Annotated in this window: 45 protein-coding genes (2 of these 45 only partly in view); 27 read left to right on the forward strand and 18 right to left on the reverse strand. The window is 71.6% G+C overall.

Going from position 1 to position 57671, the window contains the following annotated elements:
* The 6 genes in view from IO30_RS0123145 to IO30_RS0123170 are tightly spaced (at most 55 nt apart) and all read left to right on the forward strand, a layout consistent with a single transcriptional unit that may run on beyond the window.
* Window positions 1-290: the 3' portion of a dihydrodipicolinate synthase family protein gene (locus tag IO30_RS0123145; RefSeq protein WP_031145711.1), read on the forward strand. It extends 628 nt beyond the left edge of the window; 290 of the gene's 918 nt are visible here — the last part of the coding sequence; its start codon lies off the left edge, out of view; its stop codon occupies window positions 288-290.
* A 20-nt stretch (window positions 291-310) separates the two neighbouring features.
* Complete coding sequence (locus tag IO30_RS0123150; protein ID WP_031145713.1) at window positions 311-1315, forward strand: proline racemase family protein; 1005 nt, start codon at window positions 311-313, stop codon at window positions 1313-1315.
* On the forward strand, window positions 1303-2346 hold the full coding sequence (locus tag IO30_RS0123155) for a proline racemase family protein (protein WP_245234201.1): 1044 nt from the start codon (window positions 1303-1305) through the stop codon (window positions 2344-2346). The genes IO30_RS0123150 and IO30_RS0123155 overlap by 13 nt, the downstream gene beginning before the upstream one ends.
* Complete coding sequence (locus IO30_RS0123160) at window positions 2343-3338, forward strand: ornithine cyclodeaminase family protein (protein WP_237403398.1); 996 nt, start codon at window positions 2343-2345, stop codon at window positions 3336-3338. Before IO30_RS0123155 ends, IO30_RS0123160 begins: the two co-directional genes overlap by 4 nt.
* A 55-nt stretch (window positions 3339-3393) precedes the next feature.
* On the forward strand, window positions 3394-4104 hold the full coding sequence (locus IO30_RS0123165) for a GntR family transcriptional regulator (protein ID WP_031145718.1): 711 nt from the start codon (window positions 3394-3396) through the stop codon (window positions 4102-4104).
* 27 nt (window positions 4105-4131) lie between these two features.
* A complete protein-coding gene (locus tag IO30_RS0123170) occupies window positions 4132-4584 on the forward strand; it encodes a ribosomal maturation YjgA family protein (protein ID WP_078904191.1) in 453 nt (150 codons plus the stop codon).
* Between the two features lie 47 nt (window positions 4585-4631).
* Here IO30_RS0123170 and IO30_RS0123175 read toward each other — a convergent pair whose 3' ends face one another.
* Entirely contained in the window at window positions 4632-6056 is a 1425-nt protein-coding gene (locus IO30_RS0123175) for a hypothetical protein (RefSeq protein ID WP_157853362.1), read from the reverse strand.
* Between the two features lie 159 nt (window positions 6057-6215).
* Here IO30_RS0123175 and IO30_RS0123180 point away from each other — a divergent pair, with 159 nt between their 5' ends.
* Genes IO30_RS0123180 through IO30_RS0123200 form a run of 5 tightly spaced genes read left to right on the forward strand, consistent with a single transcriptional unit; the run spans window position 6216 to window position 11926 of the window.
* Window positions 6216-7961 (forward strand): ABC transporter substrate-binding protein, encoded by a 1746-nt coding sequence (locus IO30_RS0123180; RefSeq protein WP_031145724.1) that lies wholly within the window; start codon window positions 6216-6218, stop codon window positions 7959-7961.
* A 29-nt stretch (window positions 7962-7990) separates the two neighbouring features.
* Window positions 7991-8947: an ABC transporter permease gene (locus IO30_RS0123185; RefSeq protein ID WP_031145726.1), complete on the forward strand. Its 957-nt coding sequence runs from the start codon at window positions 7991-7993 to the stop codon at window positions 8945-8947.
* Window positions 8944-9930, forward strand: a complete 987-nt coding sequence (locus IO30_RS0123190; protein WP_031145727.1) for an ABC transporter permease — start codon at window positions 8944-8946, stop codon at window positions 9928-9930. Before IO30_RS0123185 ends, IO30_RS0123190 begins: the two co-directional genes overlap by 4 nt.
* Window positions 9930-10952 (forward strand): ABC transporter ATP-binding protein, encoded by a 1023-nt coding sequence (locus IO30_RS0123195; protein WP_037894900.1) that lies wholly within the window; start codon window positions 9930-9932, stop codon window positions 10950-10952. The genes IO30_RS0123190 and IO30_RS0123195 overlap by 1 nt, the downstream gene beginning before the upstream one ends.
* Window positions 10949-11926: an ABC transporter ATP-binding protein gene (locus IO30_RS0123200; RefSeq protein ID WP_037894902.1), complete on the forward strand. Its 978-nt coding sequence runs from the start codon at window positions 10949-10951 to the stop codon at window positions 11924-11926. The genes IO30_RS0123195 and IO30_RS0123200 overlap by 4 nt, the downstream gene beginning before the upstream one ends.
* Window positions 11927-12006: 80 nt before the next feature.
* Here the strand turns inward: IO30_RS0123200 and IO30_RS0123205 are convergent, their stop codons facing one another.
* Window positions 12007-14145: a S9 family peptidase gene (locus tag IO30_RS0123205; RefSeq protein WP_031145732.1), complete on the reverse strand. Its 2139-nt coding sequence runs from the start codon at window positions 14143-14145 to the stop codon at window positions 12007-12009.
* Window positions 14146-14327: 182 nt separating this feature from the next.
* Here IO30_RS0123205 and IO30_RS0123210 point away from each other — a divergent pair, with 182 nt between their 5' ends.
* Window positions 14328-15788 carry an MFS transporter gene (locus IO30_RS0123210; RefSeq protein WP_234321802.1) on the forward strand — a complete coding sequence of 487 codons (1461 nt, stop codon included), beginning with the start codon at window positions 14328-14330 and terminating at the stop codon, window positions 15786-15788.
* 2 nt (window positions 15789-15790) lie between these two features.
* On the opposite strand, the gene IO30_RS0123215 is transcribed toward IO30_RS0123210, so the two are convergent.
* The gene (locus IO30_RS0123215) at window positions 15791-16357 is read right to left on the reverse strand and encodes a hypothetical protein (RefSeq protein ID WP_157853363.1); all 567 of its coding nucleotides are present in this window, start codon (window positions 16355-16357) and stop codon (window positions 15791-15793) included.
* 23 nt (window positions 16358-16380) lie between these two features.
* The gene (locus IO30_RS0123220) at window positions 16381-17769 is read right to left on the reverse strand and encodes a cytochrome P450 (RefSeq protein ID WP_031145737.1); all 1389 of its coding nucleotides are present in this window, start codon (window positions 17767-17769) and stop codon (window positions 16381-16383) included.
* Between the two features lie 159 nt (window positions 17770-17928).
* Here IO30_RS0123220 and IO30_RS0123225 point away from each other — a divergent pair, with 159 nt between their 5' ends.
* Entirely contained in the window at window positions 17929-18489 is a 561-nt protein-coding gene (locus IO30_RS0123225) for a DinB family protein (RefSeq protein ID WP_031145739.1), read from the forward strand.
* A gap of 73 nt (window positions 18490-18562) precedes the next feature.
* Here IO30_RS0123225 and IO30_RS0123230 read toward each other — a convergent pair whose 3' ends face one another.
* Window positions 18563-20092 (reverse strand): helix-turn-helix domain-containing protein, encoded by a 1530-nt coding sequence (locus tag IO30_RS0123230; protein WP_031145741.1) that lies wholly within the window; start codon window positions 20090-20092, stop codon window positions 18563-18565.
* A gap of 244 nt (window positions 20093-20336) precedes the next feature.
* Window positions 20337-21248, reverse strand: coding sequence for a transglutaminase domain-containing protein (locus tag IO30_RS0123235; RefSeq protein WP_031145743.1), 912 nt, complete (start codon window positions 21246-21248; stop codon window positions 20337-20339).
* Between the two features lie 389 nt (window positions 21249-21637).
* Here IO30_RS0123235 and acnA point away from each other — a divergent pair, with 389 nt between their 5' ends.
* The 4 genes from acnA (at window position 21638) to IO30_RS0123255 (ending at window position 28048) form a co-directional block, all read left to right on the forward strand.
* Window positions 21638-24367, forward strand: a complete 2730-nt coding sequence (gene acnA / locus IO30_RS0123240) for an aconitate hydratase AcnA (protein WP_078904192.1) — start codon at window positions 21638-21640, stop codon at window positions 24365-24367.
* A 301-nt stretch (window positions 24368-24668) separates the two neighbouring features.
* The gene (gene ngcE, locus IO30_RS0123245) at window positions 24669-26120 is read left to right on the forward strand and encodes an N-acetylglucosamine/diacetylchitobiose ABC transporter substrate-binding protein (RefSeq protein WP_031145747.1); all 1452 of its coding nucleotides are present in this window, start codon (window positions 24669-24671) and stop codon (window positions 26118-26120) included.
* Window positions 26121-26163: 43 nt separating this feature from the next.
* Window positions 26164-27108, forward strand: a complete 945-nt coding sequence (locus IO30_RS0123250) for a carbohydrate ABC transporter permease (protein WP_031145749.1) — start codon at window positions 26164-26166, stop codon at window positions 27106-27108.
* A gap of 13 nt (window positions 27109-27121) precedes the next feature.
* Window positions 27122-28048 carry a carbohydrate ABC transporter permease gene (locus IO30_RS0123255; protein WP_031145751.1) on the forward strand — a complete coding sequence of 309 codons (927 nt, stop codon included), beginning with the start codon at window positions 27122-27124 and terminating at the stop codon, window positions 28046-28048.
* Here the strand turns inward: IO30_RS0123255 and IO30_RS0123260 are convergent.
* Both IO30_RS0123260 and mgtA read right to left on the reverse strand, forming a co-directional pair.
* Entirely contained in the window at window positions 28041-28808 is a 768-nt protein-coding gene (locus IO30_RS0123260) for an MgtC/SapB family protein (protein WP_237403397.1), read from the reverse strand. The two genes, IO30_RS0123255 and IO30_RS0123260, sit on opposite strands and share 8 nt — an antisense overlap.
* A gap of 27 nt (window positions 28809-28835) precedes the next feature.
* The gene (mgtA, locus tag IO30_RS0123265; protein ID WP_031145755.1) at window positions 28836-31556 is read right to left on the reverse strand and encodes a magnesium-translocating P-type ATPase; all 2721 of its coding nucleotides are present in this window, start codon (window positions 31554-31556) and stop codon (window positions 28836-28838) included.
* Between the two features lie 563 nt (window positions 31557-32119).
* On the opposite strand from mgtA, the gene IO30_RS0123270 reads away from it, so the two are divergent.
* From IO30_RS0123270 to IO30_RS0123295, 6 genes are all read left to right on the forward strand, one after another.
* A complete protein-coding gene (locus IO30_RS0123270; protein ID WP_031145757.1) occupies window positions 32120-33334 on the forward strand; it encodes an ROK family transcriptional regulator in 1215 nt (404 codons plus the stop codon).
* Window positions 33335-33451: 117 nt separating this feature from the next.
* Window positions 33452-34564: a sugar ABC transporter substrate-binding protein gene (locus tag IO30_RS0123275; protein WP_031145759.1), complete on the forward strand. Its 1113-nt coding sequence runs from the start codon at window positions 33452-33454 to the stop codon at window positions 34562-34564.
* 172 nt (window positions 34565-34736) lie between these two features.
* Window positions 34737-35525, forward strand: a complete 789-nt coding sequence (locus IO30_RS0123280; protein ID WP_031145761.1) for an ATP-binding cassette domain-containing protein — start codon at window positions 34737-34739, stop codon at window positions 35523-35525.
* A complete protein-coding gene (locus IO30_RS0123285) occupies window positions 35522-36826 on the forward strand; it encodes a sugar ABC transporter permease (protein ID WP_031145763.1) in 1305 nt (434 codons plus the stop codon). Before IO30_RS0123280 ends, IO30_RS0123285 begins: the two co-directional genes overlap by 4 nt.
* Window positions 36827-37081: 255 nt before the next feature.
* Window positions 37082-38998 (forward strand): 1-deoxy-D-xylulose-5-phosphate synthase, encoded by a 1917-nt coding sequence (dxs, locus tag IO30_RS0123290; RefSeq protein ID WP_031145765.1) that lies wholly within the window; start codon window positions 37082-37084, stop codon window positions 38996-38998.
* Between the two features lie 119 nt (window positions 38999-39117).
* Window positions 39118-40602, forward strand: coding sequence for an amino acid permease (locus IO30_RS0123295; RefSeq protein WP_031145767.1), 1485 nt, complete (start codon window positions 39118-39120; stop codon window positions 40600-40602).
* Window positions 40603-40682: 80 nt separating this feature from the next.
* On the opposite strand, the gene IO30_RS0123300 is transcribed toward IO30_RS0123295, so the two are convergent.
* The 7 genes from IO30_RS0123300 to IO30_RS0123330 form a co-directional block, all read right to left on the reverse strand.
* Window positions 40683-41720 carry an LCP family protein gene (locus tag IO30_RS0123300; protein ID WP_031145769.1) on the reverse strand — a complete coding sequence of 346 codons (1038 nt, stop codon included), beginning with the start codon at window positions 41718-41720 and terminating at the stop codon, window positions 40683-40685.
* Window positions 41721-41811: 91 nt separating this feature from the next.
* Window positions 41812-43950 (reverse strand): 3-hydroxyacyl-CoA dehydrogenase NAD-binding domain-containing protein, encoded by a 2139-nt coding sequence (locus tag IO30_RS0123305; protein ID WP_031145771.1) that lies wholly within the window; start codon window positions 43948-43950, stop codon window positions 41812-41814.
* Window positions 43947-45173, reverse strand: a complete 1227-nt coding sequence (locus IO30_RS0123310) for a thiolase family protein (protein WP_031145773.1) — start codon at window positions 45171-45173, stop codon at window positions 43947-43949. The genes IO30_RS0123305 and IO30_RS0123310 overlap by 4 nt, the downstream gene beginning before the upstream one ends.
* A gap of 138 nt (window positions 45174-45311) precedes the next feature.
* Window positions 45312-46052: a ferritin-like domain-containing protein gene (locus tag IO30_RS0123315; protein WP_031145774.1), complete on the reverse strand. Its 741-nt coding sequence runs from the start codon at window positions 46050-46052 to the stop codon at window positions 45312-45314.
* 112 nt (window positions 46053-46164) lie between these two features.
* Window positions 46165-47445, reverse strand: a complete 1281-nt coding sequence (locus IO30_RS0123320; RefSeq protein ID WP_031145777.1) for an HRDC domain-containing protein — start codon at window positions 47443-47445, stop codon at window positions 46165-46167.
* A gap of 103 nt (window positions 47446-47548) precedes the next feature.
* Complete coding sequence (locus tag IO30_RS0123325) at window positions 47549-48211, reverse strand: helix-turn-helix transcriptional regulator (protein WP_007267191.1); 663 nt, start codon at window positions 48209-48211, stop codon at window positions 47549-47551.
* Between the two features lie 281 nt (window positions 48212-48492).
* Window positions 48493-49149: a DUF3000 domain-containing protein gene (locus IO30_RS0123330; RefSeq protein WP_031145780.1), complete on the reverse strand. Its 657-nt coding sequence runs from the start codon at window positions 49147-49149 to the stop codon at window positions 48493-48495.
* A 91-nt stretch (window positions 49150-49240) separates the two neighbouring features.
* Between IO30_RS0123330 and hemE the strand changes: the two genes are divergently transcribed.
* Entirely contained in the window at window positions 49241-50305 is a 1065-nt protein-coding gene (gene hemE / locus IO30_RS0123335; RefSeq protein WP_031145782.1) for a uroporphyrinogen decarboxylase, read from the forward strand.
* Between the two features lie 36 nt (window positions 50306-50341).
* Window positions 50342-51478: an NADAR family protein gene (locus IO30_RS0123340; protein WP_031145783.1), complete on the forward strand. Its 1137-nt coding sequence runs from the start codon at window positions 50342-50344 to the stop codon at window positions 51476-51478.
* Between the two features lie 4 nt (window positions 51479-51482).
* Here IO30_RS0123340 and IO30_RS0123345 read toward each other — a convergent pair whose 3' ends face one another.
* Both IO30_RS0123345 and IO30_RS0123350 read right to left on the reverse strand, forming a co-directional pair.
* Entirely contained in the window at window positions 51483-52865 is a 1383-nt protein-coding gene (locus tag IO30_RS0123345; RefSeq protein ID WP_031145785.1) for an FAD-dependent oxidoreductase, read from the reverse strand.
* A 129-nt stretch (window positions 52866-52994) separates the two neighbouring features.
* Window positions 52995-54080, reverse strand: a complete 1086-nt coding sequence (locus tag IO30_RS0123350; protein WP_031145787.1) for a DUF4349 domain-containing protein — start codon at window positions 54078-54080, stop codon at window positions 52995-52997.
* A 151-nt stretch (window positions 54081-54231) separates the two neighbouring features.
* On the opposite strand from IO30_RS0123350, the gene hemG reads away from it, so the two are divergent.
* The gene (gene hemG, locus IO30_RS0123355) at window positions 54232-55689 is read left to right on the forward strand and encodes a protoporphyrinogen oxidase (protein WP_237403396.1); all 1458 of its coding nucleotides are present in this window, start codon (window positions 54232-54234) and stop codon (window positions 55687-55689) included.
* 23 nt (window positions 55690-55712) lie between these two features.
* Window positions 55713-56435, forward strand: a complete 723-nt coding sequence (gene hemQ, locus IO30_RS0123360) for a hydrogen peroxide-dependent heme synthase (protein ID WP_031145791.1) — start codon at window positions 55713-55715, stop codon at window positions 56433-56435.
* 113 nt (window positions 56436-56548) lie between these two features.
* Here hemQ and IO30_RS0123365 read toward each other — a convergent pair whose 3' ends face one another.
* Window positions 56549-57671: the 3' portion of an alpha/beta hydrolase gene (locus tag IO30_RS0123365; protein ID WP_031145793.1), read on the reverse strand. Its footprint extends 509 nt past the window's final position; only the last 1123 of its 1632 coding nucleotides appear in the window; its start codon lies beyond the right edge, outside the window; the stop codon is at window positions 56549-56551.

Below are 57671 nucleotides of genomic sequence, written 5' to 3' on the forward strand. Positions count from 1 at the left end.
CCGTCGGCTGGATCGCCGGATACCCCAACGCCCTGCCGCAGGCCTGCGCCACCCTCTACCGGGCCGCCGTGGCCGGGGACCTCGCCACCGCCCTGCCGCTCTACAAGTCCCTGCACCCGCTGCTGCGCTGGGACTCCAAGACCGAGTTCGTCCAGGCCATCAAGCTCTCCATGGACCTGGCCGGCCGCCCCGGCGGCGCCACCCGCCCGCCGCGCTTCCCGCTCACCGGGGAGACCGAGGCCGGCGTGCGCGCCGCCACCGAGAAGGCCCTCGCCGAGGGCCTCAACTAACCAGCCGCAGGGGGCTCACCATGCGTACGCGCCACGTCTACCACGCGGTGGACTCGCACACCGAGGGCATGCCGACCCGGGTGATTACCGGAGGGGTCGGCGTGATCCCCGGGGCCACCATGGCCGAGAAACGGCTCCACTTCATCGAGCACACGGACCACGTCCGGACCCTGCTCATGTACGAGCCGCGCGGCCACGCGGCGATGAGCGGCGCGATCCTGCAGCCCCCCACCCGCCCCGACGCCGACTTCGGCGTGCTGTACATCGAGGTGTCCGGCCTGCTGCCCATGTGCGGGCACGGCACCATCGGGGTGGCGACCGTGCTCGTCGAGACCGGCATGGTGCCCGTCGTGGAGCCGGTCACCACCGTCCGCCTCGACACCCCGGCCGGGCTGGTGAGCGTCGACGTCCGCGTCGAGGACGGGGCGGCCACGGCCGTCACCCTCACCAACGTCCCGTCCTTCTGCGTCGGCCTCGACCTCAAGGCCGAGGTCCCCGGCCACGGCACGGTCACCTACGACCTCGCCTACGGGGGCAACTTCTACGCCTTCGTCGAACTCGAGGCCCTGGGCCTGCCCTTCGACCGCGCCCGCAAGGACGACCTGCTCGCCGCCGGACTCGCCGTGATGGACGCCGTCAACGCCTCCGCCGACCGGCCCGTCCACCCCGAGGACCCCTCCATCGCCGGGGTCAAGCACGTCTACCTCGCCGCCCCCGGCTCCGACGCCCGCCGCTCACGGCACGCCATGGCCATCCACCCCGGCTGGTTCGACCGCTCGCCCTGCGGTACGGGGACCAGCGCGCGCATGGCCCAGCTGCACGCCCGGGGCCTGCTGCGGACCGGGGAGGACTTCGTCAACGAGTCCTTCATCGGCACCGAGTTCACCGGCCGACTGACCGGCGAGACCACCGTGGGCCCCTTCCCCGCCGTCGTGCCCACGGTGACCGGCCGGGCCTGGATCACCGGCACCGCGCAGTACTTCCTCGACCCGACCGACCCCTTCCCCGGAGGATTCCTCCTGTGACCGGCTCCCTCGTCCGCACCACCGACTACCACACCGCGGGGGAACCCTTCCGGATCGTCGACACCACCCTCGGAGCGGCCGCGGGGCTCCCGCCCGTCCCCGGGGACACCGTCGCCGAGCGCTGCGCCACCGCCATCGGCCCCGGCGGATCGGGGACGGCCCCGCGCCGGGGCGCACTGGACGACGTACGGCGCCTGCTGGTGCAGGAGCCGCGCGGGCACGCCGGGATGTACGGCGGGTTCGTCGTCCCGGCGGACGACGACGGGGCCCACTTCGGGGTGCTGTTCTGGCACAAGGACGGTTACTCCACCGCCTGCGGCCACGGCACCATGGCGCTCGGGGTCTGGGCCGTGGACACCGGCAGGGTCGCCGCCCCGCAGGAGGGCGACGTGCAGGTGCGCATGGACGTGCCGTCCGGGCGGGTCACCGCCACCGTGCACCGGGACGGCGGCCGCACCACCGGGGTCACCTTCCGCAACGTCCCGGCGCGGGTGAGCGCCCGCAAGGTGCCGGTGGCCACGACGCTGGGGATCGCCGAGGTGGACATCGCCCACGCGGGGGCCTGCTACGCCTCCGTCAGCGCCCGCGACCTGGGCCTGGAGGTCTCCGGGGCCGCGCTGCCCGCCCTGGTGCGGGCCGCCGGGGAGATCCGGGCGGCGCTGGCCACCCACCCGGCCACCTGGCACCCCGACGGACCGCTGCTGTCCGGGGTCTACGGGGTGATCCTCCACGAGGAGCTGCCCGACACCCCGTTCGGGCCGCACCAGCGCAACGTCACCGTCTTCGCCGACGGCCAGATCGACCGCTCGCCCTGCGGCTCCGGCACCTCCACGCGGCTCGCCCTGCTCGCGGAGGACGGGCGGCTCGGGTCCGGCGAGGACCTGCTGCACGAGTCGGTCACGGGCACGGTGTTCACCGGCCGGATCCTGCCGGGCGGCGTCACCGAGGTCAGCGGCACGGCCTACCGCACCGGCGAACACGCCTTCCTGGCCGACCCGTACGACCCCCTCGGCACCGGATTCCTGCTGTGAACCGGGAGGCGCTGACGGCCCGGGCCCCGGCCCCGGGCGGGCACGGCCTGCTGCAGCTCGGCGCCGCGGAGACCGCCGCTCTGGTCGGCCCGGCCGCGGCGGCCGACGCGCTGGCCGCCGCCCTGCTCGGCGGAGTGGACCCGGAGACCTGCCCGCAGCGCTCGGCCCTGCCCGTGCCCGGCGGCGGTGAACTGCTGCTCATGCCGGCCGCGTCAGGGACGTACGCCGGGGTGAAGATCGCCGGGGTCGCGCCCGGGAACCCGGCCCGCGGACTGCCCCGGATCACCGGCTCCTACCTGCTGCTCGACGGGCCCACCCTGAGCCCCCTGGCGCTGCTCGACGGAGCGGCCCTGACCGCCCTGCGCACCCCGGCGGTCTCCGCCCTGGCGCTACGTCATCTGGCGCCGGAGGGAAGGCCGTTGCGCCTGGTCCTCTTCGGCTCCGGCCCGCAGGCGTACGGGCACCTGGAAGCGGTCCTGTCCCTGCGGGAGCTGGCCGAGGCGGTGGTGGTCGCCCGGAACCCGGCGGGCGGGCAGGCACTGGCCGCACGCGCGCGGGCCCTCGGGGTGCCCGCCCGGACGGGCACCCCGGCGGACGTGGCCGGGGCGGACCTGGTCCTGTGCTGCACCACCGCGCGGGAGCCGCTCTTCGACGGGCGCCTGGCCGGGCCGGGCACCACCGTCGTCGCCGTCGGCTCGCACGAACCGACGGCCCGGGAGACCGACACCGCCCTCGTGCGACGGGCGGCGGTGTACGTCGAGTCGCGTGCGGCGGCGCTGCGCGAGGCGGGCGACCTGCTCGTGCCGGAGGCGGAGGGGGCGATCGGGCCCGGTCATATCACCGGCACCCTCGCTGACCTGGTCTCGGGCCGGATGCCGGCGGGAGGGGCGCAGGGTTGTCCACAGCTCTTCAAGAGTGTGGGCATGGCCTGGGAGGATCTTGCCGTGGCGGTCGCAGTGTTCGAGGCCGCAGGAGCGAATGGCGCAACGTGACATTGTACGCTGTTCCTCTGCTCGTCGGTGGGTGTGGGGTGTCGGAGGAGAAGCAATGGGTGACCTGAAGCAGCACAGTCTCATCAAGGCCCAGGAACGGCTTCGCGACCAGGTGGGGCACGCCCTCCGAGCAGCCCTGATAGCGGGTGAACTGCGCCCGGGGAGCGTCTACTCGGCGCCCGGCCTCGCGGCCGAGCTCGGGGTCTCGGCCACACCCGTGCGCGAGGCGATGCTCGACCTGGCCCGGGAGGGCCTGGTCGAGCCGGTCCGCAACAAGGGCTTCCGGATCACCGAGGTCAGCGAACGCGACCTGGACCAGTACACGGAACTGCGCACGATGATCGAGGTCCCGACCATCGGCCGGATCACCGAGACCGCCACGGCCGAACAACTGGAGGCCCTGCGGCCCATCGCGCAGGAGATCGTCACCAGCGCCCGAGAGCACAACCTCATCGGCTACCTGGAGGCCGACCGCCGCTTCCACCTCACGCTGCTCGGCCTCGCGGGCAACGACCGCCTGGTGGAGACGGTCGGCGACCTGCGCAAGCGCTCCCGCCTGTACGGGCTGACCGGCCTGGACGAGGCCGGGAAGCTGGTCTCCTCGGCCGAGGAGCACATCGAGCTGCTCGACCTGATGATCAGCGGGGACGCGGAGGCGGCGCAGGCCTGCATGACCCGCCACCTCGGCCACGTCCGTTCCCTGTGGGCCCAGGGCCGCGACGAACCGGTGGGCCGCCCCCAGACCGGCCTCGGTTCGGGCGTCTAGGCCGGCCCGCCACCGGTGACCCGCCCCGTGACCCTCGCCCCGCCGGGCACCGGCCGCACCGCCGCCCGCCCGGCCCGTGGCCGCCCCGCCCGTGTCCGTACGGCCCGTGTCCGTGCGGTAGCGGCCGGGGCCGCGGCGCTGACCGTCGTCACGGCCCTGGTGCTCAGGGCCGTCACGACCGGGGACGTCGCCAAGTACGGCGGCGACGCCCTGTACACGGTCCTCCTGCTCGCCCTCGTCGTCCTTGCGGCCCCGCGGGTGGCGCCCCTGAAGGCCGCCTCGTTCGCACTGGCCGCGAGCTGGGCCGTGGAGTTCCTCCAGCTCACCCCCGTCCCGGCGGAACTCTCCCGGCACAGCACGGTCGCCCGCCTCGTCCTCGGCTCCACCTTCAACCCGCCCGACCTGTTCTGGTACGCGGCGGGCGCGGCAGCAGGATGGCTCCTCCACACCGGCATGCGACGGCGCCGGGCCCGTCCGTGAGCCCGTTCGCGAGCCCGCCCGCCCGCGCGCACGTCCGAAGAGGCGGCCTACGACGCGTCCGAGGAGACGGCCCGGCCGCGCCGTAGGGCGTCCGCCCGGTCCAGGACGGCTCGCATCGCCCCCCGAGGGAGCAGCGTCGAGGACGCCGCGGACTCGGCGACCTGGCCTTCCGCGTCGCCGAGCAGCGCCAGCAGCGCCGCGGCGGGCAGCCGGGGGTGGCCGGAGGCCGCCACCGCGCGGCGCACGTGCGCGTTCGCGTCCGCGGCGAGCCGCTCCGCCAGTGCGGCGGGCAGATCCGGGTCCCGCAGGGCCAGGACGCGCAGGTGCGGGTCCGGGTCGGAGCCGAAGCGCCGCAGCGTCGCGGGCGGGAAGCGCACGAAGTCGGCCGGCCGGCCGCCGGACTTGCCCCGCTCGTGGCGTCGTTCGAGGTCCTCGGCCACGGCGGGGTCCGGGTCCACGGTCCCGGACAGGGCCAGGAGGCGCACGGTCGCGTCCTCGTCGGCGAGCATCCGCCCGCGCGCCCGGGCGGGCAGGGCCGCGCTGCGCGCCGCCGCGCGCCGCAGGCCCACGTAGGGGGAGGCCGCGTACGGCAACGGGTCGTCCGCCACCCACGGGTACGCGGCCTGCTCCAGCCCCAGGTACGCGATGGAGCAGAGTTCGTCCCCGTCGTCCCCTTCGTCGTCGGCGAGCGGCGCCTCCACCCTCCGGTACCCGGCCAGCAGCCCCTCGTGGATCCGGGCCCTCAGCTGCGCCGGGGTGTCCGCGCGTTCGAAGACGGCCGCACGGACCCCGGCGTCCGGGTCCCGTGCGAGCAGGTCCCTCAGATGGGCCGGGAGCTGCGGGTGCCGGGCGACCCGTTCGCGCGTGTCCTCGTCCGGGTCGCCCGCCAGCGCGGCGGCGGTTTCCCCGTCCAGGTCCAGGAAGGGCACCACGCGCCTGCGGGTGGCCGGGTCGGCGAGCAGCGCCCCGTACAGGTCGCGGGGCGGGCGGCGGGTGCAGGCCGCCGCCCGGACCCGCGCGGCCGGGTCGGTGAGCAGCGCGCGCAGTGCCTCCTCGGGCGGACCGGCCCACGCGGCGGCGGCCGCGGCCCGCACCCCGGCCTCGGGGTCGGCGGCCAGCCGGGCGAGGAGGTCCTGGTGCAGCAGCGGGTTGCCCGCGAGCGCGGCCCGGACCGCCGGGTCGGGGTCGCGCGCCAGCTCCGTGGTCACGGCTGCGGGCAGGTTCCGGCCCCGTGCCAGGTGCCGGGCCTGCCCGCCCGCCAGGAACGCCGCGCACAGCGCCGGTGACGGCGCGAACTCGGCCCGGGAGGTCAGGTTGTGGGCCTGCCCGTGCGCCAGGAGCCGGGCGGCCAAGTCCTCGGGCAGCCGGGGATTGACCGCCAGGCCGCAGAGCAGCCCGTGCAGCCGGCGCATGTCCGCATCCGCATCCGCATCCGCGCCCGTATCCGCATCCGCGCCCGTATCCGTGTCCATGACCGGTGAGCGTAGGGCCAGCCCCCAACCAACACCCCTGCCCAGGGGCGGGATTTGGCTACGGCTGGATAACGGCGGTGCCAACCCCTTGTCAGTGCAATTTCACATTACTATGTTACCGGTCACATCATAGAGCGCGGCCCTTCACTGGAGTGACCCATGACCAAGCGCACCCAACTCGCCCTCGCCACCGCCCTGGTGGCAGCTCTCGCAGTCGGCGCCTCGGGCTGCTCCGACGCCTCGAAGAAGGGCAAGGGCGGCGCCTCCGCCGAGAACCCGGCCGCCGCCAACGACGGCAAGGTCCTCGGCGGCACCCCGGTCAAGGGCGGCACCCTCACCGTCCTGTCCAACCAGGACTTCGCCCACCTCGACCCCGCCCGCAACTGGGTCATGCCGACCATGGACTTCGGGACCAGGCTGCTCTACCGCACCCTCGTCACCTTCAAGGCCGAGCCCGGCAAGGCGGGCAGCGAGCTGGTACCCGACCTCGCCACCGACCTCGGCACCCCCTCCAACGGCGGCCGCACCTGGACCTTCACCCTCAAGGAGGGCGTGAAGTACGAGGACGGCTCGCCGGTCAGGGCCCAGGACGTCAAGTACAACGTCGAGCGCTCCTTCGCCCCCGACCTCACCGGCGGACCGGACTACGCGGCCCAGTACCTGGCCGGCACCGAGGGCTACAAGGGCCCCCTCCAGGGTCAGCACCTCGACTCGGTGAAGACCCCCGACGACCGCACGATCGTCTTCGAACTCAAGCGGCCCGTGGCCGAGTTCTCCGCCACCGCCACCCTGCCCACCTTCGCCCCGGTGCCCCAGTCCCAGGAGAAGGGCACCCAGTACGACGCCCGCCCCTTCTCCTCCGGCCCCTACAAGATCGAGTCGTACGACCGCGACAAGAAGCTCGTCCTGGTCCGCAACGAGCACTGGGACGCCGCGACCGACCCCGTCCGCAAGGCCTACCCCGACAAGTTCGTGGTCGTCATGGGCCTCAAGGGCGGCCAGATCGACGACCGGATCATCGCCGGGGAGGGCGTCGACGCCTCCACCGTCCAGTACGCCGACATGCGCCCCGAGAGCGCCCCCAAGGTGCTGCCCAAGCCCGAGGTCAAGGCGCGCCTGCTCGCCGAATCCCAGGGCTGTACCGAGATGCTCTACCTCAACAACTCCCGGGCGCCCTTCGACGACCCGAAGGTCCGCGAGGCCATGCAGTACGCCGTCGACAAGGAAGCCGTGATCACCGCCGGCGGCGGCCCGGCCCTCAACGAGGTCGCCACCGCCTACCTCCCGCCGGCCCTGTCCGGCGGCAAGCAGGCCGACACCCTGAAAATCGCCCCGGCCGGCGACCCGGACAAGGCCAAGGAACTGCTCAAGGCCGCGGGCAAGGAGAAGCTCAAGGTCTCCCTCGCCGTGTCCACCGGGGACAAGGCCAAGGCCGAGGCCCTCCAGCAGGGCCTCGCCCGGGTGGGCATCGAGGTCGTCGTCGACACCGTCGACCCCGGCGCCTACTACGACGTCATCGGCGACCTCTCCACCACCCCCGACATGAGCCTCACCGGCTGGTGCCCCGACTACCCCTCCGGCTCCACCTGGATCCCCTTCGTCTTCGACGGCCGCACCATCAAGGAGAAGGGCAACCAGGGCAACTACAGCCAGTTCCGCGACGAGGCGACCACGAAGCGGATCGACGAGATCAACGCCATGGCCGACGCCAAGCAGGCCAACCAGGCCTGGATCGACCTCGACGCCGAACTCATGAAGAAGTCCCCGTCCGTCCCGATCCTCCTGGAACGCAAGCCGCTGCTCGTCGGCACCAACATTGCGGGCGCCTTCGGCCACCCCGTGTGGACCGGCACCATCGACTACGCCACCGTCGGGCTCAAGGACCCCTCGAAGGGCCAGGGCTGAGGCCGGACGAAACCACCGCCCACCCCGTCATGACCTCCACCGCAGCGGCCCCCGCGGCCGCCCCCGGGGAACCGGCGACGGTCCCGCCGGGCAGCAGCCCCTGGCAGCTCGCCCGGCGGGAACTGCGCCGCCGCCCCGCCGTCCGCTTCAGCCTCTGCCTCGTCCTCCTGTTCGTCCTGATGGCCGTCACGGCACCCTGGCTCGGCGCCCTCGGCGGCTGGTCACCCGAGGAGTTCGACAAGACCGCCATCGACCCCTACCTCGGCGGCCAGCCCCTGGGCCCCCTCGGCGGGATCAGCACCGAGCACTGGCTCGGCGTCGAACCCGTCACCGGCCGCGACCTGTTCGCCCGGGTCGTCCATGGGGCGCAGGTCTCCCTCCTCATCGCCTTCGCCGCCACCGCGATCGTGGTGGCCGTCGGAACGGCCGCCGGGATCGCCGCCGGCTACTTCGGCGGCCGCACCGACGCGGTCCTGTCCCGGCTCATGGACCTGACCATGTCCTTCCCCTCCCTCATCTTCATGATCGCCATGCTGTCGGTGGCCAAGGACGTCAACCGCATCGTCTTGATGACCGCGGTCATCGGGGTCTTCGGCTGGCCCGGCGTCGCCCGCGTGGTCCGGGGCCAGACCCTCTCCCTCAAGCACCGCGAGTACGTGGACGCCGCCCGGGTGAGCGGCTCCGGCTCCTGGCGGATCCTCACCCGTGACGTCCTGCCCGGCGTCTCGGGCCCCGTCATCGCCTACACCACCCTGCTCATCCCCGGCATGATCAGCACCGAGGCCGCGCTCAGCTACCTCGGCGTCGGGGTCCGCCCGCCCACCCCGTCCTGGGGCCAGATGATCGCCGAGTCCGTGGCCTTCTACGAGACCGACCCCATGTACTTCGTCATCCCGAGCGTCTTCCTCTTCCTCGCGGTGCTCGCCTTCACCCTCCTCGGCGACGCCCTGCGCGACATCCTCGACCCGAGGGGCGGCCGCAGTTGATCCTCTACCTCGCCCGCCGCCTGCTCGCCCTCGCCGGAGTGCTCCTGGCGATCGCCGCCGTCACCTTCCTCATCTTCTACGTGCTGCCCTCCGACCCGGCGGCCGCCGCCTGCGGCAAGACCTGCAGCCCCGAACGGCTGGCCGACGTACGCGCGTACCTGGGGCTCGACCAGCCCCTGTGGCGCCAGTTCGCCGACTTCCTCACCGGGATCTTCACCGGCCGCACCCTCGGCACCGGCCAGTACGCCGTCCAGTGCGACTTCCCCTGCCTGGGCTATTCCTACGAGAACTCCCTGCCCGTCTGGGACCTGCTCATGGACCGGCTCCCCGTCTCCGCCTCCCTCGCCGTCGGGGCCGCCGCACTGTGGCTGCTCCTGGGCCTGGGCGCCGGCGTCACCGCCGCCCTGCGCAAGGACACCGCCACCGACAAGGCCCTGATGGTCGGCGCCGTCGCCGCCGCCTCCCTGCCCGTCTACTTCACCTCGGTCCTGCTCATCTACGGGGTCATCCGCACCGCCGGACTGCTGCCCTACCCGACCTACCAGGCCTTCACCGAGGACCCCCTCGCCTGGGCCTCGAACCTGCTCCTGCCCTGGACCGCGCTCGCGCTGCTGTACGCCGCCATGTACGCCCGTCAGAGCCGCGGTTCGATGATCGAGGCCATGGCCGAGCCGTACATCCGTACCGCGCGGGCCAAGGGCATGCCCGAGCGCACCGTCGTCGTCAAACACGGCCTGCGCTCCGGGATGACCCCGATCCTCACCATCTTCGGCATGGACCTCGGCGGACTCCTCGCCGGAGCCGTCATCACCGAGTCCATCTTCGGGCTCCCCGGTGTCGGGCGGCTGTTCTACGGCGCCCTCGTCAGCTCCGACCAGCCCGTGGTCCTCGGGGTCACCCTGCTCGCCGCCTTCTTCATCGTCGTCGCCAACCTCGTCGTCGACCTCCTGTACGCCGTCATCGACCCGAGGGTGAGGTACTGATGGCCGCCCCCCTGCTCGAAGTACGCGATCTGCGCGTCACGTTCGACACCCCCCGCGGCGCCGTACGGGCCGTCGACTCCCTCGGTTTCACCGTGGAAGCCGGCCGCACCCTCGGCATCGTCGGCGAGTCCGGATCGGGCAAGTCGGTGACCTCGCTGGCCGTCATGGGCCTGCACCGCGGCCCCGTCGCGGTCACCGGATCCGTCGCCCTCGCCGGGCGGGAGCTGACCGGGCTCTCCGAACGCGAACTGTCCAAGGTGCGGGGCCGCCGGATGGCCATGATCTTCCAGGACCCGCTGTCCAGCCTGCACCCCTACTACACGGTCGGCGAGCAGATCGCCGAGCACTTCCGCGTGCACTTCAAGTCCGGCCGGGCCGCCGCCCGCAAGCGCGCCGTCGACATGCTCGGCGAGGTCGGCATCCCGGAACCGGCCCGCCGCGCAGGGGAGTACCCGCACCAGTTCTCCGGCGGGATGCGCCAGCGCGCGATGATCGCCATGGCCCTGGCCTGCGAGCCCGATCTGCTGATCGCCGACGAACCGACCACCGCCCTCGACGTCACCGTGCAGGCGCAGATCCTGGAGCTGATCGCCCGGCTCCAGGAGGAACGCGGCCTCGGCGTGGTGATGATCACCCATGACCTGGGTGTCGTCGCCCGCGTCGCCCACGAGGTCCTGGTCATGTACGGCGGCCGCGCCGCCGAACAGGCCGGGGTCGACGCCCTGTTCGCCGAACCCGCCCACCCCTACACCCGCGGCCTGCTCGACTCGCTGCCGCGCCTGGACACCGCCGACGACGAACCGCTGCCCTCCATCCCCGGCTCCCCGCCGTCCCTGCTCGGTCCCGCCCCGGGCTGCGCGTTCGCCCCGCGCTGCCCGCGGGCGGCCGCGCCCTGCGGCGAGGTGCGCCCGGAGCTGCGGGCGTACGGGGACGAGGAGGCCCAGGGCCCCGGGGGCGGGCCGGGCCGCACCGTGGCCTGCCACTTCGCCGGAGCCCGTACCGCAGAGGAGGCGGCCCGATGACCGCAGCCGACCCGCTCCTGTCCGTACGGGACCTCACCATGACCTTCCCCGGGAAGCGGACGATGACCGGGCGCCGGGGGGCGCCCGTGCGCGCCGTCGACGGGGTCTCCTTCGATCTGGCGGCCGGCCAGACCCTCGGCCTGGTCGGGGAGTCCGGCTGTGGGAAGTCCACCACCGGCCGGATGCTCGTACGCCTCCTGCAGCCCACCTCGGGCCGCGTCACCTTCGACGGCAAGGACATCAGCAGGCTGTCCCAGAGCGCCCTGCGCCCGCTGCGCAAGAACATCCAGATGGTCTTCCAGGACCCGCACTCCTCACTCAACCCCCGCCAGACGGTGGCCCGGATCATCTCCGACCCGCTGCTGGTGCAGGGCTGGAGCGCGGGCGACGCCCGCCGCCGGGCGGCCGAGCTGATGGAGCTCACCGGGCTGATCCCCGAGCACATCGACCGCTACCCGCACGAGTTCTCCGGCGGCCAGGCGCAGCGCATCGGCATCGCCCGGTCGCTGGCCACCAGCCCCCGGCTGATCGTCGCCGACGAACCGGTCTCCGCCCTCGACGTGTCCGTGCAGGCCCAGATCGTCAACCTGATGGAGCGGCTGCGCGCGGAGCTGGGCCTCGCGTACGTGTTCATCGCGCACGACCTGTCGGTGGTCAAGCGGGTCAGCGACCGGGTAGCCGTCATGTACCTCGGCCGGATCGTGGAGATCGGCGCCAAGCGGTCCCTGTACGAGAACCCGCAGCACCCCTACACCCGGGCGCTGCTGTCCGCCGTACCGCTGCCCGACCCGGCGGCGGAGCGGCGCCGGGAGCGGATCGTGCTGCTCGGTGACCCGCCGAGCCCGGCCGCCCCGCCGCCGGGCTGTTCCTTCCACCCGCGCTGCCCGAAGGCGCAGGAGCTGTGCCGCACCGAACGGCCGCTGCTGCGGATCGCCGCCTCCCGCGAGGTGGCCTGTCACTTCCCTGGGGACTGACGGGGATCCACGGGAAGAGGAAGGGCCCCGGAGCCGATGACGTCTCCGGGGCCCTTCCGCACGGCCTTCGCCGGGACCGCTCAGGCCAGCGCGCGGCGGAAGAAGTCCAGCTCCAGGGCCATCAGCTTCTCCCGGGTGCCGCCCGGGGTCATGTGGGTCACGCCGGGCAGCGCCAGCAGCTGGTGGGGGCGGCCCGCGTCCGTCAGGGCCTGGGACAGCCGCAGGGTGTGCGAGGGGTGGACGTTGTCGTCGGCCAGCCCGGTGACGAGCAGCAGCGGCCGGGTCAGCTTCGGTGCGTCGGGGATCAGACTGTCCCGCTCGTAGGCGTCGTGGGACGCGGGCTGTTCCTGCGGCAGGCCCAGGTAGCGCTCCGTGTAGGCGGTGTCGTAGTGCCGGAAGTCGGTGGGCGCGGCCCCGGCCGCCGCCGCGTGGTAGACGTCGGGGCGGCGCAGCACGGCCATCGCCGACAGGTAGCCGCCGTAGGACCAGCCGCGTACGCCGACCCGGCCGAGGTCGAGGTCGGCGTGGCGCTCGCCGAGCGCCCGCAGTGCGGCGACCTGGTCCTCCAGGGTGACCTCGGAGAAGCCGCGGTACATGGCGTGGGTGAAGGCGGGGGAGACGTACGGGGTGCCGCGGTTGTCGACGGTGACCACCGCGAAGCCCTGGTCGGCCCACCACTGCTTGGCCTGCCAGCGGCGCGGTTCGGCGCTGATGTCCTGGTAGCCGGGGCCGCCGTACGCGTCGACGAGGACGGGGAGCCTGCGGCCGGGGACGTGGCCGCGGGGCAGGACGAGGGCGGTGGGCACGCCGTGCTCGGTGACCCGTTCCAGGACGGGCACGACCCGGTGGGGCAGCGGCTGGGACAGGTCGCCGGGGGTGAACTCGCGCCCGTCGGCGGTGCGTACGGTGCGGCGTACCCCGTCGGCGTCGGCCGAGGTCAGCAGCAGCGACCCGGCGGCGGCGAGGACGGTGTGCACCCCGGGTCCGTCGGCGAGGGCGGTCAGCTTGCCGGTGGCGGGGTCGAGGAGCAGCACCTGCTGTTCGGACGGGTCGCGCTGTCCGGCCTCGATGAGCAGCCCGCCCTCGTGGAACCCGGCCACGCGGCGGACCTGGAGGCCCTCGTCGGTGAGCAGCTCGCCGTCCACGGCGAGGGCGCGGGCGGCGCCGCCCGGGGTGTCGGCGGCGGTCAGCATCCGCCCGTCGGGCAGGCGCGCCGGGGTGCCGGGGACCATGGGGTCCACCCACTGGGGGTGCGTGGTCCGGGAGAGTTCCCGGGTGCGGCCGGTGGCCGGGTCGGCGGAGAGCAGCAGCACGGTCTGCTGGAGCCGGTCCTGCACGGTCAGCAGGATCTCGTCGTCCGCGGTGTCACCGCCGGGCCACTCGGCGTCGGAGACGTAGGGGTAGGTCCCGGCGTCCCAGTCGAGCCGTACGGGGGTCTCGTGCGGGGCGAGCACCCACAGCTGGACCTCGGCGTTGGGCCCGCCGGCCTCGGGGTACGCGAAGTCCTCGGCGGGGAGCTCGGGGTGGGCGGGGTCGGCGAACCAGCGGCGCTGGAGCGCGGTTTCGTCGACCCGGGCGGCCAGCAGGCGCAGCCCGTCCGGGGACCACCAGTGGCCGCGGCCGCGGCCGAGCTCCTCGGCGGCCGCGAACTCGGCGAGCCCCCAGCGGGCCCCGTCGGCGGGGCTGAGCCGGCCGCCGGGTGCGAGGTGGAGGGCGTCGTCGCTGACGTAGGCGGTGCGGGAGCCGTCGGCGTCCGGCCGGGGGTCCACGGCGGGTCCTGCCGTCGGGATCTCCTCGGGCGCTGCGGCGCCCGGGCCGGGGCCTTCGCAGCGGACGCGGTAGAGGCGTCCGTAGAGGGCGAAGACGGCGCTGCGGCCGTCGCCGGAGAGCGCGTACGAGCCGATCCCGTCGGCGACGAGCCGGATCCGCTCGCGCAGCCGGCGTTCGGCGACGGGGAGGAGGCCGGTCAGGGCGCCGGTCCGGGCGCCGGCCAGGTCGCCGGTCAGGTCGCCGGCTTCGGGACACAGGGCGCGCGGGTCGGCAAGCCGGGTCTCGGTGCCGGTGGCGGTGTCGAGCACCCAGAGGCTGTCGAGCGGGTCGGTGGGACCGTCAGAGCGGAGGAACCAGAGCAGCCGGCCGTCGTCCCCGAAGGTGAACGCGCGCGGGGCGCCGTGGGTGAACCGGGCCGTGCTCGCGGAGAGCCTGAGGAAGTCATCCATGGTCGAAGTGTGACATGTGAAATGTCACTGACACTAGGCTGTTCGAGTGGTGACCCCAGGGGTGCGGGCTTAGCGTCGTGAGGGTGGACCGGAACGCATCGCCGACCAGTACCGGGACCGACGGCAAGGTCCGAGGGGGCGGGAACGGACTCGCACTGTTCGTCATCGCCTCCTGTCAGCTCATGGTCGTTCTCGACATCACCATCGTGAACATCGCGCTGCCGCACATCCAGACCGCCCTGGGCTTCTCCACCGAGAGCCTCTCCTGGGTCGTCAACGCCTACACGCTCACCTTCGGCGGACTGCTGCTCCTCGGCGGGCGCACCGGCGACATCCTCGGCCGCAAACGCGTGTTCATCTTCGGCGTCCTGCTCTTCGGCCTGGCCTCGCTGCTCGGCGGCTTCGCCCAGAACGAGGGCCAGTTGCTCGCGGCCCGCGCCCTCCAGGGCGTCGGCGGAGCCATCGCCTCCCCGACCTCCCTCGCGCTGATCACCACCACCTTCCGCGAGGGCCCCGAACGCAACCGGGCCTTCGGCGTGTTCGCCGCGGTGTCGGCGGGCGGCGGCGCCATCGGACTGCTCGCTGGCGGCATGCTCGTCGAATGGCTCAACTGGCGCTGGGTGCTCTTCGTCAACGTCCCGATCGCCGTGGTCATCGCCCTGATGGCCTCCAAGGTCCTGCGCGAGTCCGCACGCCACCCCGGGCACTTCGACTTCCTCGGCGCACTGCTGTCCACCGTCGGCATGGTCTCGCTGGTCTACGGCTTCATCCGGGCCTCCCAGGACGGCTGGCGGGACCCGATCACCCTCGTCTCCTTCGGCGCCGCCGTGGTCCTGCTGTCCCTCTTCGTCCTCAACGAACGCCACTCGCCCCAGCCCATCACCCCGCTGCACATGTTCGCCGACCGGAACCGGGCCGGGACCTACGGGATGATGCTCTTCCTGGCCTGTGCGATCTTCGGCATGTTCTTCTTCCTGACCCTGTTCGTGCAGAACGTGCTCGGCTTCAGCCCCCTGCAGGCGGGCCTCGCCTTCCTTCCGGTCAGCGTCATGATCGCGCTGGCGGCCGGGGTGGCGGCGCAACTGCTGCCGAAGTTCGGGCCCAAACCCTTCATGGTCACCGGCGCGCTGTTCTGCGCGGCCGGGCTGGCCTGGCTGACGCAGACCGACATCCACTCCACGTACCTGGGCAGCATCCTCGGCCCGATGCTGGTGTTCGCCACCGGCATGGGCCTGCAGTTCGTCTCGCTGACCCTGATGGCCCTGTCCAACGTCTCCGACCGGGAGTCCGGCGCGGCCTCCGGCCTCCTCAACTCGATGCAGCAGATCGGCGGTTCGCTGGGCCTGTCCATCCTGGTGACCGTCTTCGGCACGGCGAGCCGCAACGAGGCCAAGGACCAGGTCCCGGCCTTCCTCCGCTCGGCCAGCCCCGAACAGCTGGCCTCGTTCCGCAGCACCGGGCAGCTCCCGAAGCCGTGGGCCGACCAGGTGCTCACCTCCGGCGTGAGCGCGGCCTTCGTGGTGGCGGCCCTGTTCACCCTGGTCGCGGCGTTGATCGCGGTGCTCGCCATCCAGGTCAGGCCCTCGGACCTCGCCCGCCTCCAGGGCAACCACACCCCGGCCAAGACCGAGCCCCAGGCCTAGGCCTAGGCCTGGGCGGGCCGGAGCAGCGCCCGCAACCGGGCCGCGTCCGCCCGGGTGTTCATCCACAGGGCCAGCCAGGAGCCGTCCGCGAAGGCCAGGTCCACCCGCGTCGGCCGGCGGCGCAGCCGCGGGACGCGGCGGAGCTCGCAGGCGACGGGGCGTGACTCCCGGCCCGGATCGCCGCGGCCCCAGGGCGGGCGGACGGTGAGCTTGCCCGGGCTGTCCGGGCTCGCGCTGAAGGTGGCGTAGGGCCCGGCGGTCTCGGTGTGCCAGTGCGTCCAGTGGAAACCGTGCAGGGCCAGCGCGAGCCGCCCGGCCTCGCTGTCCCACCCGCCCTGCAGGGCGGGGCCGTGGAAGAGCCGCCCGATCAGCCGGGCGGCCCGCTCGAACGGGTCGAGGAGCGCGGCCACCGCGTCCGCGAGGTCGTCGGGCAGCGCGACCAGGAAGCGGAAGAGGAAGAAACCGCCGATCCGGCGCGGCAGCGACAGCGGCGAGGGAGAGCCGGGCAGCAACGCGCGCGCGGGTCTGCGTACATGGGGGGACAGCCGTCCCGGGATCTCCTCATCCATCGGGCCATGATCCCACGCGGCCCCTACCCGGCCGCCTTCCTGACCCGGCAGCGCGCGGGGCCGGTCGTCCGCAGGGTGATCCCGGCACTCACCGGGACCTCGGTGTCCACGGCCTCGAACTCGTAGGCCCGCAGCATCATCGCCAGCGCGATCACCGACTCCAGCATCGAGAAGTGCTGACCGATGCAGGCGCGCGGGCCCCCGCCGAAGGGGAACCAGGCGTACCGCGGCCGCTGCGCCTCCGCCTCCGGGGTGAAGCGGCCGGGGTCGAAGCGGTCCGGGTCTGGCCAGTACCGCTCGTGACGGTGGGTCACCCACGGGGCGATGATCACATCCGCGCCCGCCGGGACGGTGTACCCGGCGATCTCGGTGGCGGCGACGGACCTGCGGCCGATCACCGGGGCGGCCGGGTACAGGCGCATGGCTTCCTTGAGGACCTGCGTCAGGTACGGCAGCCGCTCCAGGTCCGCGGCCTCGGGCGCACGGTCGCCCAGGACCCGGGAGACCTCCGCGCGGGCCAGGGCCTGCTGCTCGGGGTGGCGGGCCAGCAGGTGCAGGGAGAAGGCGAGCGAGGTGGCGGTCGTCTCGTGCCCGGCGAGCAGGAAGATCAGGACCTGGTCGCGCAGTTCGGCGGCGTCGAACTCGCCGTCGTCCGAGCTCTTGGCGGCGGCGAGCAGGCTCAGCAGGTCCTCGCCGGCCCCCTGCGCGGCCGTCCCCGCACGGCGCCGCTCGGCGATGATCCGGTCGCACACCCCGTACAGCTCGTCCAGCGCGGCGGCCGCCCGCTTGTTGCCGGGGGTCGGCCAGTCGCGCGGGACGCTCACGGGGGAGTAGCTGCGCCGCACCACGTACTCCGTGATGACGGGGAAGGACCGGTCCACGACGTCGACGGTGGCTTCCACGTCGGTGCCGAACAGGATCCGCGCGACCGACCGCAGGGCCAGGTGCATCACCGCGTCGGTGACGTCGACGACCCCGTCCGGGGCCCCGCTCCACGCGTCGACGGTCGCCTGGGTCTCGGTGACGACGGCCTCGGCGTAGCCGTCCACCCGGCGCCGGGTGAACAGCGGCTGCACCAGCCGGCGCTGGCGCATGTAGTCCTCGTCCTGGCTGGTCAGCAGGCCGTTGCCGAAGGCGTCCCGGATCTCCTGGTAGAAGGGGTTGTCCTTGCGGAAGTTGGCCGATTCCGATGCCAGGACCTGCTGGACGCCCTCTGCGGAGAACACGCAGTACAGATCGGCGCGCAGCCCGGGCGGCCCGGCGCTGATGCGTACGACGTCCCCGTGCCGGTGCTGGGCCCGCAGATAGGTGCCGAGCGAATCCGATTTCAGGTCGAACAGCGACCCGAGCAGCGGGACTCCGGCGAGACCGGGGACCTCCGCGCCTGCACCTGTGTTCGTTCCGACTGCCATGGCCGCCCCTCGTCCGTCCGGACGGCCGATTCTGCCGCCTGCCCGCGTCCCCGGCGAGCGCCGCCCTCCCAACAGGCCGAATCCCGCCACTAAGGCGCCGGGGCAGGGGCCCGGGAAAGCCGCTGGCGGGCCCTGGCCGTACGGACGATCATGGGCCGCATGAGCGACCAACCCGAGCGATGGACCCAGGCGACCGTCTACCCCGACATGTGGGCGGACCCGGACGACGACCCCCGCAACAGCGAGGGCGCCGGACCGGAAGGCGAACTGGCCACGCTGCAGGACTTCCTGGACGGCTACCGCACGACCCTGCGGATGAAGTGCGAGGGCCTGGACGCGGAGCAGCTGGCCCGCCGTTCGGTGCCGCCGTCGACGATGTCGCTGCTCGGCCTGATCCGGCACCTCGCCGAGGTGGAACGGGACTGGCACAACTGGATCGGGGACGGAGAACCGCTGCCGAAGCTGTACGGGGCGCGCGACGCGGACTTCCTCGGAGCCGTCGCCGACCAGGCCGAGGTCGACGCGGCGTACGCCGACCTGGAGCGCGAACAGGCCGCGACCGACGCGGCGCTGGCCGAGCACCCGGACCTGGGCGAGCGCCTGGAGAAGGACGGGATCGCGGTGCGGGAGCTGATGGTGCACCGGATCGAGGAGTACGCCCGCCACTGCGGACACGCCGACCTGCTGCGCGAGTGCGTGGACGGCAGGGTGGGCCAGTGACACACCCCGCCTGAACCCCGCGGGACGCGGGACACGGGGCCCGGCACGCACGGCACCGAACCCCGCGGCCCGGTCAGATGTCCCGGAAGATCTCGATCTGGGCGCCGACCGAGTTGAGGCGCTCGGCCAGTTCCTCGTAGCCGCGGTTGATGACGTAGACGTTGCGGAGCACCGAGGTGCCCTCCGCCGCCATCATCGCCAGGAGGACTACCACCGCCGGGCGCAGGGCCGGCGGGCACATCATCTCCGCCGCGCGCCAGCGGGTGGGCCCCTCGACCAGGACGCGGTGGGGGTCCAGGAGCTGGAGGCGGCCGCCGAGGCGGTTCAGGTCCGTCAGGTAGATGGCCCGGTTGTCGTAGACCCAGTCGTGGATCAGGGTCTGGCCCTGGGCGACGGCCGCGATGGCCGCGAAGAACGGGACGTTGTCGATGTTCAGCCCGGGGAACGGCATCGGGTGGATCTTGTCGATCGGGGCTTCGAGCTTGGAGGGGCGGACCGTGAGGTCGACCAGGCGGGTGCGGCCGTTGTCCGCCGTGTACTCCGCGGAGCGGTCGTGGTCGAGCCCCATCTCCTCCAGTACGGCGAGCTCGATCTCCATGAACTCGATCGGCACCCGGCGGATGGTCAGCTCCGACTCCGTCACGACCGCGGCGGCGAGCAGGCTCATCGCCTCGACCGGGTCCTCGGAGGGGGAGTAGTCCACGTCCACGTCGATGTTCGGGACGCCGTGGACGGTGAGGGTGGTCGTGCCGACGCCCTCGACCTGGACGCCCAGGGCCTCCAGGAAGAAGCACAGGTCCTGGACCATGTAGTTGGAGGAGGCGTTGCGGATGACGGTGACGCCGTCGTGCCGTGCGGCGGCCAGCAGCGCGTTCTCGGTGACCGTGTCCCCGCGCTCGGTCAGCACGATGGGCCGGTCGGGCGAGATGCCGGCCTCGACCTTCGCGTGGTAGATGCCCTCGGTCGCGGTGATGTCCAGGCCGAAGCGGCGCAGGGCGATCATGTGCGGCTCGATGGTGCGGGTGCCGAGGTCGCAGCCGCCGGCGTAGGGCAGGCGGAACTGGTCCATCCGGTGGAGCAGCGGGCCCAGGAACATGATGATGCTCCGGGTCCGGCGCGCCGCGTCGGCGTCCATGGCCTCCATGTCGAGGCGGGCCGGCGGGATCAGTTCCAGGTCCACGCCGCCGTTGATCCAGCGGGTGCGCACGCCGATGGAGTTCAGGACCTCCAGCAGGCGGTAGACCTCCTCGATGCGGGCCACCCGGCGCAGGACCGTACGGCCCTTGTTGAGCAGGGCGGCGCACAGCAGCGCGACGCACGCGTTTTTGCTCGTCTTGACGTCGATGGCGCCGGACAGCCGGCGGCCGCCGACGACCCGCAGGTGCATCGGTCCGGCGTAGCCCAGAGAGACGATCTCGCTGTCGAGCGCTTCACCGATGCGGGCGATCATCTCAAGGCTGATGTTCTGGTTGCCGCGTTCGATCCGGTTCACTGCGCTCTGGCTGGTGCCGAGTGCGTCGGCGAGCTGACTCTGTGTCCAGCCCCGGTGCTGCCGGGCGTCACGGATGAGCTTGCCGATGCGTACGAGGTAGTCGTCTGCCATGAGGTGCACGTTATCTCAGATATGAGATGACCCTCGCGTCGGGTGGGCCAAACGGGTGTAACCGACCGTCAGCTCCCAGCGTGGGGGCGGTCGCCGGGCGCTGCACGGCGAGGCGGCCGGACGGGTGAACGGGCCGCTTCCGTCGCCTGCCCGGATGGTCCTCATTGATGCCGTCTGCCCCGTTCGGTCCCTCGGTGGCGAGGCGTTGGGCGCGGACGGCTGCCCGCCCGGCCCCCGGCCGGTTCTAGGCCGCGCCCGCCGCGCGGCGGCCCAGGACCGGTTCGGCCAGCAGGCGGGCCATGGGGCAGAGGGTCTGGCCGTGCCGGGCGAACAGCTCGTCGCGCGAGTCGTAGTGGCCGAGGTCCGTGAGCACGTAGGCGGACAGGTCGCAAGCGGGCCCCGCCCCCGCACCCGCCCCCGCGCCCGTGTCCGCGTCCGGGCCGGAGGCCGCGCCGGAGGCCGGGCAGGCCGGAGCCGCGTCCCAGTCGATCGCGGTGCGCGACAGCGCCTCGAAGAGGGTCTCCGCCCCGGCGTTGGTGAAGCCCTCGCCGGGCCCGGCGTCCAAGGGGCGCAGCCCGCCGAACAGTTCCGAGACCGTCAGCCAGGACCCGGCGGGCCCGCCGGGTCCGGCGGGGTCCCCGAGGCGGAACTCCGGCCAGGCCAGCAGCACCTGGTCCGGCACGATCCGGCGCAGGTGCGGGAAGCGCGGGTACCAGAACGTGCCGTCCACCAGCAGCCCGCGCACCCGTGTGGCCACCCCCGAGGCCCGCGCCACCGACTCCAGTACGGCCAGCCGCTGGCTGCACGAGCCCCGGCCCAGGCGCAGGACCTCCGAGACGGGCCGCTCGTCCTGTACCGAGTACACCGGGCGCACGGCCGAGGAGATCCAGCGGTGCGCGCGGTACAGGGCCTCGACCTGCCGGGCGGGATCGGCCGCCTCCGCTTCCCGAGCCGGGCCCGCCGCGGCCTCGTCCGCCCCGGTGGCCCCGCCCGCCCCGCCGGCCTGCGCCGCGAGCCGGCGCACCAGTGCGGTGACGCGCGGATGGCGCCAGTCCAGGATGGGGGTCGGTGCGGTGCTCCCCGCCGCGGCCGCGGCCGGGGGAGCGGTGGCGGTGGTGCGGGCGCGGCCCCGGGGCCGGAGCATCGAGCTCGTCATGGCCGGCGTCCTTTCGTTCCTGCCGTCCTGCGGAGCGGAGGGCTGGACGCATCCTGACAGAAGAAATGAACGTGTTCAATAGTGAGGGCGCGCCGCCCGGGTGTCGCCCGGGTGTCGCCCGGGGCTCGCTCGTGCGCGGGGCCGCAGTGCATGCGGTACGGGGAATCCGGGCAGACGGGAGCAGCCGCGCGGGCGTCCGCGGCGGCGGGCGCGGGTGCGTGCCTCGTCTGCGCACCCGGACATGTACTAGAGTTATCTCGACATCGAGATATCTGCCGAAGGCGAACCGCAGCCGCCCCCGCTGGTAAGGGTTACCTAACTTAGCCTTACCTTAGCGGATTGGCCATGGGGCGTGGCGGCAGGATGCGGTAAACGCGCGAAATTCATGCATGAAGGAGACTGTCGTGTCGGCGAACAGCTTCGACGCCCGCAGCACGCTGCAGGTGGGCGACGAGTCCTACGAGATCTTCCGGCTGGACAAGGTTGAGGGCTCCGCCCGCCTCCCCTACAGCCTGAAGGTGCTGCTGGAGAACCTGCTCCGTACCGAGGACGGCGCGAACATCACCGCCGACCACATCCGGTCGCTCGGGAACTGGGACTCTCAGGCCCAGCCCAGCGAGGAGATCCAGTTCACGCCGGCCCGCGTGATCATGCAGGACTTCACCGGCGTTCCCTGTGTCGTCGACCTCGCCACCATGCGTGAGGCCGTGAAGGCCCTCGGCGGCGACCCGGCGAAGATCAACCCGCTCTCGCCCGCCGAGATGGTCATCGACCACTCGGTCATCGCCGACAAGTTCGGCACGCCGGACGCCTTCGCGCAGAACGTCGAGCTGGAGTACGGCCGCAACAAGGAGCGCTACCAGTTCCTGCGCTGGGGCCAGACCGCCTTCGACGACTTCAAGGTCGTCCCCCCGGGCACCGGCATCGTCCACCAGGTCAACATCGAGCACCTGGCCCGCACGGTCATGGTCCGAAACGGCCAGGCGTACCCCGACACCCTCGTCGGCACCGACTCGCACACCACCATGGTCAACGGCCTCGGCGTGCTGGGCTGGGGCGTCGGCGGCATCGAGGCCGAGGCCGCGATGCTCGGCCAGCCGGTCTCCATGCTGATCCCGCGCGTCGTGGGCTTCAAGCTGACCGGCGAGCTGCCCACCGGCACCACCGCCACCGACCTGGTGCTGACGATCACCGAGATGCTGCGCAAGCACGGCGTCGTCGGCAAGTTCGTCGAGTTCTACGGTGAGGGCGTCGCCGCCACCTCCCTCGCGAACCGCGCCACCATCGGCAACATGTCGCCGGAGTTCGGCTCCACCGCCGCGATCTTCCCGATCGACGACGAGACGCTGAAGTACCTGCGCCTGACCGGCCGCGACGCCCAGCAGGTCGCGCTCGTCGAGGCGTACGCCAAGGAGCAGGGCCTGTGGCTGGACCCGGCCGCCGAGCCGGACTTCTCCGAGAAGCTGGAGCTCGACCTCTCCACGGTCGTCCCCTCCATCGCCGGCCCGAAGCGCCCGCAGGACCGCATCGTCCTCGCCAACGCCTCCCAGCAGTTCGCGCAGGACGTGCGCAACTACGTCGAGGACGACGACGAGGCGGGCAAGGAGTCCTTCCCGGCCTCCGACGCCCCGGCCGCCGCCAACGGAGTGCCGACCCGCCCGACGCTGGTCACCCTGGCCGACGGCACCTCCTTCGAGATCGACCACGGCGCCGTCACCGTCGCCGCGATCACCTCCTGCACCAACACCTCGAACCCCTACGTCATGGTCGCCGCGGCGCTCGTGGCCAAGAAGGCGGTCGAGAAGGGCCTGACCCGCAAGCCGTGGGTCAAGACCACCCTGGCCCCGGGCTCGAAGGTCGTCACCGACTACTTCGACAAGGCCGGCCTGACCCCGTACCTCGACAAGATGGGCTTCAACCTCGTCGGGTACGGCTGCACCACCTGCATCGGCAACTCCGGTCCGCTGGACGAGGAGATCTCGAAGGCGATCAACGAGCACGACCTCGCGGTCACCTCGGTGCTCTCCGGCAACCGCAACTTCGAGGGCCGGATCAACCCCGACGTCAAGATGAACTACCTGGCCTCCCCGCCGCTGGTCGTCGCGTACGCCATCGCGGGCTCCATGAAGGTGGACATCACCACCGAGGCCATCGGCGTCGACACCGAGGGCAACCCGGTCTTCCTCAAGGACATCTGGCCCTCCGAGGCCGAGGTCAACGACGTCGTGGCGAACGCCATCGGTGAGGACATGTTCAGCAAGTCCTACCAGGACGTCTTCGCGGGCGACGCCCAGTGGCAGGCGCTGTCGATCCCGACCGGCAACACCTTCGAGTGGGACCCGCAGTCCACCTACGTCCGTAAGCCCCCCTACTTCGAGGGCATGACGATGGAGACCACCCCGGTCTCCGACATCGCCGGCGCGCGCGTCCTGGCGAAGCTGGGCGACTCGGTCACCACCGACCACATCTCCCCGGCCGGTGCGATCAAGGCCGACACCCCGGCCGGCAAGTACCTCACGGAGCACGGCGTCGAGCGCCGCGACTTCAACTCCTACGGTTCCCGCCGCGGCAACCACGAGGTCATGATCCGCGGTACCTTCGCCAACATCCGCCTGCGCAACCAGATCGCGCCGGGCACCGAGGGCGGCTTCACCCGCGACTTCACCGCCCCGGACGCGCCGGTCTCCTTCATCTACGACGCCTCGCAGAACTACCAGGCCGCCGGCATCCCGCTGGTCATCCTGGCGGGCAAGGAGTACGGCTCCGGCTCCTCCCGCGACTGGGCGGCCAAGGGCACCGCGCTGCTCGGCGTCAAGGCCGTCATCGCCGAGTCCTACGAGCGCATCCACCGCTCGAACCTGATCGGCATGGGCGTCCTGCCGCTCCAGTTCCCGGAGGGCGCCACCGCCGCCTCCCTGGGCCTGACCGGCGAGGAGACCTTCGCCTTCACCGGTGTGGAGGAGCTGAACAACGGCACCACCCCGCGCACGGTCAAGGTGACCACCGACACGGGCGTGGAGTTCGACGCGGTCGTCCGCATCGACACGCCGGGTGAGGCGGACTACTACCGCAACGGCGGCATCATGCAGTACGTCCTGCGGAACCTCATCCGCGGCTGAGTCTGCTGAGCCTTCGGCACCAAAGGGCCGTATCCCCGTTAAGGGGGTACGGCCCTTCCGCTTTCCCGGCGGCCGTTCCAGATGACGGACAGGTCTCAACTCGGAAAAGCTGGCGGTCATCCTTGCGCATGATCTTGCTCACACGAGCCGAAGTGGACTATACCTGTGCCCGTCCGGATCATCGCGGAACGAGCGGGCCCGGACCGGGGGAGAGCGGGGACCTGCGGCGTTGCCCGTGCGTGCGGCAACTGCCGGGTGTTCCTCTCTCCTTCACACCCCTGACGAAGGCGAGGACTTGAGCATGGGATCCACCTCCGCCCACGGCGAGAACAGCAACGGTGCCGGTCTCGGCCGCCGTGACCTGATCAAGCGCTCCGCGGCACTCGGCCTCATCACCGTGCCGACGATGGGCTTCCTGTCCGCGTGCGCCTCGGGCGGCGAGGAGAACTCCACCAAGGGGCCCGACAAGGGCGTCGTGACCAAGGAGAACCCCTTCGGCGTCGCCAAGGGCAGCAAGCTGGACGTCGTGGTCTTCAAGGGCGGGTTCGGCGACGACTACGCCAAGGCCTGGGAAGCCGCCTTCGACAAGAAGTGGGGCACCACCAGCTCCCACCTCGGCACCCAGGAGATCACCGCCAAGCTCCAGCCGCGCTTCAACGGAGGCAACCCGCCGGACGTCGTCGACGACTCCGGCGCCCAGAAGATCCCGCTGGACGTCCTCGCCAAGAGCGGCCAGCTCGCCGACCTCACCGCCGTCCTCGACGCCCCCTCGCTCGACGACCCCACCAAGAAGGTCCGCGACACCCTCGTCGACGGGGCCGTCGACCAGGGCAACCAGGGCGGCAAGTTCGTCACCCTGAAGTACGTCTACGCCGTCTCCGGCTTCTGGTACTCCGGCAAGCTCTTCAAGGACAAGGGCTGGACCCCGCCGAAGACCTGGGACGAGTTCCTGGCCATCTGCACCAAGGCCAAGGAGGCGGGCATCGGCGGCCTCGCCCACCAGGGCAAGCACCCGTACTACATCAACGTCGTGATCATGGACCTGATCGCCAAGAAGGGCGGCCTGGACGCCCTGAAGGCGATCGACCACCTGGAGCCGAACGCCTTCGAGGGCAACGCGGCCGCCCTCGCCGCGGTCGAGGCGGTGTACGAGGTCGTCGAGAAGGGCCTGCTGATGCCGGGCACCAACGGCCTCACCCACACGGAGTCCCAGACCGCGTGGAACGAGTACAAGGCGGCCTTCATCCCCTCGGGCTCCTGGCTGGAGAACGAGCAGCTCAAGCAGACCCCGGAGGACTTCGACATGAAGTTCCTGCCGGTGCCGCTGCTCGCCGACAGCAAGATGCCCTTCGAGGCCATCCGGGCCGGCGTCGACGAGCCCTTCATCGTCCCCGAGAAGGCCGCCAACAAGGCCGCGGGCCTGGAGTTCCTCCGCTCGATGCTGTCCCGCGAATGGTCGACGATCTTCGCCCAGCAGGCCAACTCGCTCACCGTCGTCAAGGACGGCGTGGACCCGAGCGTCAAGCTGCGGCCGGGCACCCAGTCGGCCGTGGACGCGCTCAAGGCGGCGGGAACCAACACCTTCAGCTACCGCTACCCCGACTGGTACAGCGAGATGGACACGGAGATCCAGAACGCGTCCAATGAGCTGATGGCCCAGCGGATCCAGCCGAAGGAATGGATCAAGAGGGCGCAGGCTGCGGTAGACAAGGCGGCCAAGGACCCGAACGCCAAGAACAACCGCCGCGCCTGACCCCGCGCCCACCGGCCACCCGGCAAGACCAGGGACGGACACCATGAGCCACGTAGCCCAGGGGAAAGGGAAGTACGGCTTCGTCGCCGGCTTCCTCATCGCGCCACTCGCGCTGTACCTGACTTTCGTCATCTGGCCGTATGTGCAGACATTCGGCTATTCCTTCACCAACTGGACGGGCCAGTCCCCGACGTTCGACTTCGTCGGCCTGGAGAACTACTCGGCCCTGTTGGAGGACGAGGTCTTCCGCGGCGCCCTCTGGCACAACCTGCTGCTCCTGGTGTTCGTCCCGGTGATCACCATCCTGCTGGCCCTCTTCTTCGCCTTCATGGTGAACGCGGGAGGGCGCAGCGGGGCCGGCGGGGTGCAGGGCGTGAGCGGCTCGCGCTTCTACAAGGTCATCTACTTCTTCCCGCAGGTCCTCTCGCTGGCGATCCTCGCCGTCCTCTTCGGCGCGATCTACCGCAGTGACGAGGGCGGCCTGCTCAACGGCTTCCTCACCAAGCTCGGCCTGGTCGACCCGCAGCACCCCGTCGAATGGCTCAACGAGCCGAACTTCGTCCTGTGGTGCCTGCTCTTCGTGGTCGTCTGGCACGGCGTCGGCTTCTACCTCGTCCTGTTCTCGGCGGCGATGCAGTCCGTACCGAAGGACATCTACGAGGCCGCGCTGCTCGACGGCGCCGGGCGCGCCCAGACCTTCTTCAAGGTCACGCTGCCCCTGCTGTGGGATTCTGTGCAGACCTCCGCGGTCTATCTGGGCATCGCCGCGATGGACATGTTCGTCCTGGTGTCGACCATGACCTCGGGCCAGTTCGGCGGCGGACCCGACCACCACAGCGAGGTCATGTCGACGGTGCTGATGCGCAACTTCCTGTACTTCGGCAAGAGCGGTTACGCCTGTGCCATGGGCGTGGTCATGCTCGCCCTGACCATGATCCTCTCCGTCATCACGCTGCGTGCCACCCGCCGCGAGCGCATCGAGTTCTGAGCGGGAGACCTCCATGACCACAGTGACCAAGGTTCCCGGCGAGGCCGCCGCGGAGAAGTCCGCCCCGTCCGGGCGGCCGGGGGAGCGCGACCGGCGCCGCTCCGAGGGCGTGGTCCTCAACGTCTTCTCGCACGGCTTCCTCGTCCTCTGGGCGATAATGATCGTGCTGCCCCTGATCTGGCTCGCGCTCGGCTCCTTCAAGACCGACGCGCAGATCGGCGGCTCGGCCCTGAGCTGGCCCTCGAACTGGCACTTCGACGCGTTCGGCCGGGCCTGGGACAAGGGCATCGGCGGCTACTTCGCCAACACGCTGATCGTGCTGGTGTTCTCGGTCCCGCTGACGATGCTGTTCGGCTCGATGGCCGCGTACGTACTGGCCCGTTACCCCTTCAAGGGCAACCGGGTCATCTACTACTTCTTCGTCAGCGGGGCGATGTTCCCGGTGTTCCTGGCGCTCGTACCGCTCTTCTTCATGGTCAAGCGCTTCGACATGCTGAACACCTACCAGGGCCTGATCCTGGTGTACGTCGCCTATTCGATGCCGTTCACCGTCTTCTTCATGCACTCCTTCTTCCGGACGCTGCCCACCGCGATCCACGAGGCCGCGGTGATCGACGGGGCCTCCGACACCCGGATCTTCTTCCAGGTGATGCTGCCCATGGCCAAGCCCGGCCTGATCAGCGTCGGGATCTTCAACGTGCTGGGCCAGTGGAACCAGTACATCCTGCCCGCGGTGCTGATGCAGCCCCAGACCAGCGGGGAACCCGAGCGCTACGTGCTCACCCAGGGCCTGATCCAGCTCCAGTACCAGATGGGCTACGAGACGGACCTGCCGGTGCTGTTCGCGGGGGCCACGATCGCGGTCATCCCGATGCTCGCGGTCTACCTTTCCTTCCAGCGCCAGATCCAGGCCGGCCTGACCTCCGCCACCCTCAAGTAGGGGACCCGGGGTCAGCCGGCCGGCTCCGGCACGACCGACCAGCTGACCGCCGAGACAGGGGGTCCCCCCGGCCGAAGGCTGGGGGCGGATCGAGCGAGAGGTTGCTGACCGCTTCCTCCAGCGCCCGGCCCCCCTCGCCCTCGGCGGTCAGCAGCGCCGACACCGTCACCCGGCCCGGCTCCGGGCCGTCCTGGCTGCGGATCGACCGCAGCTGGTAGCCCGGACGGCCCAGGGCGTCGACCAGCCGGTGGCGGATGTGGGCCTCCTCCGCCTCCAGGCACACCGCCTCGAAGCGGTAGTCGGTGGCCACCTCCGCCCCGCCGCGCGGTTCGCGGTCCAGGCGCCGGCCCAGCGGGCGCAGCAGGAGGTTGGCCCCCACCACGCCCGCCGTGCCGCACAGGGCCAGGACGAACAGGCCCGTGCCTGCCAGGCAGCCCACGGCCGCCGAACACCACAAGGTGGCGGCCGTGTTCAGGCCCCGCACGCTCATGCCGTCGCGCATGATCACACCGGCGCCGAGGAAGCCGATCCCGGAGACGATCTGCGCGGCGACCCGGGAGCCGTCGTAGTTCACCTCCGAGACGGCGCTGAGGAACCCGTACTGCGAGAGCAGCACGAACAGTGCGGCCCCGCCCGCCACCAGGGCGTTCGTACGCAGCCCCGCCATCCGGGCCCGCCACTGCCGTTCGAGGCCGATGACGGCTCCGAGCCCGAGCGCGGCGGCCAGGTGCGCGGCCATCTGCCATTCGGTCAGCAGCACGGTCCTCTCCCTTCTCCGGTCGGCCTCTTACAGCCAGGTGTTGAACCTGCGGATGTACCAGGTCTTCACGGCCTGGGTCAGCGCGCAGTAGGCGAGCAGTACGCCGATCAGCCACGGGAAGTAGCTCGCCGGCAGGGCCACGAAGCCCAGCGACGGAGCCAGCGGCGAGAAGGGCAGGTAGAGCCCGGTCAGTACGGCGAGGACGGTCATCACCATGACCGGCCAGGAGGCGCGGGACTGGATGAAGGGGATCTTCCGGGTACGGATCATGTGGACGATCAGGGTCTGCGAGAGCAGGCCCTCGATGAACCAGCCCGACTGGAAGAGCGCCTGGTGCGCCTCGCTGTTCGCCCCGAACACGTTCCACATGATCAGGAACATCGAGATGTCGAAGACCGAGCTGACGGGCCCGATGGTGACCATGAAGCGGAAGATGCCCTTGGCGTCCCAGTTGCGGGGCTTGCGCAGGTACTCCTCGTCCATCCGGTCCCACGGCGTGGCCAGCTGCGCGATGTCGTAGACCAGGTTCTGGAGCAGCAGCATGATCGCGAGCATCGGCTGGAAGGGGATGAAGGCGCTCGCCACCAGGACCGAGAAGACGTTGCCGAAGTTGGACGACGCCGTCATCTTGATGTACTTGATCGTGTTGCCGAAGGTGGTCCGGCCCTGGAGGACGCCCTGCTCCAGGACCGTCAGGTCCTTCTCCAGCAGGATGATGTCGGCCGATTCCTTCGCGATGTCGACCGCGGTGTCCACCGAGATGCCGACGTCCGCGTCGCGCAGGGCGGCCGCGTCGTTGATGCCGTCCCCGAGGAAGCCGACGGTGTGCCCCTCGGCCTGCAGGGCCCGTACGATCCGGGCCTTCTGCACCGGGTTGACCTTGGCGAAGACCGTCGTACGGGCCGCCAGCTCGCGCAGCGCCGGGTCGTCGAGGTCGTCGAGCTCGCTGCCGAGCACGACCTGGCCGACGTCGATGCCGACGTCCGCGCAGACCCGGGCGGCCACGAGGTCGTTGTCGCCGGTGACGACCTTGACCGCGACGCCCTTGTCGGCCAGGCCCTGGAGGGCCCGGGCCGCGTCGGCCTTCGGCGGGTCGAGGAAGGCGAGGAAGCCGACCAGCGTCAGACCGTCCTCGTCGGCGACCGTGTAGGTGTCGCGGGGAGCGGCGACGGTGCGGGTGGCGACGGCCAGGACCCGCAGGCCCTTGCGGTTGTTGTCCTCGGCGATCCGGCTGACGTGCCACCGCAGCTGCTCGGTCAGTTCGACCCTCTCACCGCGGTCCGACATGTGCGTGCACAGGCCGAGGACCTCTTCGACGGCGCCCTTGGTGACCATGACGTGCTCGGCGCGGCCGGAGCCGCCGACGATGCTGTTGCGGTTGAGGACCACGGACATGCGGCGCCGGGCGAAGTCGAAGGGGATCTCGTCGACCATCGAGAACCGTGCGTCGACGACAACCTCCTCGGCCTCGTCCACGCGGTCGATGACCGCCTGGTCCATCAGGTTGCGCAGGCCCGTCTGGAAGTGCGCGTTGAGGTAGCCGTACTCCAGGACCTCGCCGTCCTCGTCGCCGTGCACGTCCAGGTAGCGGTCCAGGACGATCCGGTCCTCGGTGAGGGTGCCGGTCTTGTCGGTGCAGAGCACGTCCATCGCGCCCAGGTTCTGGATCGCGTTGAGCCGCTTGACGACCACCTTGCGCTTGGACATGGCCACCGCTCCGCGCGCCAGGTTGGCGGAGACGACCATCGGCAGCATCTCGGGGGTCAGGCCCACCGCGACGGCGATACCGAAGAGGAATGCTTCGTTCCAGTCGCCCTTGGTGAGGCCGTTGATCGCGAAGACGACCGGGACCATGACCAGCATGAAGCGGATCAGCAGGAAGCTGACCTTGCGGACCCCGTTGTCGAAGTTGGTCTGCGGCCGCTCGCCGGTCAGCGAACCGGCCATGGAGCCGAAGTAGGTGCGGGCGCCGGTGGCGACCACGACACCGGTGGCGGTGCCGGAGGTGACCGACGTCCCCATCAGGCAGAGGTTGTCCGCCTCCACCGGGTCGGTGCTCTCCTGCTGGCCGAGGTCCGCCCCGCGGGTGTCGGCCTTGGCGACCGGCAGGGACTCGCCGGACAGCGCGGCCTGGCTGACCATCAGGTCCTTGGAGGTGATGAGCCGCAGGTCGGCGGGGATCAGGTCACCGGCGGCCAGCCTGACCACGTCGCCCGGGACCACCTGGTCCATGGGCACCTCGAACGTGGTGGGTGCGGAGCCGCTGCCGGCCCGCCGCTGCACCGCGCAGGTGGTGGTGACGAGCTTCTTCAGCGCGTCCGCGGCGCGGCCGGAGCGGAATTCCTGCCAGAAGCGCAGCAGCCCGCTGATCCCCACCATCACGGAGAGGATGATGACGCCCGGGTCGCCGGGGTCCTGCCAGTACATGACGGCGGCCAGGAAGACCAGGACGGCGATGAAGGGGTTCCAGTACGCCTTCGCGAGCTGGACGAACCAGAGCGGCGCGCGCTCCTGGGCGACGACGTTGCGGCCGTGCCGCTCCAGCCGCAGCGCGGCCTCGTCGTGGGTGAGGCCGTTGGCCGAGGCGTCCACGTCCTGCAGGACGCGTACGCCCGGCCGGGCGCTGATCGCGGCGAGGCGCTCGCCGACGAGCCGGGTACGGGACTCCAGCTCGGCGGCCTTGCGCTCACGGCGGGCCCGGCCCGGCGGTGCGAGCTTGGTGGGGGTACGAGGGGTGAGCATGGTCATGGCGACTACCTCCCTCCACGGGGTCCGGGCAGCGCGGAGCCGCACGGTCACGTGGAGTGGTCATGGGTCGGCGCACTGCGGCCACGGGGGCCTCGGGAACGCCGACGGGCATGGCGGGGCACATGCCGGGCAGGACTGCCGGGCATGCGGAAGGGGAAATGCCGAAGGGCACGGGGGCACGGCGGAGCCGTGGCCGTGCGCACTCGGGGAAAGGTCAGCCGTTCAGACGATCAGCTGACGAGAGCGCGGCAAGGACTTCGATCGGGACTCATCCCGAACACCTCCTCGCGTCGCGCCGTCAGTAAAGGGCGCCGGTCCGGCCGGAAAGGCCGCAGATGATCGGCGCCAGTCCGACCGTAACACGATCCGAAGGGGTGTTCCCTCCCCCTTACGGCCGGTAGCGTCCGATTCGTACTGCGTCACCCTCTTGACGTCTGGATGCGCAAAGGCTCGACTTAAGGTTCACAAGTTGGAGAGACGCCGGGGTCTCGGAGCGTGCAGCCGCGACGGCCCGGCCGGGGGGCGACGGCTTGCCGTCGCTTATGGGCAGGAGTGGATGAGTCGTGCAGACTCCCGGATCGCAGTCCTCGCTGCATCGGGCGAACCTCGAACGGGTCGTGCGTGCGGTGCGCCTCGCCGGTTCGCTGACCCAGGCGGAGATCGCCCGTAGCACCGGACTGTCGGCGGCCACGGTCTCCAACATCGTCCGCGAGCTCAAGGACAGCGGCACGGTCGAGGTCACCGACACCTCGGCCGGAGGCCGCCGGGCGCGCAGCGTCTCCCTCAGCGGGGACGCGGGCATCGTCATCGGCGTCGACTTCGGCCACACCCACCTGCGCGTCGCGGTCGGGAACCTCGCCCACCAGGTACTGGCCGAGGAATCCGAGCCGCTGGACGTGGACGCCTCCTGGGCGGAGGGCTTCGACCGGGCCGAGGCGCTGGTCGGACGGCTGGTCGCGGGCATCGGCGTGAGCCGGGAGAAGGTCATCGGCGTCGGCCTCGGCGTCCCCGGTCCCATCGACGTGGAGTCCGGGACCCTGGGCTCGACCGCGATCCTGCCCGGCTGGGCCGGCATCAACCCGCGCCAGGAGCTCTCGCAGCGCCTCGGGGTGCCCGTGTACGTGGACAACGACGCGAACCTCGGCGCCCTCGGTGAACTCGTCTGGGGGAGCGGCCGGGGCGTGAAGGACCTGGCCTACATCAAGGTCGCCAGCGGCGTGGGCGCCGGCCTGGTGATCAACGGCCAGATCTACCGGGGACCGGGCGGCACGGCGGGCGAGATCGGGCACATCACGCTCGACGAATCGGGGCCGGTCTGCCGCTGCGGGAACCGAGGCTGCCTGGAGACCTTCGCCGCCGCCCGGTACGTGCTGCCGCTGCTCCAGGGCACGCACGGACCGGAGTTGACGATGGAACGGGTCGTCGAGCTGGCCCGCGGCGGGGACCCCGGCTGCCGCCGGGTGATCACGGACGTGGGCCGTCACATCGGCAGCGGCGTGGCCAGCCTGTGCAACCTCCTGAACCCCAGCCGGGTGGTCCTGGGCGGCTCGCTGGCCGACGCAGGTGAACTCGTACTGGCCCCCATCCGTGAATCCGTGGGGAGGTACGCGATTCCCAGCGCGGCCCGGCAACTGTCGGTGCTGACGGGGTCCCTGGGGGGCCGTGCCGAGGTGCTCGGCGCGCTCGCCCTCGTGCTCAGCGAGATGGGCGATTCGACTCTTTTGTCGGACCATGGAGGTGGAGTGCGAGCACCAGCCGTCTTGTCTTCAGGTAGATAACGGATGGCACCGTTGTCATCTCGTTAAGGATTCACTCCTTGACGGCAAAACGCGGCCGGGGTTGACTCACATCCACCTCGGCCGCAACGTTGCGGCCTCGTCAGGGAGGTTCAAGTAATGAACACGCGTATGCGTAGAGCCGCCGTAGCCGTCGCCGCTGGTGCCATGGCCGTTTCCCTCGCCGCCTGTGGCAGCGCCAAGGAGGCCGGAGACAAGACCAAGGAGTCCGGCGCCGACAAGGGCGACGCGATCAAGGTCGGTCTGCTCCTGCCGGAGAACCAGACCGCCCGGTACGAGAAGTTCGACAAGCCGCTCATCGAGAAGCAGGTCGCCGATCTCACCCGCGGCAAGGGCGAAGTGGTCTACGCCAACGCCAAGCAGGACGCGACCACGCAGAACTCCCAGGTCGACACGATGATCACCAACAAGGTGGACGTGCTGATCATCGACGCGGTGGACTCCAAGGCCATCGCCGGCGCGGTCAAGCGGGCCAAGGACGCGGGCATCCCGGTCGTCGCCTACGACCGCCTGGCCGAGGGCCCGATCGACGCCTACACCTCCTTCGACAACGAAGAGGTCGGCAAGGTCCAGGGCAAGGCGCTGCTGGAGGCGCTGGGCGACAAGGCCAAGGACGGCCAGATCGTCATGATGAACGGTTCGGTCACCGACCCGAACGCCAAGCTCTTCAAGTCCGGTGCGCACTCCGTCCTCGACGGCAAGGTGAACATCGGCAAGGAGTACGACACCGTCGAGTGGAAGCCGGAGAACGCCAACACCAACATGGCGGCCGCGCTCTCGGCGATCGGCAAGGACAAGGTCGTCGGCGTCTACTCCGCCAACGACGGCATGGCGGGCGGCATCATCACCGCCCTCAAGGCGGCCGGCCTGTCCACCCTGCCCCCGGTCACCGGCCAGGACGCCGAACTCGCCGGTGTGCAGCGCATCGTCGCGGGCGAGCAGTTCATGAGCGTCTACAAGCCGTACGCCCCCGAGGCCAAGGCCGCGGCCGAGATGGCCGTCGCCCTCGCCAAGGGCGAGAAGATCGACGGGCTCATCAGCTCCAACGTCGACAGCCCCACCACCAAGGGCGTTCCGTCCGTGCTGATCCCGGTCGTCTCGCTCACCAAGAACAACATCAAGGACACCGTCATCAAGGACGGCGTCTACACGGCCGATGAGATCTGCACCGACAAGTACGCGGCCGCCTGCACCACCCTCGGCCTGAAGTAAGGCCCCCGTCGCCCCCTGCGAGGCGACCCCCGCGCCTGCCCGGCGCCCCGCCCCTCCTTACCCCGCCACCCGCGGGGCGCCGGGCAGAAACGTTCCCTCCTTGCCTTACCCCCCCATTCGCCCCGCTCCTGCTCTTTTGCACGACATCCCCGCCGGTCAGGCGGCGAAGGAGATGGTTCATGTGTCCGCTGCGCCCGTGCTGGCGTTGCGAGGGGTCTCGAAGCGGTTCGGTGCCGTTCAGGCCCTGACCGACGTAGAACTCGAGATCCACTCCGGTGAAGTGGTCGCCCTCGTCGGCGACAACGGCGCCGGCAAGTCCACGCTGGTCAAGACGATTGCCGGCGTGCACCCCATCGATGACGGAGTCATCGAGTGGCAGGGCCGTCCGGTCGCCATCGCCAAGCCCCACGACGCCCAGAACCTGGGCATCGCGACGGTCTACCAGGACCTCGCGCTGTGCGACAACATCGACGTCGTCGGCAACCTCTTCCTCGGCCGCGAGCTCAAGCGCCGCGGTGTCCTGGACGAGGTGGAGATGGAGCGCCGCGCCCGCGAGCTCCTCACCACCCTGTCCATCCGGATCCCCAGTGTCCGGATTCCCATCGCCTCGCTCTCCGGCGGTCAGCGCCAGACCGTGGCGATCGCCCGCTCGATGCTCGGCGAGCCCCAGCTCGTGATCCTCGACGAGCCCACCGCCGCCCTCGGCGTCGAGCAGACCGCACAGGTCCTCGACCTCGTCGAGCGGCTGCGCGAACGCGGCCACGCCGTCATCCTCATCAGCCACAACATGGCCGATGTGAAGGCCGTCGCCGACAAGGTGGCGGTCCTGCGGCTGGGCCGCAACAACGGTGTCTTCAACGTCGCCGACACCTCGCAGGAAGAGATCATCTCCGCCATCACGGGAGCCACGGACAACGCCGTGACCCGCCGGGCGGCCCGCACCGGGGAGGCTCGCAAGTGAGCACGAAGAACCCAGCCGACCCGCTCCGCAAGACGGACGAGAGCCACGAGGTCGTCAATCCGGCCGCCGCGGCGGACGCCATCCCCGCCGTGGACCCCCGCCTGCTCGTCCGCGAGCAGGGCCTGTCCGGGTACCTGAACGAGTTCGGCCGCAAGATGAAGGCCGGCGACCTGGGATCCCTCCCGGTCGTCATCGGCCTGATCATCATCTGGTCCATCTTCCAGGGGCTGAACTCGAACTTCCTCTCCCCGGAGAACCTCACCAACGTCGCGATCACGATGGTCGCCACCGGCATGATGGCCGTCGGCATCATCTTCGTGCTGCTGCTCGGCGAGATCGACCTCTCGGTCGGTTCGGTCAGCGGCGTCTCGGGCGCCATCGTCGCCGTCCTGTCGGTCACCCACGGCATGAACGAGTGGCTGGCGATCCTCGCGGCGGTCGCGGGCGGTGCCGTGATCGGCTCGATCCACGGCTTCTTCTTCGCCCGGATCGGCGCCCCGGCCTTCGCCGTCACCCTGTCGGGCCTGCTGTTCTGGTCCGGCGCGATGCTCCAGATCCTTGGCAGCAACGGCACCATCAACCTCGACTCCGACGGCGTGGTCGGTCAGCTGACCACGTACTTCTTCTCGGACGTGGCCGTCGGCTACGGTCTGGCCGCGCTCGCGGTGGTGGGGTACTTCCTCGCCTCCTTCTTCGACGCGCGCCGCCGTGAGGCCGCCGGGGTGCCCTCCCGCCCGCTCACCGAGATCCTGCTGCGCAGCGGCCTGCTCGCGGTGTTCACCTTCGGTCCCGCGGTCGTCTTCAACCAGTACAAGGGCCTGCCGCTCGCGGTGGTGCTCTTCCTGCTGGCCCTGGTCCTCACGGACTTCGTCCTGCGGCGCACCACCTTCGGCCGCCAGGTCTTCGCACTCGGCGGCAGCGTCGAGGCCTCCCGCCGCGCGGGCATCAACGTGAACCGGGTCCGGATCACGGTGTTCGCCATCGCCGGCACCTTCGCGGCCATCGGCGGCCTGTTCTGGGCCTCCAAGATCGCGGCGGCCAACCAGAGCGCCGGCGCCGGCGACCTGCTGATGAACGTCATCGCGGCGGCCGTCATCGGCGGCACCAGCCTCTTCGGCGGCCGGGGCCGCACCTGGAACGCCCTCCTCGGTGTCATGGTCATCACCTCCATCCAGTACGGTCTGGCCCTGGAAGGCATCGCGACTCCGATCCAGTACATGATCACTGGCGCGGTGCTGCTGGCCACCGTGGTGATCGACTCGGTCACCCGCAAGACGCAGAAGACGGCCGGACGCGCCTGAACCGCCCCGGTCCGACAGTGCCGGACCAGCGGTAAGCCGGTCACAGTGCCCGGTGCCACTTCTCGTGGCACCGGGCATCCGTGCGTGCAACCGTGGGTACGCCTGTGCGGGTATACGCCCGAATGTGATGTGTGGGTTCGGTCAGGTGCGTACATGTATGACAAAGGTGTGACCCGCTCGGGACGGCCCGATGACCGCGCCCGCGAGCGGAACATTAGACTCGACAGACCAGCAAGCAACTGCAAGGAGGCACGGGTGCTGCTGACCCGCATCAAGGGACCGCGCGATCTGGACCGGCTCAGCCAGGAGGAGCTCGACCAGCTCGCGGCCGAGATCAGGTCCTTCCTCGTCGACGCCGTCTCCAAGACCGGCGGGCACCTCGGCCCCAACCTCGGGGTGGTCGAACTGACGATCGCCCTGCACCGGGTCTTCGACTCGCCGAAGGACAAGGTCCTCTTCGACACCGGCCACCAGGCCTACGTCCACAAGCTGCTCACCGGCCGCCAGGACTTCTCCGACCTGCGCACCAAGGGCGGGCTCTCCGGCTACCCCTCGCGCGCCGAGTCCGACCACGACGTGATCGAGAACTCGCACGCCTCCACCGTGCTGGGCTGGGCCGACGGCATCGCCAAGGCCAACGAGGTGCTCGGCCGCGAGGACCACCACGTCGCAGCCGTCATCGGCGACGGCGCCCTGACCGGCGGCATGGCCTGGGAGGCGCTGAACAACATCGCCGCCGCCAAGGACCGGCCCCTGGTCATCGTCGTCAACGACAACGAGCGCTCCTACGGCCCGACCATCGGCGGCCTCGCCAACCACCTGGCCACCCTGCGCACCACGGACGGCTACGAGCGCTTCCTGGCCCGCGGCAAGGACCTCCTGGAGCGCACCCCGGTCGTCGGGAAGCCGCTCTACGAGACCCTGCACGGCGCCAAGAAGGGCCTCAAGGACTTCATCGCCCCGCAGGGCATGTTCGAGGACCTGGGCCTGAAGTACATCGGGCCCATCGACGGCCACGACATCGAGGCCCTGGAATCCGCCCTCCAGCGCGCCAAGCGCTTCAGCGGACCGGTCATCGTGCACTGCCTCACCCAGAAGGGCCGCGGCTACACCCCGGCCCTGGAGCACGAGGCGGACCGCTTCCACGCGGTCGGCGTGATCCACCCGGACACCGGACTGCCGGTGAAGACCGCCGCCGCCAGCTGGACCTCCGTCTTCGCCGACGAGATGGTCAAGCTCGGCCACGACCGCCAGGACATCGTCGGCATCACCGCCGCCATGCTCCACCCGGTCGGGCTGAACAAGTTCGCCGAGGCCTTCCCGGACCGGATCTTCGACGTGGGGATCGCCGAACAGCACGGCGCGACCTCGGCCGCGGGGCTGGCCACCGGCGGGGTCCACCCCGTCTTCGCGGTCTACGCCACCTTCCTCAACCGCGCCTTCGACCAGGTCCTGATGGACGTGGCCCTGCACAAGTGCGGAGTCACCTTCGTCCTGGACCGCGCCGGTGTCACCGGCGACGACGGCGCCTCCCACAACGGCATGTGGGACATGTCCATCCTCCAGGTCGTCCCCGGCCTGCGCCTCGCCGCCCCGCGCGACGCGGAGCAGCTGCGCGCCCAGCTGCGCGAGGCCGTCGAGGTCAAGGACGCCCCGACCGTCGTGCGCTACTCCAAGGGCGTCGTCGGCCCGGCCGTCCCGGCCGTCGGCCGCATCGGCGGCATGGACGTGCTGCGCGAGCCCGGCGCCGACGTCACCCGGCCGGACGTACTGCTCGTCTCGGTCGGCGCACTGGCCCCGATGTGCCTGGAGATCGCCACCCTGCTGGACAAGCAGGGCATCACCACCACCGTGGTCGACCCCCGCTGGGTCAAGCCGGTGGACGAGGCACTGGCCCCGCTGGCCGACCGCCACCGCGTGGTCGTCACCGTCGAGGACAACGGCCGCACCGGCGGCGTGGGCTCCGCCGTCTCGCAGGCCCTGCGCGACGCGGGCGTCGACGTACCGCTGCGCGACTTCGGCATCCCGCAGCGTTTCCTCGACCACGCCTCCCGCAAGGAGGTCATGGCCGAGATCGGGCTGACGGCGCCGGACATCGCCCGGCAGGTCACGGGCCTGGTGGCCAAGCTGGACGGGCGTTACGACAGCGAGCCGGCCGCCGCCGTCGACTAGACCTCCGGGTCACCGCGCGGTTGCACGTCACGGGCCGGGAGATCACTCTGAAGGAGTGGGCCTCCCGGCCCGTGCGCGTGCGTCGACACCTGTTCGGAGGTGCGTTGGTGAGTAGGGATATGAACAGCCCCTTCCGCACCAAGACGGTGGAGCAGTCCATCCGCGACACGGAGGAGCCGGAACACGCCCTCCGCAAATCGCTCTCCGCCTGGGACCTGACGGTGTTCGGTGTGGGTGTCATCATCGGCACCGGCATCTTCGTCCTCACGGGCATCGCAGCCCGGAACAACGCCGGACCCGCCACCGCCCTCGCCTTCGTGGCGGCGGGCATCGTCTGCGCCCTGGCGGCGCTCTGCTACGCCGAGTTCGCCTCCACCGTTCCGGTGGCCGGCTCGGCGTACACCTTCTCGTACGCCTCGATCGGTGAGCTGCCCGCCTGGATCATCGGCTGGGACCTGGTGCTGGAGTTCGCGCTCGGCACCGCGGTCGTGGCGGTGGGCTGGTCCGGGTACGTGCGCCACCTCATGGAGACCAACCTGGGCTGGGAGCTGCCCACCGCGCTCTCCGGGCCCGATGCCGGAGGCACGTTCGACCTGCTGGCGTTCCTGCTGATCCTGGTGCTGACCGCGATCCTGGTCATCGGGACGAAGCTTTCGGCGCGGATCACCGCGATCGTCGTCGCCATCAAGGTCACGGTGGTGCTGCTGGTCATCATCGCCGGTCTGTTCTTCATCAAGGCCGACAACTACTCCCCGTTCATCCCTCCGGCCCAGCCGCAGGAGGCGGGCGGCGGCCTGCACGCACCACTGGTGCAGCTGCTCTTCGGCTACGCGCCCACCAACTTCGGCGTCATGGGCATCTTCACGGCGGCCTCGCTCATCTTCTTCGCCTTCATCGGCTTCGACGTCGTGGCCACCGCGGCCGAGGAGACCAAGAACCCCCAGCGGGACATGCCGCGCGGCATCCTCGGATCGCTGCTGATCTGCACGGTGCTCTACGTCGCCGTGACGCTGGTGGTCACCGGCATGCAGAAGTACTCGGAGATGTCGCCCACCGCGCCACTCGCCGAAGCCTTCAAATCCGTGAACCAGCCCTTCTTCGCCGGCGCCATCAGCCTCGGGGCGTCCGTCGGTCTGATCACGGTGTGCATGATCCTGTTGCTCGGCCAGACCCGCGTGTTCTTCGCGATGAGCCGTGACGGACTGCTCCCGCGCGTCTTCTCCGTCACCCACCCGAAGTACCGCACGCCGTACCGGGCGACGCTCCTGCTCGGCGGGATCATCGCCGTCGTCGCAGGCTTCACCAGTCTGGAGAAGCTCGCGGAACTGGTGAACATCGGCACCCTGTTCGCCTTCGTGGTGGTGGCCCTCGGCGTGATCGTCCTGCGCCGCACCCGCCCCGACCTGCACCGGTCCTTCCGCACCCCGTGGGTGCCGGTGGTCCCGATCCTGTCGATCGCGGCCTCGCTCTGGCTGATGCTCAACCTGCCGGCCGAGACCTGGATCCGCTTCGGGATCTGGATGGCGATCGGCATCGTCGTCTACTTCCTGTACGGACGCCAGCACAGCCGCCTCGGCAAGGAAGGCGCCGACGCGAAGTTCTAGCGCGAAGAGTTCTCGCGCGAAAAGCCGGAAGCCGGCCGTACGGTCACCCGTACGGCCGGCTCCCTGTGCGCGGGCTCCCGTCAGCCCTTGGCCGGGGACTTCTTCGCCGAGTCGGGGACCGGCTGGTCGTTGCGCACGGCCTCCCACAGCTGGGTGGCCTGCGGCTCCGCGACGATCACCCGGTTGGGGTCCACCTTGTCGTAGGCGACCGGAAGCATGATCGTCTGCATGGTGTCGGGGTCCACGCCCTTCATGCTCTGCGCGAAGTCGGACAGCGCGGTGAGCGAGGCGAGGTCGGAGTCGGTGGTCAGCGACTTCGTCCCGGCGTCGGCGAGCTTGTACAGGCGCGCCGGGTTGCCGAGGGCGTCCTGCTTCTTGATCTCGGACAGCATCGCCATCATGAACTGCTGCTGCAGGCCTATGCGTCCGAGGTCGCTGCCGTCCCCGTAGCCGTAGCGGGTGCGGACGAACTTGAGGGAGTCGGTCCCGTTCAGCCGGTGCGTGCCCGCGTCCAGCTTCAGGCCGCCCTTGGCCCCGGTCATCGGCTTGTCCAGGGTGACCGTGACCCCGCCGAGCGCGTCCACCAGGCCCTTGAAGCCGGCGAAGTCCACCTCGACGAAGTGGTCCACGCGGACCCCGGACATCTCCTCGACGGTCTTGACCACGCAGGCCGGACCGCCCAGACCGTAGATGCTGTTGAACATGGCCCGCTTCTGGGACGGCACGGTCTTGCCCTCCCCGTCCTTGCACTCGGGCCGGGTGACCAGGGTGTCGCGGGGGATGCTGATCGCGGTGGCCTTGGCGCGGCCCTCGGGTATGTGCACCAGCATCGTGGTGTCCGAACGGGCGCCGCTCACGTCGCCGTGGTCGAGGTCCGCGTTGGCCCCGGCCCGCGAGTCGGAGCCGAGCACCAGGACGTTCTGCGCGCCCGCGACGACCTTCTGTGGCCGGTTGTCGCCGATCGCCTGGTCCAGGTCGACGCTGTCGATGTTCCCGTTGAGGTGGCTGTACGTCCACCAGCCCGCCCCGGCCGCGCCCAGGATCAGCACGGCGACCAGCAGCAGGGTGATCCGCAGAATGCGGCGGCGGCGCCTGGGCCGCGCGTGCTTGTCCGTCATGGGGGTGAATCTTAGACAGGTATTCGAATGGCCGAAGCCCGCCCCCCGGAAGGGGCGGGCCGGGCCGTGAAATGCCGCTCTGCGGGCCGGACTAGGCGGGAACGCTCGCCAGTCCGGGAGCCAGGAACTTCTTGCCGTTCACGCGCTCCGAGACGCCCTCACGGTCCAGGTACGGGGTGATGCCGCCCAGGTGGAAGGGCCAGCCCGCACCGGTGATGAGGCAGAGGTCGATGTCCTGGGCCTCGGCCACGACACCCTCCTCCAGCATCAGGCCGATCTCCTGCGCCACCGCGTCCAGGACGCGGTCGCGGACCTGCTCCTCCGTCAGGACGGAGTCGCCCTGCACCAGGAGGGCGGCCACCTCGGGGTCGAGCTCCGGCTTGAAGCCGTTCTCCGGCTTGTAGACGTAGAAGCCGCGCTTGCCGGCCTCGACGACCCGCTTGAGGTTGGGGGAGACGGTGAAGCGCTCCGGGAAGGCGCGGTTCAGGGTCTCGGAGACGTGCAGACCGATCGCCGGTCCCACGAGCTCCAGGAGCACCAGCGGGGACATCGGCAGGCCGAGCGGCTCGATGGCCTTCTCGGCGGTGACCACCGGGGTGCCCTCGTCGATGACGTTCTGGATCTCGCCCATGAAGCGGGTCAGGATGCGGTTCACGACGAACGCCGGGGCGTCCTTGGTGAGGACCGCGGTCTTCTTCAGCTTCTTGGCGACACCGAAGGCCGTGGCCAGCGAGGCGTCGTCGGTCTGCTCACCGCGGACGATCTCCAGCAGCGGGAGGATCGCGACCGGGTTGAAGAAGTGGAAGCCGACCACGCGCTCCGGGTGCTGGAGCTTGGAGGCCATCTCCGACACCGACAGCGAGGAGGTGTTGGTGGCGAGGATCGCGTGCGCCGGGGCGACCGCCTCGACCTCCGCGAACACCTTCTGCTTGACGGACATCTCCTCGAACACGGCCTCGATGATGAAGTCCGCGTCCGCGAAGCCCTCGGCCTTGTCCAGGACGCCCGTCACCAGGGCGGTCAGGCGGTTGGCCTTGTCCTGGTTGATGCGGCCCTTGCCGAGCAGCTTCTGGATCTCGGCGTGGACGTAGCCCACGCCCTTGTCCACGCGCTCCTGGTCGATGTCGGTGAGGACCACCGGCACCTCCAGGCGGCGCAGGAAGAGCAGCGCCAGCTGCGAGGCCATCAGGCCCGCGCCGACGACGCCGACCTTGGTGACCGGACGGGCCAGGGACTTGTCCGGGGCACCGGCCGGGCGCTTGGCGCGCTTCTGGACCAGGTTGAAGGCGTAGATGCCCGAGCGCAGCTCGCCGCCCATGATGAGGTCCGCGAGCGCGGTGTCCTCGGCGTCGAAGCCGGCCTGGAGGTCGCCGTCCTTGGCCGCGGCGATGATGTCCAGCGCGCGGTAGGCGGCCGGGGCGGCGCCGTGCACCTTGGAGTCCGCGACGGCGCGGCCCTTGGCGACGGCCGCGTCCCAGGCCTCGCCGCGCTCGACCTCGGCGCGGACGACCTCGGTGTCACCCTTGAGGACCTTCGCGGTCCAGACGAGGGACTGCTCCAGGAAGTCGGCGCCCTCGAAGATCGCGTCGGCGATGCCGAGCTCGAAGACCTGCTTGCCCTTGAGCTGGCGGTTCTGGTTCAGCGAGTTCTCGATGATCACCGAGATCGCGCGCTCCGCGCCGATCAGGTTCGGCAGCAGGGCGCAGCCGCCCCAGCCGGGGACCAGACCGAGGAAGACCTCGGGCAGCGAGAAGGCCGGGATGGCCTTCGAGACGGTGCGGTAGGTGCAGTGCAGGCCGACCTCGACGCCGCCGCCCATCGCCGCGCCGTTGTAGTAGGCGAAGGTCGGGACCGAGAGGGCCGCCAGACGCTTGAAGACGTCGTGGCCGCCCTTGCCGATGGCGAGCGCATCGTCGTGCTTGCCCAGCAGCTCGACGCCCTTGAGGTCGGCGCCGACCGCGAAGATGAACGGCTTGCCGGTGATGCCCGCGCCGACGATGGAGCCCGCGAGGGCCTCCTGCTCGACCTGGTCGATCGCCGTGTTCAGGTTGGCGAGGGACTGCGGGCCGAAGGTGGTCGGCTTGGTGTGGTCGAAGCCGTTGTCCAGCGTGACGAGCGCGAAGCGCCCGGCGCCGAACGGCAGGTCCAGGTGGCGGACGTGCGCGGACGTGACGACCTCGTCCGGGAACAGCTCGGCCGCGCCCTTCAGGAGCTCAGCGGTGGTGCTCACTTGGAGTCTCCCTCGGCGTTGAAGTTCGGGTTCTCCCAGATGACCGTGGCGCCCATGCCGAAGCCGACGCACATGGTGGTCAGGCCGTAGCGGACGTGCGGCTGCTCTTCGAACTGACGGGCCAGCTGCGTCATCAGGCGCACGCCCGAGGAGGCGAGCGGGTGGCCGAAGGCGATGGCGCCGCCGTACTGGTTCACGCGGGCGTCGTCATCGGCGATGCCGTAGTGCTCCAGGAAGGCGAGGACCTGGACCGCGAAGGCCTCGTTGACCTCGAAGAGGCCGATGTCGTCGATCGTCAGACCGGCCTGGGCCAGGGCCTTCTCGGTGGCCGGGATCGGGCCGTAGCCCATGACCTCCGGCTCGACACCCGCGAAGGAGTACGAGACCAGGCGCATCTTGACCGGGAGGTTGTTCTCGCGGGCGAAGTCCTCGGAGGCGATGATCGCGGCCGTGGCGCCGTCGTTGAGACCGGCGGCGTTGCCCGCGGTGACCCGGCCGTGGGTACGGAACGGGGTCTTCAGGCCGGCCAGGTTCTCCAGGGTGGTGCCCGGGCGCATCGGCTCGTCGGTGGTGACCAGGCCCCAGCCCGTCTCACCGGCCGCCTCGTTGGTGTTGCGCACCGAGATCGGGACCAGGTCCTGCTGGATCTTGCCGTCGGCGTACGCCTTGGCGGCCTTCTCCTGCGAGCGCACGGCGTACTCGTCGGCGCGGAGCTTGGTGATCGTCGGGTACCGGTCGTGCAGGTTCTCGGCGGTCATGCCCATGAACAGGGCGGACTCGTCGACCAGCTTCTCGGAGACGAAGCGCGGGTTCGGGTCCACGCCCTCGCCCATGGGGTGACGGCCCATGTGCTCGACACCGCCGGCGAGGGCGACGTCGTAGGCACCGAAGGCCACACCGCCCGCGACGGCGGTCACGGCGGTCAGCGCGCCGGCGCACATGCGGTCGATGGAGTAGCCCGGGACGGACTGCGGGAGGCCCGCGAGGATTCCGGCCGTGCGGCCCAGCGTCAGGCCCTGGTCGCCGATCTGCGTGGTCGCCGCGATGGCGACCTCGTCGATCTTCTTGGGGTCCAGGTCCGGGTTGCGGCGCAGCAGCTCCCGGATCGCCTTCACGACGAGGTCGTCGGCGCGGGTCCCGTTGTAGATGCCCTTCGGGCCCGCCTTGCCGAACGGGGTGCGGACGCCGTCGACGAAGACGACGTCCCTGACGGTACGAGGCACGTTGGCTCTCCTCCAGGTGCGGGTGTGCACTGCTGCGCGGGGGCGTGCTCGGCATGCGTTGCTGAGCGCCCGCTCACCCGGCCCATGCTACTTGCGGGTAACCAATGTGCACACCCCCTCCCCGAGGAGCGGTGAAGGTCACACTGCCATGCGCGCCCCGACCGGCCCCGGAGCGGGCCCGTCGGCCATCGCGGAGGCCATCGGGGCGGAGGAGCGGACCACCTCTGCGACGAAGGAACGCCGGCCGGTCCCCAGGGTGCGCAGGGCCGCGCCGTGGTCCACCGCGACCAGCAGGCCCGCGCAGCCCAGCAGCGCGCGCCAGGCGGTGGTCACGGCCCGCCGGGCCGGGCGGGGGAGGTGGGCCAGGCCCTCGCGCAGGCGCAGGCAGTGGAAGGGGACGTGGCGCTGCTCGTCCGCCAGGATCCGGCCCGCGACCTCGCGGGTCAGCGGGTCCGCGGCGCCGTCGGCGAGGGCCCGGTAGTACGCCAGGGCCACCACCTCGGCGATCATCAGCACCAGCAGCTCCACCCGCAGTCCGAGCAGTCTGCGGACCCGGACGAAGGCCGCGTCGCTCCAGTGGCCGTCCAGGACCCCGGCCCCGCCCGCCGCCAGCAGCAGGGCGAGCATCCGTGCGTGGTTCTGCTCCTCGGCGACGAACAGCCGCGCGGCATCGGCGTACACCGGGTCGCCCGCCCGGTCCGCCTTGCCGAGCAGTGCGGAGCCGTCCCCGTCCTCGCCGACCTGGAACTTCTGGATGCTGCGGACGATCTCGGGCGGCAGGTGCGCCCCGCGCTGCCAGTCCGGGTCCCCGAGTGCGGCCCGGAGTTCCTTCTCGGCCTCGAACGCGTCCACCCATGCCGCGTAATCAGTTTTGATCATGTTCAAGAATCTAGCGATTGTTGAGCGTGTTCAAAAGGTTCGGCGTGTCATGAGCGCGTAACAAGAAGACCCCCGGCCTCGGGGCCGGGGGTCTGCTGGACGGATGGTGCGGTCAGTCGGTCGCGGCCAGGGCCGTGACCAGGGCCTGCGTCACCTGTTCGATCTGCCAGGGGCGGGCGCCGTGGGCCGCCAGGGCCTGGGCCACCGCCTCCGCCTCCAGGCGCTGCGGCGGCTCCCAGCAGAGCCTGCGGACCGTGTCCGGGGTGATCAGGTTCTCCTGCGGCAGGTTCAGCCCCTCGGCCAGCGCCGTCACGGCCGTCCGGGCGGCCGAGAGCCGGGCGGCGGCCGCCGGGTCCTTGTCGGCCCAGGAGCGCGGCGGCGGCGGACCGGCCGGGGACGCGCCCGGCTGTGGCAGCGCGTTCTCGGGCAGGGCCTTGGCCCGGTCCACGGCGGCCATCCACTGGTCCAGCTGGCGCCGGCCCATGCGCTGGCCGTATCCGGGCAGTGCGGACAGGGCCTGGGCGTCCGCGGGGAGGGCGAGGGCGGCCTCGACGATCGCCGCGTCGCCCAGCACCTTGCCGGGCGAGACGTCGCGGCGCTGCGCGATCCGGTCCCGCGACTCCCACAGCTCGCGCACGACCGCCATCTGCCGGCGGCGGCGCACCTTGTGCATCCCGGAGGTGCGGCGCCACGGGTCCTTGCGCGGCGGTGCGGGCGGTGCGGAGGCGATCGCGTCGAACTCCTGGCGGGCCCATTCCAGCTTGCCCTGCCGGTCCAGCTCCTTCTCCAGCGCGTCCCGCAGGTCCACCAGGAGTTCCACGTCCAGGGCGGCGTAGCGCAGCCAGGGCTCGGGGAGCGGGCGGGTGGACCAGTCGACGGCGGAGTGGCCCTTCTCCAGCGCGTAGCCGAGCACGCTCTCGACCATCGCGCCGAGTCCGACCCGGGGGAAGCCGGCCAGGCGGCCGGCCAGCTCGGTGTCGAACAGCGAGGTCGGCACCATGCCTATTTCGCGCAGGCAGGGGAGGTCCTGGGTGGCGGCGTGCAGGATCCACTCGGTGCCGGAGAGGGCCTCGCCCAGCGAGGAGAGGTCGGGGCAGCCCACCGGGTCGATCAGTGCGGAGCCCGCGCCCTCGCGGCGCAGCTGGACCAGGTAGGCGCGCTGCCCGTAGCGGTATCCGGAGGCCCGCTCGGCGTCGACGGCGACGGGCCCGGTACCCGCGGCGAAGGCCGCGACCACCTGGGCGAGCGCCTCCGCATCGGCGACGACCGGAGGGATCCCCTCACGGGGTTCGAGCAAGGGAATCGGCAGCCCATCGGACGGAGCTTCGTCGTCCGGGGGGCCGCCCCCGGTGGTGGTGCGCAGGTGTGCTGCGGTCTCTTGGGCGTCGGTCACCGGTCAAGGGTATCCGTGGATGCGACGCGCCCGTCGCCGGAACGTTCCGTCGACGGGCGCGCTGTGGAGGTGCGGACGATTCCCGGGGTTCACCGGACGGGCCCTAGTGGATGATCCCGGTGCGGAGTGCGACGGCGACCATCCCGGCCCGGTCGCCCGTGCCCAGCTTGCGGGCGATCCGGGCCAGGTGGGACTTGACGGTCAGGGCGGACAGGCCCATCGAGACGCCGATGGCCTTGTTGGACTGGCCCTCCGCGACGAGGCGCAGGACCTCGACCTCGCGGCCGGAGAGCTCGCGGTAGCCGCCCGGGTGGCTCGGGGCACCCGGGGGGCGGCGGTGCATACGGGCGGCGGCAGCGCCGATGGGGGCGGCGCCGGGCCGGGTGGGGAGCCCGATGTTGGTCCGCGTACCGGTGACTACGTAGCCCTTCACTCCGCCCGCGAGGGCGTTGCGCACGGCGCCGATGTCGTCGGCGGCGGACAGGGCCAGGCCGTTGGGCCAACCGGCGGCGCGGGTCTCGGAGAGCAGGGTGAGACCGGAACCGTCGGGCAGGTGTACGTCGGCCACGCAGATGTCACGCGGGCTGCCGACGCGGGGGCGGGCCTCCGCGATGGACGAAGCCTCGATCACGTCACGTACTCCGAGGGCCCACAGATGGCGGGTCACGGTGGAACGCACGCGCGGGTCGGCCACGACGACCATGGCCGTCGGCTTGTTCGGGCGGTAGGCGACCAGGCTTGCGGGCTGCTCGAGAAGAACGGACACCTAGGCCTCCTGGGGGGGGAGTGGCGGGACGGCCGGCTCGGGGAAGGAAGCCGGTGCGAACCGTGCGGATGGTCACTGACTCCTTCGGCACGTCACCCGCCCGGCTTTAGGGAATGATCACGATTTGGTGAGTAACAATTCGGGCAATTCGGACGCACGATCGATCATAGGGTGATCAGAAGCCCACAACGGGCGCCCGGTTCCGACACCTGATTGCGGACTTCGACCGTCCGTTCCCGTTCCCGCTCATGCCCAGCGTCCGCGGCCGTACGGCCCCGTGGCTACGGGTGGTGCGGACCGCGGCGCTGTGGCAGGGAGACCACGCCCGTGACCGTCTCCGTGGGCCCCACCGGGGGCAGCCCCGCGATCTGGCACAGCAGCTCGCACCACGCCGCCAGGTGCGCGGCGGTGTCCGGCACCCCGCCCACCACCTCGCGGGGCGTCCACGAGGCCCTGATCTCGATCTGGGTCGCGGGCCGCCGCTCGGCGAGCCCGCCGAAGTAGTGCGAGCTGGCCATGGTCACGGTCCCGCTCGCCTCCCCGTACGTCAGCCCGCGGGCGTCCAGCGCCCCCTTGAGCCAGGACCAGCACACCTCGGGGAGCAGCGGGTCCGCGGCCATCTCGGGCTCCAGCTCCGCCCGTACGAGCGTCACCAGCCGGAAGGTCCCGTGCCAGGCCTCGTGGCCGGCCGGATCGTGCAGCAGGATGAGCCGGCCGTCGGCCAGGTCGTCCTCGCCGTCGACGACCGCCGCCTCCAGCGCGTAGGCGTACGGCGCCAGTCTCCGCGGCGGCTTCGTGGGGTCGATCTCGATCCCCGGACGCAGCCGTGCCTTCTTCAAGCCGTCGACCGCCCGCCGGAACGGGAGTGGAACGGAGTCCTCCTCCGCGCTGTCCATGCCGTCAGCGCCATCTGAAAATCGTCCCTGAGCCGCAGCCATGCGGGGAAGACTAGGCGGAACGAGCGCCCGTACGGCGCAGGGACACCCGCGCCGGGCCGGGCACTTCTTCATACGTGCGAAGATTTGAGTCGTGAGCGCCAACGACCGCCCGAAGGGCACGCCGAGTCAGACGTACGATTCCGCCTTCCTGAAGGCGTGCCGACGCGAGCCGGTGCCGCACACGCCCGTGTGGTTCATGCGGCAGGCCGGGCGCTCGCTTCCGGAGTACCGCAAGCTGCGCGAGGGCACCCAGATGCTCGAGTCCTGCATGCGGCCCGACCTGGTCACCGAGATCACCCTGCAGCCGGTGCGCCGCCACGACGTGGACGCCGCGATCTTCTTCTCCGACATCGTGGTCCCGCTGAAGGCCATCGGCATCGACCTGGACATCAAGCCGGGCATCGGTCCGGTCGTGGCCCAGCCGATCCGCCGCCGCGAGGACCTCGCACAGCTGCGCGACCTCACCCCTGAGGACGTCGGTTACGTCACCGAGGCGATCGGCATGCTCACGGGTGAACTGGGCTCCACCCCGTTGATCGGTTTCGCCGGTGCGCCTTTCACCCTCGCGAGCTACCTCGTCGAGGGTGGACCGTCCAAGAACCACGAGCACACCAAGGCCCTCATGTACGGGGACCCGGAGCTGTGGGCCGACCTGCTGGACCGCCTCGCGGAGATCACCTCCGCCTTCCTCAAGGTCCAGATCGAGGCCGGCGTCTCCGCCGTCCAGCTCTTCGACTCCTGGGTCGGCGCCCTCGCCCCGGCGGACTACCGCCGCTCGGTGATGCCCGCGTCGGCGAAGGTCCTGGAGTCCGTCGCCTCGTACGGGGTCCCGCGCATCCACTTCGGCGTGGGCACGGGCGAGCTCCTCGGCCTCATGGGCGAGGCCGGCGCCGACGTCATGGGCGTCGACTACCGGGTGCCGCTGGACGAGGCCGTGCGCCGCGTCGGCCCCGGCAAGGCGCTCCAGGGCAACCTGGACCCCGCCGTGCTCTTCTCCACCACGGAGGCCGTCGAGGCCAAGACGGACGAGGTCCTGGCGGCCGCCGCGGGCCTGGAGGGCCACGTCTTCAACCTGGGTCACGGCGTCCTCCCGACGACCGACCCCGACGCCCTGACGCGCCTGGTGGACTACGTCCACACCAAGACCGCGCGCTGAGCCCAGCAAGATCGAAACGTCGGTACCCTGCCGTGCATGACATGGCAGGGGCCGACGTTTCGCATATCCGACGGACAGCAGATCGACGGGATCTGGTGCCTGCTCTGGCGCAGCCACGACCGGAGCGAAGGCCGTCACCCCGAGCACCTCTTCGTCTACGCCGACGGCAGGCTCTCCCTCGGCGCCTACGAGACCACCGACCCGACCCGGCTGCGCGAGCAGCTGGCCTCCGGGCAGATCGCCCTGCGCCCGGACCCGCCCCGGGACCCCGAGCCCGGACCCGCCCGGCCGAAGTGGGAGCAGCGCTACCCGGAGCCGCGCACCGACGAGAGCTTCCTTGCGGAAGTCGCCGAGGAGGTCGCCCGGCTGGCCGGACGGCCGACGGCGGGCGACCGCTGCCGGGACGCCGCCCGGGCCCTGTGCGCGGAGCCGACGCCGGCCCGCCGGGCCGCGCTGCGCGAGGCCTACCTGGCCGTACCCGCCCACCTGCGCGTCTACCTCCTCGGTGACATGGACCTCCAGGACCGGCCGCTACGGATCCTGGTGACCGGGCTCGGCGAGCGCGTCGACGGGGACGGGCCGGTGGCCACGGAGGAACTGCACCAGGGCGCCCTGGACTACTTCGCCCGTGCGGACGCGGGCGTCGAGGCGGCCCGGGCCCGCGATGCGGTCCTGCACGCTGACGACCCGACGGACGCCCCCCGGCCACCGGTGGTCCTCCACGAGACGGTGTACCCCCGGGGCAGGCCCGCCCGGCTCGGCCACTTCGCCCTGCGCAACGACCACGACGCCCCCGTCACCCACCGCGGGCAGAGCTACCCCACCGTCGTCCACGGCTACTGGGCCCTGTCCGCCGCCGACCGCGCGGACCACGACCTGATCCGCGCGGCCGCGACGGCCGGTGAGGCCCGGGAGCTGGGCGGCCGTGCGGCCCGGCGCGAGGACTGGCCGGCCGTGCGGCTCGCCGTCATGGCGGGCCTGCTGCGGGCCAAGTTCGCACAGCACCCGGAACTCGCGCGGCTCCTGCTCGCCACCGGGGACGCCCCGATCCACTACACCGGCGCCTCGGACGCCCCCTTCTGGCGCGAGGACGGGGGCCGCCGCGGAGGCCGCAACTGGGCCGGACGCCTCCTGGAACTGGTCCGCTCCGAGCTCCGTGCGCAGGCCCTCTAGCCGGTCAGACCCCCGCCGAGCGGACCGCGGAGACCGCCTTGCGGGCCGCCACCAGGACGGGGTCCCAGACCGGGGAGAACGGTGGGGCGTAGCCCAGGTCCAGGGAGACGATCTGGTCCACGGTCATGCCCGCGGTGAGGGCCACCGCGGCCACGTCCACCCGCTTCGCCGCCCCGGCCCCGCCGACGATCTGGACACCCAGCAGGCGGCCCGTACGGCGCTCCGCCAGCATCTTCACCGTCATCTCCGCGGCGCCCGGGTAGTAGCCCGCCGTGTTCGTGGAGGTGATGGTCGCCGTCACGAAGCGCAGGCCCGCCTCCAGTGCGTCCCGCTCGCGCAGGCCCGTACGGGCGATCTCCAGGTCGCAGACCTTGCTCACCGCCGTGCCGACGACCCCGGGGAAGGTCGCGTAACCGCCGCCCACGCCCGATCCGATGACCTGGCCGTGCTTGTTGGCGTGGGTGCCCAGCGGGATGTGCCGGGTGCGGCCCGCGACCAGGTCCAGGACCTCCACGCAGTCCCCGCCCGACCAGATGTCCTCATGGCCCCGGACGCGCATCGAGAGGTCGGTGAGCACGCCGCCCGAGGTGCCCAGCGGCAGACCGGCCGCCCGGGCCAGCCCCGTGCGGGGCTCCACCCCGATGCCGAGCACGACCACGTCCGCCGGGTACTCCTCGCCCTTCGACGTGACCACCGCACGGGCCCGGCCCGCCTCGTCGGTGAGGATCTCCGTGACCTCGGCGCGGGAGACCGTACGGATGCCCATGCCGTTCATCGCACTGTGGACCAGCCCGCCCATGTCCGGGTCCAGGGTGGCCATCGGCTGCGGGCCGCGGTGCAGCACCGTGACCTCGTAACCACGCCCGACCAGGGCCTCCGCCATCTCCACGCCGATGTAGCCCGCGCCGACCACCACCGCCCGGCGGCCCGGCGTACGTTCCAGGGTCGTCATGAGGCGCTGCCCGTCGTCCAGGCTCTGGATGCCGTGGACCCCGTGCGCGCCGATGCCGGGGAGCCGGGGGCGCACGGGGCGGGCGCCCGTCGCCAGGACCAGCTTGTCGTAGCCCGTCCAGTACTCGGATCCGCCGTCCAGGTCGCGGGCGCGGACCCGGCGGCCGTCGAGGTCCAGCTCCAGGACCTCCGTGCGGGTGCGCAGGTCGATGCCGCGGGCCCGGTGCTCCTCCGGGGTCCGGGCGATCAGGTCGTCGCGCGCGGGGACCTGCCCGCCGACCCAGTACGGGATCCCGCACGCGGAGTACGAGCTGTAGTGCCCCCGTTCGAAGGCGACGATCTCCAGCTCCTGCGGTCCCTTGAGCCTGCGGGCCTGTGACGCGGCGGACATCCCCGCCGCGTCACCGCCGACCACCACCACTCGTTCCGTCGCCATCGTCCGCCCCGTCCTGCGCCGTCCTGCACCTTCGCCGTCCGCAGACACGCTACGGGTGAAGGGCCGTCCGACGGAGGAGCGTCCGCCCGGCCGGTGCTTCCGGCCGGGAAGGGGCGCCGCCGGAAGGGCTCAGGACCGGGGGCCGCCCTCCTGGGCGGGCCCCTCCGGGCCGGCCGCCGCACCCGTCACACCCGGGGCACCCGCCGCGTCGTCCGCCGGAGCGGTCCGGGCCGCCGGGACGGAGGGAGCCTGCGGCCAGGCCGGACCGGTCCGCGGGGCCGGGCCCGTCCGCGGCTTCGCGGGGCGCAGCCGCCGGTAGAGCCGGAACCCGAGCGCCAGGACCGCGGCGGCCAGGGCGAACGGCAGGACCGCGCCCACCGCCAGGGTCAGGAAGCGCAGGACGGTCGTGAAGACCTCCCAGCCGCCGCGCAGGGCGTCCATGAAGGCGGGGTCCTTCTCCTTCTCCTTCTCCGCGGCCTTCGGAGCGGGCTCCGAGACCTCCAGGGTGATCGTGCCCAGCGAGGTCTGGTCCTTCAGCGCGTTCTGCTGCGCCTGGAGCGACTCCAGATCGGCCTGACGCCGGCTCAGCTCGCCCTCCAGCATGACCACGTCGCTCAACGCCGTGGCCTTGCCCATCATTTCCCGTACCCGGGCCACGCTGGCCTGCTGCGAGCTGACCCGGCTGCCGATGTCGGCGACCTTCTCCGTCACGTCCTGCGCGTCGACCTTGCGGTGCAGCAGCTTCCCGCTGCCCTCCATCGCCCCGAGCACGGCGTCGTAGCGCTCGCCCGGCACCCGCAGGGTCACCGTCGAGGTCATGCGGCCGTCCGGGCCGCGCTTGGTGGACTCGTTGCCCACGTAGCCGCCCGCGGCGTCGGCCGCCGTGCGGGCGGCGGCCAGCGCCTTCTGCGCGTCCTCGGTCTCGATGCCGAGGGTCGCCGTACGGATCACGTTCGGGCGTACGGCGACCGGCGCCTGCGCGTTCTTGTCCGTCCCCGCGGCGCCGGAAGCGGCGGCTCCCGGGGCTGCCGCCGCGGCGCCCTCCCGGGCCGCCTCCGGGGCCTTGCCGCCCTGAGCCGGGGCGACCGCCGCCCGGTCCGCGGAGGAGGTCTTCTCGTTCCCGCCGCCCGCGCCGCAGCCGCTGAGCGCGAGCACCCCGGCCAGGGAGAGGGCGGCCAGGGCGGCCGAGGAACGCTGTCTGTTCACGGTGTGCATCGCGGTAAACCCCCGAGGTTCGGCTGGTGTTGCCGTTCTGACGTACAGAGTCCCCGTGCGGGTTTCACTTCCGCGGTCCCGGCCCGGTCCCGATGCGGTCACGGTCCGGCCTCGCCGACGGTGCCCACCTGCGGTCTGAGACGATGAGTCCATGGACGAAGCGGACATGCGTACGGACCGGCCGGACCACACCGGCGCCCCCGGCCACGTGGTGGTCATCGGCGGCGGCATCGCCGGTCTCGCAGCTGCCCACCGGCTGCTCGCCGACGGTGTCCGCGTCACCCTGATCGAGGCGGGACCGAGGCTCGGCGGCAAGCTGCACGCGGGGGAACTCGCCGGTGCCCCCGTCGACCTCGGCGCCGAGTCCGTCCTCGCCCGCCGCCCCGAAGCCGTGGACCTCGCCCGGTCCGTCGGCCTCGGCGAGGCCCTCCAGCCGCCCGCCACCGCCACCGCCCACCTGTGGACCCGGGGCGCGCTGCGGCCCATGCCGCGCGGCCACGTCATGGGGGTCCCCGGCGACCTGGGGCCGCTCGCCGCATCCGGCGTGCTCTCCGCCGAGGGGCTGGCCCGGATCGAGGCCGAGCGGGAGCTGGCGCCCACCGAGATCGGCGAGGACGTCGCGGTCGGCGAGTACGTCGCCGCCCGGCTGGGGCGCGAGGTCGTCGACCGGCTGGTGGAGCCGCTGCTCGGCGGGGTCTACGCGGGCAACGCCTACCGCATCTCGATGCGGGCGGCCGTCCCCCAGCTCTTCGAGGCCGCCCGTACGCACCACTCGCTCGGCGAGGGCGTCCGGGAGCTCCAGCGCCGGGCGGCCGCGCAGCCCGCGGCCGCAGGTCCCGTCTTCGCCGGCATCGACGGCGGCATCGGGCGGCTCCCGGCCGCCGTGGCCGAGGCCTGCCGCCGCGCCGGGGCCCGGATCCTCACCGGGACCCCCGTCCGCGAGGTCCTGCGTACGGCGGAGGGCTGGCGCGTGGTGACCGCCACCGGGACCGTCGACGCCGACGGGGTGATCCTGGCCACCCCGGCCGGGCCCGCCGCGCAGCTGCTGGACCGGCTGGTGCCCGCCGCCGCGGCCGAGCTGCGCGGGGTCGAGTACGCCTCGATGGCCCTGGTCACGATGGCCTTCCGGCGCTCCGACCTGCCGCCCGCGATCACCGAGGGCGGCGCCAGCGGGTTCCTCGTACCGCCCGTCGACGGGCGGACGATCAAGGCCTCCACCTTCTCCAGCAACAAGTGGGCCTGGGCCGGGGCGGATCCCGAGCTGTTCCTGCTGCGGACCTCCGTCGGCCGTCACGGGGACGAGGGCGAGCTGAAGCGGGAGGACGGCGAACTCGTCGCGGTGTCCCTGGCCGACCTCGGCGACGCGGTGGGCCTGGCGGCCCGGCCGGTCGCCTCCACCGTCACGCGCTGGGACGGCGGGCTGCCCCAGTACCCGGTCGGCCACCTGGACCGGGTCGCCCGGATCCGGGCCGCCGTCGCAGCCCTGCCGGGCCTCGCCGTGTGCGGCGCCCTCTACGACGGGGTGGGCATCCCGGCGTGCATCGCCAGCGCCGGGAAGGCCGCGGACGCGGTGACCGCCGCTTTCGGGACCCCTGGCACAGACCACTGATCAGCACACGGGACAATAGGCACATGACTGCACCAGAGAAGATTCCCAACGCGGGGAAGAAGGCGAAGGACCTCAACGAGGTCATCCGCTACACCCTGTGGTCCGTCTTCAAGCTGAAGGACGTACTGCCCCGTCTTGAGTCAGACCGCGCCGGCTTCGCCGACGAGGTCCAGGAGCTCTTCGACCAGCTGGCCGCCAAGGACATCACCGTCCGCGGTACCTATGACGTCTCCGGCCTGCGCGCCGACGCCGACGTCATGATCTGGTGGCACGCCGAGACGGCCGACGAGCTGCAGGGCGCGTACAACCTGTTCCGCCGCACCCGGCTGGGCCGCGCGCTGGAGCCGGTGTGGTCGAACATGGCCCTGCACCGCCCGGCCGAGTTCAACAAGTCGCACATCCCGGCCTTCCTGGCCGACGAGACCGCCCGCGACTACGTCAGCGTGTACCCCTTCGTGCGCAGCTACGACTGGTACCTGCTGCCCGACGAGGACCGTCGCCGCATGCTCGCCGACCACGGCAAGATGGCCCGCGGCTACCCCGACGTGCGCGCCAACACCGTCGCCTCCTTCTCGCTCGGCGACTACGAGTGGCTGCTGGCCTTCGAGGCCGACGAGCTGTACCGCATCGTCGACCTCATGCGTCACCTGCGCGCTTCCGAGGCCCGCATGCACGTCCGTGAAGAGGTGCCCTTCTACACCGGGCGCCGCAAGTCCGTCGCCGACCTGGTGGCCGGGCTCGCCTGATACCTCCCCTGGGGGGAAGTGCCGGAGGACGACCACACCGTCAGGTGAGTTCCTCCGGCGGATCGGGAGGCCCTGCCCCCGAAACGACGCAGCCGGAGATCCCGCCCGGAAGTTCAGACGACTGGCGGCAGCAGCGCCCCGTGGGCGCTCGCTGCCCGGTCGTCCAGCGACACCGGTGCGGGCTCCGGATGCGGCGCACACGTGACGTTGCGGCCCGGGGTGTCACCCGTCAGCAGGTACCGCTCCACGTGCCGGTCCACGCAGTCGTTGCGTCCGCCCACCACGCCGTGGCTGCCGGCCCCCTCCTCCGTGACCAGCGCGGCCCCGGCGCCCAGGCGCCGCAGGAGTTCCAGCGCGCCCGGGTACGGGGTCGCCCCGTCCCGCTCCGCCGCGACGACCAGGGTCGCGGGCAGGGCGGCCGCCGCGGAGCCCACGTCCACCGGCTGCTGCGGGACCGGCACCGGCCAGTACGCGCAGGGCAGGTTCAGGAAGGCATTGGCCCAGGTCTCGAAGGGGGCCCTGCGGGCCAGTTCGGTGTTGTCGCGGTCCCAGGTCTCCCAGTCCGCGGGCCACGGGGCGTCGTTGCACAGCACCGCCGTGTAGACGGCCCGCGCGTTCTCGGCCTGCGCCGCAGACGCCGGGTCCGGGGCGGCCTGCTCCGTCAGCGGACCCGGATCGCCGCGCAGGAACGCGGCCAGCGCCGCCGCCCGCTGCGGCCACACGTCGTCGTAGTACGCGGCCTGGACGAAGGCCGCGCGCAGTTCACCGGTCCCCACCTTCGCGCCCGCGGGGGTGCGGGCCACCGCGTCCCGTACGCGCGCGTAGCTCGCCTGGACGGCCGCCGCGGTGGCGCCGAGCCGGTACGTGGCGTGGTGCCGGGCCGCCCAGGCACGGAAGTCGTACCAGCGGCGCTCGAAGCCGGGCGCCTGGTCGAGGTTGTTGCGGTACCAGATGCGGCGCGGGTCCGGGTCGACCGCCGAGTCGAAGACCATCCGGCGGACGTGGCCCGGGTAGCGCGTCGCGTAGACCGCGCCCAGGTAGGTCCCGTAGGAGCCGCCCAGGAAGTTCAGCCCCGGCTCGCCGAGCGCGGCCCGCAGGACGTGCAGGTCGCGGACGTTGTTCAGGGTCGTGTACTGCGCCAGGGCCTCGCCGGAGCGCTGTGCGCAGCCGCGTGCGTAGGCCCGGGCGGCGGCGATCCGCTCCTCCTTGTACGCGGCGGACGGGTGGAGCGGCTCC

The sequence above is a fragment of the Streptomyces xanthophaeus genome, assembly GCF_000725805.1.
In the GTDB taxonomy this organism is placed as follows: domain Bacteria; phylum Actinomycetota; class Actinomycetes; order Streptomycetales; family Streptomycetaceae; genus Streptomyces; species Streptomyces xanthophaeus.

Coding starts and splice junctions, on each gene's coding strand:
- hemQ (WP_031145791.1), top strand. CDS start 55,713: ATGACTGCACCAGAGAAGATTCCCAACGCGGGGAAGAAGGCGAAGGAC.
- hemG (WP_237403396.1), top strand. CDS start 54,232: ATGGACGAAGCGGACATGCGTACGGACCGGCCGGACCACACCGGCGCC.
- IO30_RS0123220 (WP_031145737.1), bottom strand. CDS start 17,769: ATGGCAGTCGGAACGAACACAGGTGCAGGCGCGGAGGTCCCCGGTCTC.
- IO30_RS0123180 (WP_031145724.1), top strand. CDS start 6,216: ATGACCAAGCGCACCCAACTCGCCCTCGCCACCGCCCTGGTGGCAGCT.
- IO30_RS0123300 (WP_031145769.1), bottom strand. CDS start 41,720: ATGACGGACAAGCACGCGCGGCCCAGGCGCCGCCGCCGCATTCTGCGG.
- IO30_RS0123275 (WP_031145759.1), top strand. CDS start 33,452: ATGAACACGCGTATGCGTAGAGCCGCCGTAGCCGTCGCCGCTGGTGCC.
- IO30_RS0123330 (WP_031145780.1), bottom strand. CDS start 49,149: ATGGCTGCGGCTCAGGGACGATTTTCAGATGGCGCTGACGGCATGGAC.
- acnA (WP_078904192.1), top strand. CDS start 21,638: ATGAAGGAGACTGTCGTGTCGGCGAACAGCTTCGACGCCCGCAGCACG.
- IO30_RS0123150 (WP_031145713.1), top strand. CDS start 311: ATGCGTACGCGCCACGTCTACCACGCGGTGGACTCGCACACCGAGGGC.
- IO30_RS0123350 (WP_031145787.1), bottom strand. CDS start 54,080: ATGCACACCGTGAACAGACAGCGTTCCTCGGCCGCCCTGGCCGCCCTC.
- IO30_RS0123225 (WP_031145739.1), top strand. CDS start 17,929: ATGAGCGACCAACCCGAGCGATGGACCCAGGCGACCGTCTACCCCGAC.
- IO30_RS0123250 (WP_031145749.1), top strand. CDS start 26,164: ATGAGCCACGTAGCCCAGGGGAAAGGGAAGTACGGCTTCGTCGCCGGC.
- IO30_RS0123165 (WP_031145718.1), top strand. CDS start 3,394: ATGGGTGACCTGAAGCAGCACAGTCTCATCAAGGCCCAGGAACGGCTT.
- IO30_RS0123215 (WP_157853363.1), bottom strand. CDS start 16,357: ATGGATGAGGAGATCCCGGGACGGCTGTCCCCCCATGTACGCAGACCC.
- IO30_RS0123200 (WP_037894902.1), top strand. CDS start 10,949: ATGACCGCAGCCGACCCGCTCCTGTCCGTACGGGACCTCACCATGACC.
- IO30_RS0123185 (WP_031145726.1), top strand. CDS start 7,991: ATGACCTCCACCGCAGCGGCCCCCGCGGCCGCCCCCGGGGAACCGGCG.
- mgtA (WP_031145755.1), bottom strand. CDS start 31,556: ATGACCATGCTCACCCCTCGTACCCCCACCAAGCTCGCACCGCCGGGC.
- ngcE (WP_031145747.1), top strand. CDS start 24,669: ATGGGATCCACCTCCGCCCACGGCGAGAACAGCAACGGTGCCGGTCTC.
- IO30_RS0123230 (WP_031145741.1), bottom strand. CDS start 20,092: ATGGCAGACGACTACCTCGTACGCATCGGCAAGCTCATCCGTGACGCC.
- IO30_RS0123235 (WP_031145743.1), bottom strand. CDS start 21,248: ATGACGAGCTCGATGCTCCGGCCCCGGGGCCGCGCCCGCACCACCGCC.
- IO30_RS0123175 (WP_157853362.1), bottom strand. CDS start 6,056: ATGGACACGGATACGGGCGCGGATGCGGATACGGGCGCGGATGCGGAT.
- IO30_RS0123205 (WP_031145732.1), bottom strand. CDS start 14,145: ATGGATGACTTCCTCAGGCTCTCCGCGAGCACGGCCCGGTTCACCCAC.
- IO30_RS0123255 (WP_031145751.1), top strand. CDS start 27,122: ATGACCACAGTGACCAAGGTTCCCGGCGAGGCCGCCGCGGAGAAGTCC.
- IO30_RS0123280 (WP_031145761.1), top strand. CDS start 34,737: ATGGTTCATGTGTCCGCTGCGCCCGTGCTGGCGTTGCGAGGGGTCTCG.
- IO30_RS0123345 (WP_031145785.1), bottom strand. CDS start 52,865: ATGGCGACGGAACGAGTGGTGGTGGTCGGCGGTGACGCGGCGGGGATG.
- IO30_RS0123295 (WP_031145767.1), top strand. CDS start 39,118: ATGAACAGCCCCTTCCGCACCAAGACGGTGGAGCAGTCCATCCGCGAC.
- IO30_RS0123340 (WP_031145783.1), top strand. CDS start 50,342: ATGACATGGCAGGGGCCGACGTTTCGCATATCCGACGGACAGCAGATC.
- IO30_RS0123195 (WP_037894900.1), top strand. CDS start 9,930: ATGGCCGCCCCCCTGCTCGAAGTACGCGATCTGCGCGTCACGTTCGAC.
- IO30_RS0123210 (WP_234321802.1), top strand. CDS start 14,328: ATGGTCGTTCTCGACATCACCATCGTGAACATCGCGCTGCCGCACATC.
- IO30_RS0123315 (WP_031145774.1), bottom strand. CDS start 46,052: ATGATCAAAACTGATTACGCGGCATGGGTGGACGCGTTCGAGGCCGAG.